The sequence below is a fragment of the Cyanobium sp. BA20m-14 genome (assembly GCF_024346295.1).
Genome location: NZ_JAGQCR010000002.1, coordinates 1 through 47,273 on the forward strand (window position 1 = coordinate 1; position 47,273 = coordinate 47,273).

54 protein-coding genes and 3 tRNA genes are annotated in these 47,273 nt (G+C 64.0%); 20 read left to right on the plus strand and 37 right to left on the minus strand.

Translation table 11 applies throughout. The annotated features are described in order from the left end of the window. From rplR to rplC, 16 genes are all read right to left on the minus strand, one after another. Positions 1-309: 50S ribosomal protein L18 (gene rplR / locus KBZ07_RS00275; RefSeq protein ID WP_254929744.1), on the minus strand; the 309-nt coding region annotated here is incomplete at its 3' end. A gap of 32 nt (positions 310-341) precedes the next feature. Continuing rightward, complete coding sequence (gene rplF, locus KBZ07_RS00280) at positions 342-881, minus strand: 50S ribosomal protein L6 (protein ID WP_254929745.1); 540 nt, start codon at positions 879-881, stop codon at positions 342-344. A gap of 17 nt (positions 882-898) precedes the next feature. After that, positions 899-1,300: a 30S ribosomal protein S8 gene (rpsH, locus tag KBZ07_RS00285; protein ID WP_197147999.1), complete on the minus strand. Its 402-nt coding sequence runs from the start codon at positions 1,298-1,300 to the stop codon at positions 899-901. A gap of 19 nt (positions 1,301-1,319) precedes the next feature. Further along, a complete protein-coding gene (gene rplE, locus KBZ07_RS00290; protein WP_197148000.1) occupies positions 1,320-1,859 on the minus strand; it encodes a 50S ribosomal protein L5 in 540 nt (179 codons plus the stop codon). A gap of 100 nt (positions 1,860-1,959) precedes the next feature. Then, the gene (rplX, locus tag KBZ07_RS00295; RefSeq protein ID WP_254929746.1) at positions 1,960-2,316 is read right to left on the minus strand and encodes a 50S ribosomal protein L24; all 357 of its coding nucleotides are present in this window, start codon (positions 2,314-2,316) and stop codon (positions 1,960-1,962) included. 1 nt (position 2,317) lies between these two features. Further along, positions 2,318-2,683 carry a 50S ribosomal protein L14 gene (rplN, locus tag KBZ07_RS00300; protein WP_254929747.1) on the minus strand — a complete coding sequence of 122 codons (366 nt, stop codon included), beginning with the start codon at positions 2,681-2,683 and terminating at the stop codon, positions 2,318-2,320. 13 nt (positions 2,684-2,696) lie between these two features. Beyond that, on the minus strand, positions 2,697-2,948 hold the full coding sequence (rpsQ, locus tag KBZ07_RS00305) for a 30S ribosomal protein S17 (RefSeq protein WP_254929748.1): 252 nt from the start codon (positions 2,946-2,948) through the stop codon (positions 2,697-2,699). A 15-nt stretch (positions 2,949-2,963) separates the two neighbouring features. Then, a complete protein-coding gene (gene rpmC / locus KBZ07_RS00310) occupies positions 2,964-3,188 on the minus strand; it encodes a 50S ribosomal protein L29 (RefSeq protein ID WP_197148004.1) in 225 nt (74 codons plus the stop codon). 3 nt (positions 3,189-3,191) lie between these two features. Then, positions 3,192-3,635 carry a 50S ribosomal protein L16 gene (rplP, locus tag KBZ07_RS00315; protein ID WP_254929749.1) on the minus strand — a complete coding sequence of 148 codons (444 nt, stop codon included), beginning with the start codon at positions 3,633-3,635 and terminating at the stop codon, positions 3,192-3,194. A gap of 16 nt (positions 3,636-3,651) precedes the next feature. After that, positions 3,652-4,380, minus strand: coding sequence for a 30S ribosomal protein S3 (rpsC, locus tag KBZ07_RS00320; protein WP_254929750.1), 729 nt, complete (start codon positions 4,378-4,380; stop codon positions 3,652-3,654). Between the two features lie 19 nt (positions 4,381-4,399). After that, positions 4,400-4,753, minus strand: coding sequence for a 50S ribosomal protein L22 (rplV, locus tag KBZ07_RS00325; protein ID WP_197148007.1), 354 nt, complete (start codon positions 4,751-4,753; stop codon positions 4,400-4,402). A 4-nt stretch (positions 4,754-4,757) separates the two neighbouring features. Continuing rightward, positions 4,758-5,033, minus strand: coding sequence for a 30S ribosomal protein S19 (gene rpsS / locus KBZ07_RS00330; protein ID WP_197148008.1), 276 nt, complete (start codon positions 5,031-5,033; stop codon positions 4,758-4,760). A 35-nt stretch (positions 5,034-5,068) separates the two neighbouring features. Further along, the gene (gene rplB, locus KBZ07_RS00335) at positions 5,069-5,932 is read right to left on the minus strand and encodes a 50S ribosomal protein L2 (RefSeq protein ID WP_254929751.1); all 864 of its coding nucleotides are present in this window, start codon (positions 5,930-5,932) and stop codon (positions 5,069-5,071) included. Between the two features lie 15 nt (positions 5,933-5,947). After that, positions 5,948-6,250 (minus strand): 50S ribosomal protein L23, encoded by a 303-nt coding sequence (locus KBZ07_RS00340; RefSeq protein ID WP_197148010.1) that lies wholly within the window; start codon positions 6,248-6,250, stop codon positions 5,948-5,950. After that, entirely contained in the window at positions 6,243-6,878 is a 636-nt protein-coding gene (rplD, locus tag KBZ07_RS00345; RefSeq protein ID WP_254929752.1) for a 50S ribosomal protein L4, read from the minus strand. Before rplD ends, KBZ07_RS00340 begins: the two co-directional genes overlap by 8 nt. Before the next feature lie 11 nt (positions 6,879-6,889). Beyond that, on the minus strand, positions 6,890-7,537 hold the full coding sequence (rplC, locus tag KBZ07_RS00350; RefSeq protein ID WP_254929753.1) for a 50S ribosomal protein L3: 648 nt from the start codon (positions 7,535-7,537) through the stop codon (positions 6,890-6,892). 454 nt (positions 7,538-7,991) lie between these two features. On the opposite strand from rplC, the gene KBZ07_RS00355 reads away from it, so the two are divergent. The 6 genes from KBZ07_RS00355 to recA all read left to right on the plus strand — a co-directional run bounded on the left by KBZ07_RS00355 (position 7,992) and on the right by recA (position 13,463). Further along, positions 7,992-8,453 (plus strand): NAD(P)H-quinone oxidoreductase subunit N, encoded by a 462-nt coding sequence (locus KBZ07_RS00355; protein ID WP_197148013.1) that lies wholly within the window; start codon positions 7,992-7,994, stop codon positions 8,451-8,453. Continuing rightward, positions 8,431-9,483, plus strand: coding sequence for an LdpA C-terminal domain-containing domain (locus KBZ07_RS00360; RefSeq protein ID WP_254929754.1), 1,053 nt, complete (start codon positions 8,431-8,433; stop codon positions 9,481-9,483). The genes KBZ07_RS00355 and KBZ07_RS00360 overlap by 23 nt, the downstream gene beginning before the upstream one ends. Continuing rightward, the gene (locus KBZ07_RS00365) at positions 9,480-11,159 is read left to right on the plus strand and encodes an AAA family ATPase (RefSeq protein WP_254929755.1); all 1,680 of its coding nucleotides are present in this window, start codon (positions 9,480-9,482) and stop codon (positions 11,157-11,159) included. The genes KBZ07_RS00360 and KBZ07_RS00365 overlap by 4 nt, the downstream gene beginning before the upstream one ends. An 82-nt stretch (positions 11,160-11,241) precedes the next feature. Next, positions 11,242-11,313, plus strand: a tRNA-Gln gene (locus KBZ07_RS00370). 12 nt (positions 11,314-11,325) lie between these two features. Continuing rightward, a complete protein-coding gene (locus KBZ07_RS00375) occupies positions 11,326-12,090 on the plus strand; it encodes an HAD family hydrolase (RefSeq protein ID WP_254929756.1) in 765 nt (254 codons plus the stop codon). A gap of 176 nt (positions 12,091-12,266) precedes the next feature. Beyond that, entirely contained in the window at positions 12,267-13,463 is a 1,197-nt protein-coding gene (gene recA / locus KBZ07_RS00380; RefSeq protein ID WP_254929757.1) for a recombinase RecA, read from the plus strand. 33 nt (positions 13,464-13,496) lie between these two features. Here recA and KBZ07_RS00385 read toward each other — a convergent pair whose 3' ends face one another. The 3 genes from KBZ07_RS00385 to KBZ07_RS00395 are packed head-to-tail and all read right to left on the minus strand — an operon-like array spanning position 13,497 to position 15,654. Next, a complete protein-coding gene (locus tag KBZ07_RS00385; RefSeq protein ID WP_254929758.1) occupies positions 13,497-13,874 on the minus strand; it encodes a DUF1815 family protein in 378 nt (125 codons plus the stop codon). A gap of 53 nt (positions 13,875-13,927) precedes the next feature. Next, complete coding sequence (locus KBZ07_RS00390; RefSeq protein WP_254929759.1) at positions 13,928-14,176, minus strand: DUF2839 domain-containing protein; 249 nt, start codon at positions 14,174-14,176, stop codon at positions 13,928-13,930. 38 nt (positions 14,177-14,214) lie between these two features. Continuing rightward, positions 14,215-15,654, minus strand: coding sequence for a helicase (locus KBZ07_RS00395; RefSeq protein ID WP_254929760.1), 1,440 nt, complete (start codon positions 15,652-15,654; stop codon positions 14,215-14,217). 66 nt (positions 15,655-15,720) lie between these two features. Between KBZ07_RS00395 and KBZ07_RS00400 the strand changes: the two genes are divergently transcribed. Further along, positions 15,721-16,644, plus strand: coding sequence for a prephenate/arogenate dehydrogenase (locus KBZ07_RS00400; RefSeq protein WP_254929761.1), 924 nt, complete (start codon positions 15,721-15,723; stop codon positions 16,642-16,644). Between the two features lie 28 nt (positions 16,645-16,672). Here KBZ07_RS00400 and crtD read toward each other — a convergent pair whose 3' ends face one another. Further along, the gene (gene crtD / locus KBZ07_RS00405; RefSeq protein WP_254929762.1) at positions 16,673-18,187 is read right to left on the minus strand and encodes a C-3',4' desaturase CrtD; all 1,515 of its coding nucleotides are present in this window, start codon (positions 18,185-18,187) and stop codon (positions 16,673-16,675) included. A 37-nt stretch (positions 18,188-18,224) separates the two neighbouring features. On the opposite strand from crtD, the gene KBZ07_RS00410 reads away from it, so the two are divergent. Continuing rightward, positions 18,225-19,193, plus strand: a complete 969-nt coding sequence (locus tag KBZ07_RS00410; RefSeq protein WP_254929763.1) for a fructosamine kinase family protein — start codon at positions 18,225-18,227, stop codon at positions 19,191-19,193. Here KBZ07_RS00410 and KBZ07_RS00415 read toward each other — a convergent pair. Continuing rightward, complete coding sequence (locus tag KBZ07_RS00415) at positions 19,123-19,563, minus strand: CAAD domain-containing protein (RefSeq protein WP_254929764.1); 441 nt, start codon at positions 19,561-19,563, stop codon at positions 19,123-19,125. The two genes, KBZ07_RS00410 and KBZ07_RS00415, sit on opposite strands and share 71 nt — an antisense overlap. A 45-nt stretch (positions 19,564-19,608) precedes the next feature. Here KBZ07_RS00415 and KBZ07_RS00420 point away from each other — a divergent pair, with 45 nt between their 5' ends. Together KBZ07_RS00420 and moeB are read left to right on the plus strand one after the other, a co-directional pair. After that, positions 19,609-20,070 carry a M67 family metallopeptidase gene (locus tag KBZ07_RS00420; protein ID WP_254929765.1) on the plus strand — a complete coding sequence of 154 codons (462 nt, stop codon included), beginning with the start codon at positions 19,609-19,611 and terminating at the stop codon, positions 20,068-20,070. An 11-nt stretch (positions 20,071-20,081) separates the two neighbouring features. Continuing rightward, complete coding sequence (gene moeB, locus KBZ07_RS00425) at positions 20,082-21,254, plus strand: molybdopterin-synthase adenylyltransferase MoeB (RefSeq protein ID WP_254929766.1); 1,173 nt, start codon at positions 20,082-20,084, stop codon at positions 21,252-21,254. A gap of 9 nt (positions 21,255-21,263) precedes the next feature. Here moeB and KBZ07_RS00430 read toward each other — a convergent pair whose 3' ends face one another. Continuing rightward, a complete protein-coding gene (locus KBZ07_RS00430; RefSeq protein ID WP_197148025.1) occupies positions 21,264-22,412 on the minus strand; it encodes a cob(I)yrinic acid a,c-diamide adenosyltransferase in 1,149 nt (382 codons plus the stop codon). Positions 22,413-22,475: 63 nt separating this feature from the next. On the opposite strand from KBZ07_RS00430, the gene larE reads away from it, so the two are divergent. Next, positions 22,476-23,363 carry an ATP-dependent sacrificial sulfur transferase LarE gene (gene larE, locus KBZ07_RS00435; RefSeq protein WP_254929767.1) on the plus strand — a complete coding sequence of 296 codons (888 nt, stop codon included), beginning with the start codon at positions 22,476-22,478 and terminating at the stop codon, positions 23,361-23,363. Here larE and speD read toward each other — a convergent pair. Beyond that, on the minus strand, positions 23,341-23,847 hold the full coding sequence (gene speD, locus KBZ07_RS00440) for an adenosylmethionine decarboxylase (RefSeq protein WP_254929768.1): 507 nt from the start codon (positions 23,845-23,847) through the stop codon (positions 23,341-23,343). The genes larE and speD overlap by 23 nt on opposite strands. Before the next feature lie 22 nt (positions 23,848-23,869). Next, a complete protein-coding gene (recF, locus tag KBZ07_RS00445) occupies positions 23,870-24,988 on the minus strand; it encodes a DNA replication/repair protein RecF (protein ID WP_396123836.1) in 1,119 nt (372 codons plus the stop codon). 68 nt (positions 24,989-25,056) lie between these two features. On the opposite strand from recF, the gene KBZ07_RS00450 reads away from it, so the two are divergent. Continuing rightward, positions 25,057-25,130 (plus strand) — tRNA-Arg (locus tag KBZ07_RS00450). 76 nt (positions 25,131-25,206) lie between these two features. Here KBZ07_RS00450 and KBZ07_RS00455 read toward each other — a convergent pair. From KBZ07_RS00455 to KBZ07_RS00490, 8 genes are all read right to left on the minus strand, one after another. Then, positions 25,207-25,665 (minus strand): N-acetyltransferase, encoded by a 459-nt coding sequence (locus KBZ07_RS00455; protein ID WP_254929769.1) that lies wholly within the window; start codon positions 25,663-25,665, stop codon positions 25,207-25,209. Positions 25,666-25,725: 60 nt separating this feature from the next. Then, positions 25,726-28,668 carry a phosphoenolpyruvate carboxylase gene (ppc, locus tag KBZ07_RS00460; RefSeq protein ID WP_254929770.1) on the minus strand — a complete coding sequence of 981 codons (2,943 nt, stop codon included), beginning with the start codon at positions 28,666-28,668 and terminating at the stop codon, positions 25,726-25,728. Positions 28,669-28,712: 44 nt separating this feature from the next. Next, complete coding sequence (gene gshA, locus KBZ07_RS00465; protein WP_254929771.1) at positions 28,713-29,891, minus strand: glutamate--cysteine ligase; 1,179 nt, start codon at positions 29,889-29,891, stop codon at positions 28,713-28,715. Further along, a complete protein-coding gene (locus KBZ07_RS00470; protein WP_254929772.1) occupies positions 29,888-31,441 on the minus strand; it encodes an anthranilate synthase component I family protein in 1,554 nt (517 codons plus the stop codon). Before KBZ07_RS00470 ends, gshA begins: the two co-directional genes overlap by 4 nt. Before the next feature lie 65 nt (positions 31,442-31,506). Next, positions 31,507-31,938 carry a photosystem I reaction center subunit II PsaD gene (locus KBZ07_RS00475; protein WP_197153500.1) on the minus strand — a complete coding sequence of 144 codons (432 nt, stop codon included), beginning with the start codon at positions 31,936-31,938 and terminating at the stop codon, positions 31,507-31,509. A gap of 94 nt (positions 31,939-32,032) precedes the next feature. After that, positions 32,033-33,457, minus strand: a complete 1,425-nt coding sequence (locus KBZ07_RS00480) for a sensor histidine kinase (RefSeq protein ID WP_254929773.1) — start codon at positions 33,455-33,457, stop codon at positions 32,033-32,035. Then, complete coding sequence (gene rodA, locus KBZ07_RS00485; RefSeq protein ID WP_254929774.1) at positions 33,409-34,686, minus strand: rod shape-determining protein RodA; 1,278 nt, start codon at positions 34,684-34,686, stop codon at positions 33,409-33,411. The genes KBZ07_RS00480 and rodA overlap by 49 nt, the downstream gene beginning before the upstream one ends. Before the next feature lie 5 nt (positions 34,687-34,691). Then, positions 34,692-35,789 carry an Mrp/NBP35 family ATP-binding protein gene (locus KBZ07_RS00490; protein ID WP_254929775.1) on the minus strand — a complete coding sequence of 366 codons (1,098 nt, stop codon included), beginning with the start codon at positions 35,787-35,789 and terminating at the stop codon, positions 34,692-34,694. A 110-nt stretch (positions 35,790-35,899) separates the two neighbouring features. Here KBZ07_RS00490 and hemF point away from each other — a divergent pair, with 110 nt between their 5' ends. Next, a complete protein-coding gene (hemF, locus tag KBZ07_RS00495; protein ID WP_254929787.1) occupies positions 35,900-36,976 on the plus strand; it encodes an oxygen-dependent coproporphyrinogen oxidase in 1,077 nt (358 codons plus the stop codon). Here hemF and KBZ07_RS00500 read toward each other — a convergent pair. Both KBZ07_RS00500 and KBZ07_RS00505 read right to left on the minus strand, forming a co-directional pair. Further along, positions 36,903-37,766 (minus strand): dehydrogenase, encoded by an 864-nt coding sequence (locus tag KBZ07_RS00500; protein ID WP_254929776.1) that lies wholly within the window; start codon positions 37,764-37,766, stop codon positions 36,903-36,905. The two genes, hemF and KBZ07_RS00500, sit on opposite strands and share 74 nt — an antisense overlap. 10 nt (positions 37,767-37,776) lie before the next feature. Beyond that, the gene (locus KBZ07_RS00505; RefSeq protein ID WP_254929777.1) at positions 37,777-38,328 is read right to left on the minus strand and encodes a cofactor assembly of complex C subunit B; all 552 of its coding nucleotides are present in this window, start codon (positions 38,326-38,328) and stop codon (positions 37,777-37,779) included. A 69-nt stretch (positions 38,329-38,397) separates the two neighbouring features. Between KBZ07_RS00505 and KBZ07_RS00510 the strand changes: the two genes are divergently transcribed. Then, positions 38,398-39,075, plus strand: coding sequence for a ribonuclease D (locus tag KBZ07_RS00510; protein ID WP_254929778.1), 678 nt, complete (start codon positions 38,398-38,400; stop codon positions 39,073-39,075). Positions 39,076-39,115: 40 nt separating this feature from the next. On the opposite strand, the gene KBZ07_RS00515 is transcribed toward KBZ07_RS00510, so the two are convergent. Together KBZ07_RS00515 and KBZ07_RS00520 are read right to left on the minus strand one after the other, a co-directional pair. Further along, positions 39,116-39,373, minus strand: coding sequence for a hypothetical protein (locus KBZ07_RS00515; protein WP_254929779.1), 258 nt, complete (start codon positions 39,371-39,373; stop codon positions 39,116-39,118). 26 nt (positions 39,374-39,399) lie between these two features. Next, the gene (locus KBZ07_RS00520; protein ID WP_254929780.1) at positions 39,400-40,662 is read right to left on the minus strand and encodes a lipid-A-disaccharide synthase-related protein; all 1,263 of its coding nucleotides are present in this window, start codon (positions 40,660-40,662) and stop codon (positions 39,400-39,402) included. A gap of 44 nt (positions 40,663-40,706) precedes the next feature. Here KBZ07_RS00520 and KBZ07_RS00525 point away from each other — a divergent pair. The 6 genes from KBZ07_RS00525 (at position 40,707) to KBZ07_RS00550 (ending at position 45,994) form a co-directional block, all read left to right on the plus strand. Beyond that, a tRNA-Cys gene (locus KBZ07_RS00525) sits at positions 40,707-40,777 on the plus strand. A 615-nt stretch (positions 40,778-41,392) separates the two neighbouring features. Then, positions 41,393-43,393 carry an acyltransferase family protein gene (locus KBZ07_RS00530; protein ID WP_254929781.1) on the plus strand — a complete coding sequence of 667 codons (2,001 nt, stop codon included), beginning with the start codon at positions 41,393-41,395 and terminating at the stop codon, positions 43,391-43,393. A 208-nt stretch (positions 43,394-43,601) separates the two neighbouring features. After that, positions 43,602-44,174: a recombinase family protein gene (locus KBZ07_RS00535; RefSeq protein WP_254929788.1), complete on the plus strand. Its 573-nt coding sequence runs from the start codon at positions 43,602-43,604 to the stop codon at positions 44,172-44,174. Positions 44,175-44,576: 402 nt separating this feature from the next. Beyond that, on the plus strand, positions 44,577-45,188 hold the full coding sequence (locus KBZ07_RS00540; RefSeq protein WP_254929782.1) for a hypothetical protein: 612 nt from the start codon (positions 44,577-44,579) through the stop codon (positions 45,186-45,188). Between the two features lie 387 nt (positions 45,189-45,575). Beyond that, positions 45,576-45,707, plus strand: coding sequence for a hypothetical protein (locus KBZ07_RS00545; RefSeq protein ID WP_254929783.1), 132 nt, complete (start codon positions 45,576-45,578; stop codon positions 45,705-45,707). Further along, positions 45,704-45,994 (plus strand): hypothetical protein, encoded by a 291-nt coding sequence (locus tag KBZ07_RS00550; protein ID WP_254929784.1) that lies wholly within the window; start codon positions 45,704-45,706, stop codon positions 45,992-45,994. The genes KBZ07_RS00545 and KBZ07_RS00550 overlap by 4 nt, the downstream gene beginning before the upstream one ends. Before the next feature lie 127 nt (positions 45,995-46,121). Here the strand turns inward: KBZ07_RS00550 and KBZ07_RS00555 are convergent. After that, positions 46,122-47,273, minus strand: a 1,152-nt coding sequence (locus KBZ07_RS00555; protein ID WP_254929785.1) for a hypothetical protein, incomplete at its 5' end; no start/stop codon positions are given.

The window sequence follows — 47,273 nt, forward strand, 5'->3', positions numbered from 1 at the left end:
GTACAGGTTGCCGCCTCGATCGAAGACCACCTGCTGGATGCCCTGGGCAAGGGCCCGTTTGGCGACCAGCTCACCCACGGCCACGGAGGCATCGCAGGTGGCGCTGGTGGTGAGGCTGGTGCGCAGGTCCTTGTCGAGGGTTGAGGCCGCACAGAGGGTGTTCTGGGCGTCGTCGTCGATGACTTGGGCGTAGATGTGGTTGTTCGAGCGGAACACGGCCAGCCGCGGGCGGGCGGCCGTGCCACTGAGTAGGCGACGCAGGCGGCGGTGACGCTTCTGGGTCTGAAATTTGCGGGTGATGGAAGACATGGCAATACAGGGTAACGACGCTCAGGCAGGCCTCACTTCTTACCGGTCTTTCCGGCCTTGCGCAGGATGCGTTCACCCTGGTATTTGATCCCCTTGCCCTTGTAGGGCTCGGGCGGACGAATGGCGCGCACTTTGGCCGCTTCGTTGCCCACCAGCTCCTTGTTGGCGCCTGAGACCAGCACGGTGGTGTTGCCCTCGACGGAGAAGGTGATCCCATCAGGGGGCACCACCTCCACCTGGTGGCTGTAGCCAGCGGAGACCACCAGCTTGCTGCCCTGGAGGGCGGCGCGGTAGCCCACGCCGATGATTTCCAGCTTGCGGGTGTAGCCCTGGCTGACGCCTTCGACCATGTTGGCAACAAGGGTGCGGCAGAGGCCGTGGCGCTCCCGGGAGCGCCGGGTCTCACTGGTGGGTCTCACCACCAGGGTGTTGCCGTCCTGGGAGATCTGCACCCCATCGGGCAAGGTGCGGCTGAGTTCGCCCTTCGGCCCCTTCACGGTGACTGCCAGACCATGGAGGCTGACACTCACTTTGTCGGGGAGGGGAATGGGTGCTTTACCAATACGTGACATGAATCAATCTCCCGGAATCAGTAGACGTAGCAAAGCACTTCGCCACCGACGCCCTGCTTGCGGGCGTCGCGGTCGCTCATCACTCCCTTAGAGGTGGAGATGATGGCCACTCCCAGGCCGCCCAAAACTTTGGGCAGCTGGCGATTGTTCTTGTAGATGCGCAGGCCAGGCTTGCTGACCCGCTGTACGGAGCGGATGGTCGGCTGGCGATGTTTGCCGCTGTACTTGAGCTCCAGCACCAGGTGCTTCTGCACCCCCTCGCCCTCTTCGGAGATGGCGGCGATGAAGCCCTCCTGCTGCAGCACGTTGGCAATGTTGCGCACCAAGCGGGAGGCAGGGATCTTGGTGGTCTCGTGACGCTTCTCGCTCGCATTGCGAATGCGGGTGAGCATGTCTGAAATTGGGTCGTGATTGGCCATAGGTCGGGTCCGAAGAGGGCTAGTTGCTGCGGAACGGCATTCCCATCTCGCGGAGGAGGGCCCGGCCCTCTTCGTCGTTACGGGCGTTGGTCACGATCGTCACGTCCATACCTCGGATCGCATCGATTTTGTCGAATGAGATCTCGGGAAAGATGATCTGTTCGCGGATCCCCAGGGTGTAATTTCCACGGCCGTCAAAGCTCTTGGGGCTGACGCCCCGGAAGTCGCGGATACGCGGCAGAGCGAGGTTGATCAAGCGCTCCAGGAAGGCGTACATCCGCTCGCCCCGCAGGGTGACAGCCACCCCAATGGGCATGCCTTGGCGGATCTTGAAGCTGGCGATGGCCTTCTTGGCGCGGGTCACTACCACCTTCTGACCAGTGATAGTGGCCAGCTCGGTAATAGAGGCTTCAAGGGCCTTGGCGTTCTGGGCTGCTTCACCGAGGCCCCGGTTGAGGGTGACTTTCACCACCTTGGGAACTTCGTGAATGTTGGAGAGATTCAGATCCTTGAGGAGTTTGGGCTGAATCGTCTCCCGGTAGCGCTGTTTCAGGGACATGACGGGAGGGGGGATAGGCGCTTCTGGTCGGGGTCAGAAGACTGGGGAGGGGGCTGGGGCCGGAGGTGGGTCGGTCAGAACAGGTGAGCTGGGGTGGGGATCAAGCCAAGATTTCTCCCGTCTTCTTGAGACGACGCTTTTTGCTGCCGTCCTTTTCCACCACGATCTCAACTCGGCTGGCCACTTTTTGTGTGGTTGAGTAGAGCATGACGTTGGAGGCGTGCAGAGAGGCTTCCTCGGTGACGATTCGGCCGCTTTCGCCTTCCTGTGTGGGTTTGACGTGACGGGTGCGGAGGTTGATGCCCTGCACTACAACCCTGTTGTCGTAGGGCAGGGTGCGGAGCACCTCACCGGTCTTGCCTTTTTCCTTGCCAGCAATCACCTGAACGGTGTCGCCTTTTTTGAGTCGCATCTTGATGCGCTCGGATGTCTTGGCCTTGGGGGTTGCGGTGGCCATCTCAGATCACCTCAGGAGCAAGGGAGACAATCTTGGTGAAATTGCGCTCGCGCAATTCGCGGGCCACGGGACCGAAAACCCGGGTGCCCTTGGGGTTGTTGTCGGTGCCCAGGATCACGGCGGCGTTGTCGTCAAACCGGATCGAGTTGCCCGTGTCGCGGCGCAGGGTGGCCCTGGTGCGCACCACCACGGCTTTCACCACATCAGACTTCTTGACGCCCATGTTGGGCGTGGCGTCTTTGACGGCTGCGACGATCACATCGCCCACGTGGGCGTAGCGACGGTTGGTGCCGAGCACCCGGATGCACTGGATGCGTTTGGCGCCGCTGTTATCAGCGACGTTTAGATAGGTTTCTTGTTGAATCATTGGTGGGTTCTCCTCAAGCTGACGTGCTGTTGGTAAGAACTTCGGCCACAGCCCAGCGCTTGGTGCGACTGAGCGGGCGGGTTTCGGTGATGCGAACCCGGTCGCCCACTTTGCAGCTGTTCGCTTCGTCGTGGGCTTTGTAGCGGGTGGTGCGACTGACCGTCTTTTGATAGATGGGATGGGGGAAGCGGTTTTCCACCGCCACCACCACCGTTTTGTCCATCTTGTCGCTGACGACGGTGCCGACCCTTTCCTTGAGTGCCATGGGATCGAGGGGGTATCAGGAGGCTGAATCAGCCTTGGTGGCGGAGCGTTGCTGCTCTTGCTGCACCGTGAACAGGTGGGCCAGCTTGATGCGGGCTTCCTTGAAACGGTGCGTGTTTTCCAGCCGACGGGTGGCCTGCTGGAAGCGCAACTCAAACAGTTCACGCCGGGTGGCGTTCACCTGTTCGTTGATCTGGTCGCCGCTGAGCTTGCGCGTATCGGCGATGTTGGGCTTTGCCATGGGTCAGGCCTCCACAGGAGCTGCAGTTTCCTGATCCGCCAGGGTCAGGAATTTGGTCTTCAAAGGAAGCTTGTATTGCGCCAGGCGCATGGCTTCCTTGGCTATTTCGGGGGTGATTTCGGCCCCACCCATCTCGAATAGAATCCTGCCTGGCTTGATTACAGCCACCCAGAACTCAGGGTTGCCCTTGCCGGAACCCATGCGGGTTTCGGCGGCACGCATGGTGACGGGCTTGTCTGGGAAGATTCGGATCCAAATCTTGCCCCCCCGCTTGACATGGCGGGTCATGGCCCGGCGGCTGGCCTCAATCTGGCGTGAGGTGATCCAGCCACATTCCTGGGCTTGCAGGGCAAACTCACCGAAGGCAATCGTGTTGCCCCGGGTGGCGACACCGCGCATGCGGCCTCGTTGCTGTTTGCGGAATTTGACGCGTCTTGGACTCAGCATGGTTCAGGGCTCCTGATCACTCTTTGTTGGAGCGGTCTTCAAACTGTTGCGGCTGCCGGTTGGTGCGGCGGCGGGGGGCCGCACCAACGGGTAGCTGCTCCTTCTGGCCGGGCAGAATTTCGCCTTTGAATACCCACACCTTGATGCCCAGAACCCCATAGGTGGTGCTGGCAAGTTTGGTGGCGTAGTCGATGTCGGCGCGGAGGGTGTGCAGGGGCACGCGACCTTCGCGGGTCCATTCGGTGCGGGCGATTTCGGCGCCGTTGAGGCGACCGCTCACCTGGATCTTGAGGCCGAGCACACCAGCCCGTTGGGCCCGCTGCACCGCCATGCGGATGACCCGGCGGAAGGCAACCCGCTTCTCCAGCTGCTGGGCGATGTACTCAGCGAGCAGAAATGCGTCGGCGTCTACCCGCTCCACTTCCACTACATTGATGCGCACCTGGCGGTTGCCATCGCCGAGGGTTTGCTGGATGCCGGTGCGCAGTTCCTCAATGCCACTGCCCTGGCGGCCAACAAGCACGCCGGGACGAGCTGTCTTGAGTTCGACTTCCAATTGGTCGGCCTTGCGGGCAATCAGCACATCGCTGATGCCAGCAGCGCCGTACTTCTTATGGACGAATTTACGAATCCGGTCGTCCTCCTGGAGGAGGGTTGGATAGGTTTTGCTTGGTGCGTACCAACGGGAGCGGTGGTCCTGGGTGATCCCCAGGCGCAGGCCGGTTGGATGGATCTTGTGTCCCATCAGTCGGTGTCCTCGGGGGTCAGGTGGAAGGAGCCACAGCAATGCTGATGTGGCAGGTTTGTTTCTTGATCGCGTAGGCACGGCCCTGGGCGCGGGGGCGGAAGCGCTTCAGGCACGGTCCCATGTCGGCGATTGCCGAAGCGATCACCAAGTTGGCAGGATCCAGGCCCATGTTGTGCTCGGCGTTGGCCACCGCAGAGCGCAGCACCTTGGTAATAGGGCCGGTGGAGCGGTAGGGCATGAACTCGAGCATGATCAGGGCCTCGCGATAGCTGCGGCCACGGATCTGGTCGAGAACCCGACGCACCTTTGACACGGAACCGCGGATGTAGCGGCCGTGGGCGAGGGCTTGGTTGGAAGTGGTGTTTGCCATAGGTTCAGCGGCCTCCTTTCTTATCCTTGATGTGGCCCCGGAAGGTGCGGGTGGGGGCGAATTCCCCGAGTTTGTGGCCCACCATCTGCTCCGTCACATAGACGGGAACATGGGATTTGCCGTTGTGAACTGCGATTGTGTGGCCAATCATCATTGGCAGGATAGTGGAAGCCCGAGACCAGGTTTTGATCACGGTCTTATCGTCAGCCACGTTTTGCTTTTCAACCTTGCGAAGCAAGCTGTCGGCAACAAATGGCCCTTTTTTGAGTGAACGTCCCATGGCGGATTAAGCGAACAGCAAAGCGGTGTGGACCATTAGGAATCGCGTCCGCCCCGACTCCGTTTGGAGACCCGGCGACGTTTCCGAAGCACAAACCGATTGCTGGGTTTGTTCCGCTTACGGGTTTTGTAGCCCAGGGCAGGTTTGCCCCAGGGGGTGACCGGCCCAGAGCGGCCGATCGGGGCACGGCCCTCACCACCACCATGGGGGTGGTCGCAGGGGTTCATCACCGAACCGCGCACTTCCGGGCGGCGGCCCAGCCAGCGCTTACGGCCGGCTTTGCCGAGACTGGTGTTACGCACCTCTGAATTGCCCACTTCGCCCACGGTGGCGTAGCACTCCCTTCGTACCAGGCGCACTTCGGTGGAGGGCAGCTTGAGGGCGACGTAGTCCCCCTCTTTGGCAACAACCTGGGCACTGGCCCCGGCGGTGCGCACCATCTGGCCACCCCGGCCGGCATAGAGCTCCACGTTGTGGACGCTCGAGCCAAGGGGGATGGCGGCCAGCGGTAAGGCATTGCCGGTTTCAATCGGCGAATCGGGGCCGGAGATCACCTGTTGGCCCAGTTCAATCCCTGCGGGGGCAAGGATGTAGCGCTTTTCGCCGTCGGCGTAGAAGAGCAGGGCCAGACGGGCGTTGCGATGGGGGTCGTAGTGGATGGCGGCCACCTTCGCAATTACGCCGTGCTTGTCGCGGCGGAAGTCGACGATGCGGTAGAGGCGCTTGTGGCCACCACCGCGGTGGCGGCAGGTGATCACGCCGCGGTTGTTACGGCCCTTGCGGCGGTGTTTGGCGATAACCAGGCCCCGCTCGCGGCCGCGTCCAGTGATTTCGGAGAAGTCACTGGCGACGCGGGTGCGGGTGCCGGGGGTGATGGGTCGGTAGTTACGGATTGCCATGACGTTTCAGATCCCTCAGGACTCCGGGAAAAGCTGGATGGCGTTGCCCTCGGCCAGGCGCACCACCGCTTTCTTCACCTGGGCACGTTTGCCGGCGAAGCGTCCCACCCGCCGGGAGCGGCGGGGCGGATTCATGGTGCTGATGCCGATGACCTTGACGTCGAACATCTGTTCAACGGCCGCCTTGATGTCGGGCTTGGCAGCCCGATGGTCCACCTCAAAGGTGTACTGGTTCTGTTCGAGGGCGCGGGTGGCCTTCTCGGTGATCAGCGGCCTGCGGATCACATCCGCAAGCCGGCTTGAAAAGCGCTCAGCCATCGCCGTAAACCTCCTGAATCTTTGCGAGTGCTTCTTCGCTCACGACCAACTTGTTGGCGTGGAGCAGGTCGAACACGTTGAGCTGATCAGCGGCGATCAGCTTCACCTTCTCGAGGTTGCGGACGGAACGTCGCACAGCCTCCGAGGCCCCATCGAGTACCACCAGCACCTTGGCGCCAAGCTCGATGCCGAGGCGGGCGAGAGCTGCGGTGATCTCTTTGGTTTTGGGGGTGTCCAGCCCCGCTCCAAAGCCCTGAACCACAATGATGTCGTCGATGCGGCTCATCAGGGCGGTGCGCAGGGCCAGCCGACGTTCCTTACGGTTCATCGTCAGGGTGTAGCTGCGTGGCTTGGGGCCAAACACCACGCCGCCGCCGGGGCGGAGCGGGGTGCGGATCGATCCCTGGCGGGCCCGACCGGTGCCCTTTTGCTTGTAGGGCTTGCGGCCGCCACCAGCCACTTCGGCCCGGGTGAGGGTACTGGCCGTGCCCTGGCGGGCATTGGCCAGTTGGCGCACAACGGCGCGGTGAATCAGATCGGTCGCAGACGATTGCTTGGCGACTTTGAGGTCGAGGGCAGCCTTGCCGGCTTCCTTGCCTTGCCAGTCACGGATTACGCATTGAGTCATCGGTGTTCTCCTCAGTTCCCAGCTTTGGCGCCCACCCGGTTCGCCGGGCGGATGTTCAGCAGGGCGCCGGGCTTGCCGGGCACTGAACCTTTCACCACCAGCAGGTTGCGTTCGGCATCCACTTTGAGGATGACGAGGCCACGGGTGGTGATCTGTTTGCCGCCATAGCGGCCCGCCATGCGCTTGCCCGGGTAGACCCGGCCTGGCGTGGTGCCAGCGCCGATCGAGCCAGGCTCACGGTGGTTCTTTGAACCGTGGGTCATGGGGCCGCGGCTGAAGCCATGGCGCTTTTGCAGGCCGGAGAAACCCCGCCCCATGGTGTCGCCGCTCACGTCCACCTTCTGGCCGGCCTCAAAGGCCGTGACGGAGATGGAGCCACCCAGCTCGAGGCCATTGACGCTGTCAACCCGATATTCCTTCAGGTGGCGCAGAAGATCTTCGCCCGACTTGCTCAAGTGCCCCTTGGCCGGCCTGTTCACGAGCTTTTCGCGAATGTCGCCAAAACCAAGCTGCACGGCGGTGTAGCCGTCGGTGCTGGTGCTTTTAATTTGGGTGATGCGGCAAGGCCCCGCCTCGATCAATGTGACCGGGATGGAGTTGCCCTCTTCATCGAAGAACTGGGACATGCCCAATTTCTTCCCAAGGATGCCGATAGACATAGGAGGGGAAACAACGCCAGCTGGACCACCGCTTGCCCGGAGCACAGGGCTCGAACACAACGGTGAAGCTGACTCAATCGAAGAACTGCCTGGCCCTGCCCAGGTGGGCGCTTTGCGTCTTTCGAAGTAGAACTTCGCCAGGCGCTGATGCGATTTCCAAGGGCTAGCAAGGCTGATCTGGATCGGATCAGCGCGGCTGGGACTTTTCAGAACCGGACCGGAAATCCCGAGGGACAAATTCCAGTGCGTTCTGGCAGTTTCCCGACGGAGCCTGGGCCTATGGGGGCCTCAGATCCGTACTGGCCGAAGCCGGCCACCACCACTGGTGACCGGGTGCCGTGAGCTGGAGGCCCGGCTAGCGGACGGGCACAGTTCAATGGCACAGCATCCAACCCTACAACACAACCTCCCCACGAGCTGGCAGACTCCCCTAACAGCCCAGCGAACCCCTGCGATGCCTCTGCTGCTCTCCGGTCGCGGTTTTAAGCGGGATCTTGAACAGGCTGGGGCCCTGGCACTGTTTGCCCCCCTGGAGGGTGGGGCCGAGACCCGCCTGCTGCGGCGGCTGCGGGCCGCGGGCTACCGGGCCCAGCTCAGCTCAGCTCGAGGATTGGGCGATCCGGAGGCCTTCCTGTTTCAGCTCCACGGCGTACGCCCACCCCATCTGGGTCACCAGAGCGTGGGAAGGGGGGCCGCGGTGGGTGAGGTGCAGAGGGTGATGCCCCAGTTGGGGGCCCTGCTGGAGGGCAGCCAGCCGATCCTGCTTTGGCTGCTTGAGGGTCAGGTGCTTTCCCAGGCGGAGCTCGGCTCCCTGGTGGCGCTTTGCCGGCGGGAGCCGCGGCTGAAGTTGGTGGTGGAGATGGGGGGCGCTCGGGCCCTGCGCTGGCAGCCCCTTGAGCAATTGCTTGGTGCCTGAAGGCCTGGAGCCGGAAGCGGCCCTGTCCCGGGGCCACTGGGTCAAGCTGATTTGCGGCGCCAGCAACCAGGATCTGGCAGCCATAGAAGATCTTAGCGGCATCTTTGCCCTGGCCGGGGTTCATTGCATCGATGCGGCCGCCGACCCTGCCGTGGTGGCGGCCATCCGTCGCGGCTTGGCCTGGGCTGGGGCCCGGGGCTCTGGACGGCCCTGGTTGATGCTGAGCCTCAGTGATGGGGCCGATCCCCATTTCCGCAAGGCCTGGTTCGATCCCCGTCGCTGCCCGAAAACCTGTTCCCGCCCTTGCGAACGGGTCTGCCCAGCCCTTGCCGTTGGGGTGGCGGCCACCGGGGAACCTGGGGTGCTGGCCGAGCGCTGCTACGGCTGCGGCAGGTGTCTACCGGCCTGTCCCCATCACCTGATCGAGGAGCGGGGGCAGGTGTTGGCTGGGGATGGGGTGGCGCCCCTGCTGGCCCAGCTGCGGCCCGATGCGGTGGAGCTCCACACCCAGCCGGGTCGGGGGGAGGCCTTTGCTGAGCGGGTGGCTCAGTTGGTTGCCAGCGGGGTTTCCTTGCGGCGGGTGGCGGTGAGCGCTGGTCTGGAGGGCACGGCCCAGTCGTCGCGCCAGCTGGCTGCGGAGCTCTGGCAACGGTTCGGCGTGCTGCGCAGGGAGGGCATGCTCCCTCTCTGGCAGCTTGATGGCCGGCCGATGAGTGGCGACGTGGGGGCAGGCACGGCCGCTGCGGCCGTCGGCCTGGCCGCGGCCGTGCTGCCCCTGGCACCGCCTGGCCCGGTGCAGTTGGCGGGGGGAACCAATGCCCATACGCTCCTCCAATTGGCGGCCAGGGCCCCATTGCGGCGCCAGATCGCCGGGGTGGCCTTTGGGGGGGTGGCCCGTCGGCTGCTGCAACCGCTGCTGCTGGAAGCCCAGCACCGGGGCCGGTCCCTGCTGGCCGATGGGCTGCTCTGGCCCCAGGCCTTGCGGCTGGCCCAGGGCCTGGTCAATCCCTGGTTAGAACGGGTGCAGTGAATCGGCCCCAGCGCGTCACCGACGATCTCGATCGCCTGCTGGAGGTGCTGCCCCAGGTGGTGCAGACCTGCCTGGCCACCGAGGCTGCGCGGGATCAGCTGATCGAGGTGGTGCTGGATCTAGGCCGGGTGCCAGAGGCGCGCTACCCCGCCCGGGCGGTCAGCTTGGGGGCGGAGCCCCTGGGTCGGCTCGAGTTGGCAGCAGTGGTGGAGAGGGTTGGGGCCTTCGGCGGTGACAACCGCGCCGGCATCGAGTGCACCCTGCATCGGATCAGTGCGATCCGCAACCGCAGTGGGGAGATCGTCGGCCTCACCTGCCGAGTGGGCCGCTCCGTGTTCGGCACGGTGGCGATGGTGCGCGATCTGCTCGATGGGGGCAACTCCCTGTTGTTGATGGGTCGCCCTGGTGTCGGCAAAACCACCGCCCTGCGGGAGATCGCCCGGGTGCTGGCCGACGACCTGGGCAAGCGGGTCGTGGTGATTGACACCAGCAACGAGATCGCCGGCGACGGTGACATCCCCCACCCAGCCATTGGCCGGGCCAGGCGCATGCAGGTGGCAAGGCCCGAGCTGCAGCACCAGGTGATGATCGAGGCGGTGGAAAATCACATGCCCGAAGTCATCGTGATTGATGAGATCGGCACCGAATTGGAGGCCCAGGCGGCCCGCACGATCGCCGAGCGGGGCGTGATGCTCGTGGCCACTGCCCACGGCAATGAGCTGACCAACCTGATCAAAAATCCCACCCTCTGCGACCTGGTGGGCGGCATCCAGTCGGTGACCCTGGGGGATGAGGAGGCGCGCCGGCGCCGCACCCAGAAAACAGTGCTGGAAAGGGCGGCGGATCCCACCTTTCCCTTGGCGGTGGAGATGCACAGCCGCCACCGCTGGCTCGTGCATCGCGATGTGGCTCGCACGGTCGATCTGTTGCTGCGGGGCCAGAGCGCCCGCCCCGAAATCCGAGAGCTTGGGGCGGGCGGAGAGTTGCGGCTGCAGGAGAGCCCATCGCCATCTGCGTCGCTATCCCCATCTCCATCGCCTTCTTTATCGCCATTGCGATCCCCATCTAGATCCCCCGGCCTGGCTCCCCGACCCCTGAGTCGGCCCGAGACTCCCTCCATCCACCCAGTTGGCGTCGAGCCAGCCTGTTCCAGCCCCGCCCCTACGGCGCCGTCCCTACTGCGCCTGTACGGGGTGGGAATCAGCCGCAGCCAGCTGGAGCAGGTCGGGCGGGCCCGCCAGTTGGCTGTGGAGGTGGTGGGCAGCGTGGAGTTGGCCGATGCGGTGCTCAGCTTGCGCCATGAGCTCGGCCGTGATCCCCATGTGCGCCGGCAGGCCCAGCAGCTTGGCCTGCCGATCCTGGTGTTGAAATCTGCGGCCCAGCCCCAGCTGCAGCGGGCCATGGAGCGGTTGCTCGAGCGGCACCGCCAGCAGCACGCCGATCCGGATTCAACCGCTGTGCCCCCCTGCCTTCAGGGTGACGATGCCCACGCTGGCCTGGAGGAATGTCGGCTGGCGGTGGAGCGGGTGGTGCTGCCCAATGGCCAGCCCGTCGAGCTGTTGCCCCGCAGCCCTCGGGTGCGCCTGCTGCAGGCCGAACTGGCCGGCCGCTATCGGCTGCGCACCGCCGAGTTTGGTCGAGGGGCGGAGCAACGGCTGCGGGTGTTTCCGGCTTGATTTCCCTGTCTGCCCGGGTCGCGGTTGACGAAGGACCGGCCGCTATGGGTAACTATCTAGGCACCGGCATGGCCGGCTGCATTGGGTCGTCGCCAAGTGGTAAGGCAGCGGGTTTTGGTCCCGCCATTCCTAGGTTCGAATCCTAGCGACCCAGTTTTGAGGCCCCATGCCAGCGGCATTCGATTCCCCTGCCCCCTTGGTCGTCTTTGACCTCGACGGCGTGTTGGTGGATGGCATGCCCGAATACTGGTGGGCCGCCAGGACTGCGGCGCTGCAGCTCGCCCCCCGGCTGCAGCTCCCAGAATCGGCGCCTGCTGCCTTTGGGCGCTTGCGGCCCCTGATCCACAAGGGCTGGGAGATGGTCCTGATGGCCGCTGAGCTGGGCCGGGACGAGCTCGACATAGAACACCTTTTGAACGATTACCCAGCTGCCCTGGCCTCTGCCCTGGCTCGCTGGAATTGGCCCGCTGGCCTGCTGCAGCAGCAGCTGGAGCAGGTGCGGGCTGGCGCCATTGGCATCGATGAAGCGGGCTGGTTGGCCCGCCACCGGTTTTACCCCGGGGTTAAACAGCGGCTGGTGCGTTTGGCCGAGGACGGGGCGGCCTGGGCCGTGCTCACCACCAAGGGTGCCCTATTCGCCGCCAGGCTCCTGGAGGCTGCGGGGCTCAGGCCTGAAGCTCTCTTTGGCCACGAGCAGGGGAGCAAGGTCGAGGTGCTGCGGCATCTCCAGACCCAAGGGCGTCCCCTCTGGTTCGTCGAGGACCGTCGCCCGACGCTGGAGGCGGTGCGGGCTGATCCGGAGCTGGCCATGGTGCGCTGTTTCCTGGTGAGTTGGGGCTACCTGGGCCCGGGGGATGGCCAGGACCTGCCGCCCACCATTGGCTGGCTCACTCCGGAGGCCTTTTCAGCCCCCCTGGCGCAATGGCCCTAGTCGGTTAGAGTACGCCCGTACTATGAGCAATTGGTACGCCGGCCATTTTTGGTGGCACTTGCTCTCTAGGGGGCGCAGGATTGCTTCCTGAGTCCGTCCCCCCTCTCTGCTGGTCTTTTCTGCCCAGTTTCTGACCAATTTCTGACCAGCTTTCCGCCCCGTTTCCAATTGTCGCCATGGCTGCCGATCCCCGCTCCAATTCCCTTTCCTCCCCTTCCCCCAGTTCGTCCGTGTCTTCCTCCTCTTCAGCTTCTCGCCCGTCTGCCGGTGCCGCCGCTGAGCGTGAGAAGGCCCTGGGGCTAGTGCTTAACCAGATCGAGCGCAATTTCGGCAAGGGTTCGATCATGCGATTGGGGGATGCTTCCCGCATGAGGGTGGAAACCATCTCCACCGGGGCGCTCACCCTTGATCTGGCCCTTGGTGGCGGCTACCCCAAGGGTCGGGTGGTGGAGGTTTACGGGCCGGAGAGCTCTGGTAAGACCACCCTCACCTTGCATGCCATTGCCGAGGTGCAGAAGCGCGGCGGCGTGGCCGCTTTTGTGGACGCGGAGCATGCCCTCGATCCCGTCTATGCAGCGGCCCTTGGTGTTGACATTGAAAACCTGCTGGTCTCCCAACCGGATACCGGTGAGATGGCCCTGGAGATCGTCGACCAGCTGGTGCGTTCAGCCGCCGTGGACATCGTGGTGATCGACTCGGTGGCGGCCTTGACCCCCCGCGCTGAAATTGAAGGCGAAATGGGCGACCTGGCTGTGGGTGCCCAGGCTCGCCTGATGAGCCAGGCCATGCGCAAGATCACCGGCAACATTGGCAAGTCAGGCTGCACGGTGATCTTCCTCAACCAGTTGCGCCAGAAGATTGGCGTTACCTACGGCAATCCGGAAACGACCACGGGCGGCAACGCCCTCAAGTTTTATGCCTCTGTGCGCCTTGACATCCGCCGGATTCAGACCCTCAAGCGGGGCACCGAGGAGTACGGCATCCGCGCCAAGGTGAAGGTGGCCAAGAACAAGGTGGCGCCTCCCTTCCGCATTGCTGAGTTCGACATCCTGTTTGGCCGCGGCATCAGCACCCTGGGCTGCCTGCTGGATCTGGCCGAGGAAACCGGTGTGGTGGTTCGCAAAGGGGCCTGGTACAGCTACGAGGGCGACAACATTGGCCAGGGCCGCGACAACACGATCATCTGGCTGGAGCAGAACCCCAAGCAGGCTGAGCTGATCGAGCAGCTCACCCGCCAGAAGCTCAAGGAAGGCTCCGAAGTGACATCTAACTCTATGAAGCCCCTGGCGGCAGCGGCCAAAGCAGCTGCCGCCACTGGCTCCGTAAAGGAGGATTCGGCGACGGAGCTGGCCGATCTGCCGGTGGCGAGTTGAGCCAGTCAGCTCAGCCCCCGGCCAATCCAGGCCTCAGGGGCGGCTGAAAGCGCCCTTGGATCGGCCAGGGAGCCCTGGGGATGCAGCTGACTTGCTGGGGGCGTTGGGGCTCTGCAGCACCTGGGCCAGGCGCTGCAGCTCCTGGATGGCTTCGGCCCCCTCCAGCTTGACCAATTCGTGGCCGTCGTGGGATTCGACCCAGCTGATGCCGAAATCGGACACCAAAAAACGCACCATGTGTCTGGTGTCCAGGTTGGCCACAAAAGAGGCGCCGTGGCCGTCGCGGCCATCACCGCAGATGTAGCAGGTAGCCGCGATGCCGCGTTCCTGCAGGCTTTTGGCAAGGGCCTGGAGGCTCATCACCAGGTCTTGAACCACCGACCGGTATTGCTCGGCAAGGCGTGGAAACACGGCGGCTACCCCAGTGGCCACTCATCATAATGTTTTCTTCAGATTCTGGCGAATCAGCCGTCGGCCAGCGTCCACCAGCCCGCGGCGGGCCCGATGAAGCGAACCGCCACCCAGAAGAGCACCAGGGCTCCGATCCCCACCCAGGCCGCCTTGGTGGTGAGTTTTACGAAGCGATCGGCCTGGTTACGGCTGAGGGGTAGCCAGGCAACGATGCGCGGCGAAGTATCGGCTGGCCTGGCGCCTGATGACTTGATCCCCTTGGGTGGCAGGCCCTGGCTGCTGCGGCGCTTTGCTTCCCCCATTGCTTCAGCGTCTCCTTTGGTGCGGTGAGCAATTAAAGCTAGTGAGGCAGCAGACGTCTGAGGCTCACCCAGGGTTCCAGAGCGAGTAAGACCTGGCGCCCCCAGCTCCGCCCGCGCAGGCGGCCATCCAGAATCGCGAGCCTGCCCCCTTGGCGACGCAAGCCGGCCACCCCCAGTTCCAGTCGATTGAGGCCATCGGGAAGCAGGAATTCCCGAAACCAGTCTTGCCCTGACTGACGCATGGCCAGCACCCGGGCGGCGGTGAGGGGATCTTCCAGGCTGGCGATCGGCAGTAAGGCCACCACGATCTGGCCCGGTAGCGGTAGCCGTTGCTGCTGGTTGAGCCACCAGTCCCAGCGGGCACAGATCACTCCATTGCTCTCGGGAGCGGTGTGCTCGTGAACCACCCGACTGCCGAATTCAGCAGCTAGCCCACTGGTGAGGTTGAGGCGCAGGGCTTCGTCATCGATCAGCACCACCGTTACCCCCCCTTGGCCAAGCACCAGCCTGCGAGCGTGGTCCAGCAGGTGCTGGCCGTAATGGGGGCTGTTGGGCAGGGGTTGGCGAAGGGGGGCATAGAGGGGCAGGGGGTCGGCTAGGGGCGGATCTCCCAGGTTCACGGTCACGTTGGGCTGCAGGCCCAGCTCCACAGAGGGCCCCCTGGACAATTGGCCCAGCACCACCGCACCGCGCCGGATCAGCAGGCCCTTCAGGGCCGCCAGGGGGTCCAGCGGTTGGCGATGTAATTGCCATTGCAGCAGCTGGGGATTGACCTGGGCCCAGCTGGTCCAACCGCTTCCCCTGGCGGCCAACCAGGCCGGCCAGGGGGCGGGCAGGGGTTCGAGCAACTGCAGCAGGTGACGCAGGGGTGCTTCGTCTTCAGGCGCCAGTCCCACCAGCTGGTTGGGGTGAGCAGGATGGCTGAGGATGAGCCGGTTGAGGCGCTCGTGCAGGCTCAGCAGGCTCGCTTCTGCCGTGGGCTGGGCCCGGCGTAACTGGTCCCAGTGCTGGGGCGTCAGCACCACCTCCAGGGCCTCCCTGAGCAGGCTGTCGAGATGTTCGGCCTCAGGCAGCACCAGTTGCCTCTCCCCGAGCCAGCCCTGCTGCCAGGCCCCCACCAGTTGGCGGTGATTCAAAAGCCAGACGCGGCCATCGGCAGGTGGATGGTCCCCCTCAAAACAGGCCAGAGCCAGGCTCGGGTCGGCCCTCCCCAGCCGGGGCAGCTCTACCTGCAGCAAGCGTTGGCGGGTGCCATCGCTAACCACCAGGGCCAGGGGGCATTCACTCAGGGCCAGGGGCACCAACAGGCTGATCCACCAGCTGGGATCGCAGCCCGGGGCAAGCCGCACAAAGGTGTGGTCGCTACGGCGCAGGCTGCGGGCCACCAGGCGGCTGAGGCTCAGGTGGTGGGGCCAGGGCTCGCACCCTTCCCGTGCAAGCAGGGCCTTGAGTTGTTGGTGGACGCGGGCTTCGAGCATTCCCAGGCGGCCAACAGGATCGGATCGTAGGAAGCTGGCTACACAATTCCTGTCTGTGGATGCTCGATGGCGTCTGTTCCCCTGCCCGATAGCAGCGATGGCCTGGCGCCGGATCCCTGGCGCCAGCAACCCGTGGGTGTGGTGGGCCTGGGGTTGATCGGCGGTTCCCTGGGATTGGATCTGCAGCGGCTTGGCATTGGGGTTCGGGGCCTGGTGCATCGCGCCACCACCGCCGAGCGCGCCCGCCAGAGGGGCCTGGCAACGGAGGTGAGCACAGATCCCGCCGTGCTGGCTCCCTGTGGCCTGGTGGTGCTGGCCCTGCCCCTTGATCGCCTGTTGGACCCCGATCCCGGCCTGCTGGAGGCCCTGCCGCCCCAGGCGGTGATCACTGATGTGGGTTCGGTGAAGGAGCCGGTGCTGGAGCGCTGGCGGGCTCTGCATCCGCGATTTGTGGCCAGCCATCCCATGGCAGGTAACGCTGAGGCGGGAGTGGAGGCAGGGGTGGTGGGCCTGTTTCGCCAGCGCCCCTGGGTGGCCACGCCGGAGGCTGGCACCGACTTGGAAGCCCTGGGGGTGGTGCGGAATCTGGCAGAGCTCGTGGGGGCCCGCTGGCTCACCTGCCCAGCTGGGGACCATGACCAGGCGGTGGCAATGATTTCCCATCTGCCCGTGCTGTTGGGGGCGGCCCTGTTGCGGGCAGCAGATTCAGGCGTGGCCCCGCCGAAGCTGGTGCGCCAGCTGGCTTCGAGTGGATTTGCCGACACCACGCGGGTGGGGGGGGGCAACCCGCTGCTGGGCTCCCTGATGGCTCGCTGCAATCGTGATGCCCTGTTGGCAGCCCTCGCCGCCTATCGCCAGCAACTTGGCGAGTTAGAGGATTTGCTGCAGCGGGGTGATTGGGCTGCGCTGCAGCGGCAACTGGAGGGCTGCCACCAGTTGCGGCCCCAGTTTGTGGGCCCGAGCGTCCCTGCAGAAACAAGTAGCTCTTGAACTGAGCTCCTGAACCGAGATCCAGAACTCAGCGCCCGAACTCAGCAGCGGTGTCCAGGGTCAGTACCTGGCCCCGCCGCGCCAGCAACTGGCGGCAGGCCATCAGGGCTGAGAGCGCCACGCCGGCGGTGCCTTCGCCGGGGTGAATCGAGTCGCCGCACAGCCACAGGCCTGGCAAGGGGGTGCGGCTGGCCAGGCCGAAGGGCCCGAAGCGACTGGGATGCTGGCCGAGGCCCCCCACAAAGCCGAAGGGGCGGCCCGTCCAGCGGGCGAAACCTCGCGGGGTGGCCAGCTCGCCGTGGCGCCATTGGTTGGGGGCAATTCCCAGCTGCCTTTGCAGCCCCCGTTGGATGCCTGCCAGGGCTTCGGCTTTGGCGTGGCCATAGGCCTGGCGGCTGAGGGCAAACCAGGGGCGCGCCGGGGTGAACACGCTGGCGATCACGGTGGCCTGGCCGGCCGGGGCCCGGCCATCGCCCTCGCGGCTCACCGACACAAACAGGGAGCCCGGCTCGTCCCAGTCGAGCTGCAGGTGTGCGGGACAGTCGCTCTGCAGCAGGCTCCGGTCCACGGCCCCGTAGAACACCACTGCTCCGGAGGGATCGGGGAGGCTGGCCAGTCGGCGCCGATAGCCCCCAGGTAGCTGCCCTGGGAGCAGGTCGGGCAAACTCTGCACCGGCAGGGCCAGCACCACATCGGCAGCTGCCAGCGCAAAGGGCTGCGGCTGCTCGCCATGGACAACCCAGCCCTCGCCAGTGCGCTCGAGCTGCGTCACCCGGTGCCCCAGCCGCAGCTTGCCGCCGCCCGCCGCCAGGGCCTGCTCCAACTGCTGGCTGAGTACCTGCATTGAGCTCTCCAGATGCCATAGGCCCAGGGGTTCCTGACCCATGGCCAGCACGGTGGCGCCATAGAGGGCGGCGGTGCGATCGGCTGGCTCCTGGGAGTAGAGCCGCAGTTGCAGATCGAGAAAGCGGCGCAGACGCGGATCGCAGCAGCAGCCCGTGAGCCTCAGCAGATCGGCCACGGTGGCGGTGATCAGCAGGCCACTGGCCAGGTTGGCGGGACGCAGGGTCGGCAGAAGTTGGGCCAGATCCCAGGGGCTGCGGGGGGGCAGCACGGGATCCCGGCCGGCGAAGGCCCAGTTGGCCTGGTGCAGGGCGGCGCAGAGTTGCCAGAAGCGGCCGCTGCCTGGAAATTGCTGCTCCCGCTCTGCGGCCCAGCGGGCTGGATCGCGCCAGATCCGCACTGGTGGTCGGCCATCGCCCAGGTCCACCACGCAGGCCGGATCTAGGGGTGTTGCGGCCGGCAGAGGCAGCTGGAAGTGCTCCAGCAGGCGCCGATGGCTGCCGCCGGGTTCCAGGCCCGCCACCTGGGTCGCTCCCACGTCGAAGGTGTAGGGCCCGCGGCGGAAGGTGCCGGCACAGCCGCCGCTCTGGTGGTGGGCTTCAAGCAGATGAACCCCCAGACCGGCCTTGGCCAGCAGGGCCGCCGCGCTGAGACCGGCGATGCCGGCTCCCACTACCACCACATCAGGGTGCGTCTGCATCGGGGCATGCTGGCAGCTGCCTCCCCGCCACGGCGCCATGGCTGCCGCGCCCGCCGATCCCCTCACCGCCTGGCTAGAGGATCGGCTCGGCCGCCGCCTGGTGGCGCGCACGCCGGTGGGCGGGGGCTGCATCCACCGGGCCTGGCGGTTCCAGTTTGCCGACGGGGGCATTTTGTTTGCCAAAACCAACAGGGCCTCCGCCCTGCCCCTGCTTGGGGCGGAAGTGGAGGGACTCCTGGCGTTGGCGGCCCACGCGCCAGAGGGCCTGGTGGTTCCCGAGCCCCTCGCCTGGGGGACGGCCGCTGATCAGGCCGTGCTGGTGATGCCCTGGCTGGACCTCGACGGGATTGGTGGGAGCTCGGGCGACACCGCTGCGGTGTTTCGATTGGGCCAACGCCTGGCGGATTTGCACCGGGCCAGCGCCGCCAGCTCGGCGGGCCAGGGCTATGGCTGGCCGGCCGCCAACTTCATCGGTTCAGCCCCCCAAGCCAATGGTTGGCGATCCAGCTGGGGCCAGTTCTTCGTCGAGTGCCGGCTGGCCCCCCAGCTCGCCTGGGCCGCAGGAAGGAGCAAGCCGCTGCAGGGAGCTGCGGCCCTGCTGGAGCTCGTGCCGCAATGGTTGGCAGGTCACCCTGCCGAGCCGGTGCTCGTGCACGGCGATCTCTGGTGTGGCAATGCGGCCTTGCTCAGCAATGGCAGTGGGGTCATCTTTGACCCTGCCTGCTATTGGGGGGATCGGGAGGTCGATCTGGCGATGGCCCAGTTGTTTGGCGGCTTTTCGCCCAGCTTCTTTACGGGCTACACCAGTCGCTGGCCCCTTGCGCCCGGGGCCAGCGGGCGGGTGGCCCTCTACAACCTCTATCACTTGCTCAACCACGCCAACCTCTTTGGTGGCAGCTACGGGCAAAGGGCCCAAGCCTCCATCCTCGAACTGCTCAGCCGAGGTATTCCTGGCGGAGGTTCTGCAGCTTCGACACCACAGCACCGCGTTTCTCACTGGTGGTGAGGTTCTGCCAGCTCCAATTGCCCACCACCACCAGGCCCAGCAGTTCAAGCAGGCCTGGCACCACGGGCAGAAGATTGATGGTGTCGAGCACTCCCTTGATCAGGATCTGGGCCACGATCACCGCCAGGATCACCCCGGTGGACTTGCCGATCCGGCCCATCTGGCTCCAGTCCACCTTGTCGAGGGTGGCATTCACCTTGGTCAGGATCTCGCTGTAGCGCTCTGTGAAGCTGACCTCGGATTTGGCGTCGGCATCGGAAGTGGCTTCTGAGCCGCTTGCTGAGCCGGTTTCGGATCCAGTGGTGGCAGCGCCTGGCTCCACTCCAGTGGCAGTTTCCTGCTCAACTGCTTCGGGGGTGGTGTCACTCATGGACCGGATGATGGGCAAGGTTGGACTGATTCACAAGGTATCGGTGTGTGTTTGCAAGCGCCAGCTCATCTCAGGGCAGATTGGCAGCTGCTCACCGTTCTGAGCCGGATTTTGGCAGTGGCGCAACCCGAGGAGGGTTGTGCCTTGCTGCTGGGCCAGAGGCAGAGCGATGGTTGGCAACTGCGTCGGATCTGGCCTTGCTGCAACGTCTGGCCCCAGCCTGGGGCCCGCAACCATCGCTTCGCGATTGATCCCCGCGAGCAACTGCTGGCCCAGAAGTGGGCAAGGGAGCGGGGGCTGGAGCTGCTGGGCTCGGCCCACAGCCACCCGGTCACGGCCCCAGTGCCCTCCACCACCGACTGCAGGCTCTGCGTCTGGCCGGCCTTGATGGTGATCATGGGCGCGGTAGGCAGTGGCGATGGGGGTCAGGGCCAGGAGCTGGTGGGGTGGTGGATCTGCCAGCCCCCGGCCCCGCCCCAGCGCCTGCCGTGGAGAATGGAAACCTGATCCCAGCGGCCATGCTTCCTCCCGACACCAGCGGCGTCCAGCTCAGCCCCGATGAGGTGGCCCGCTACGGACGGCACTTAATCCTGCCCGAGATTGGCATGGAGGGCCAGAAGCGGCTCAAGGCCGCCTCCGTGCTTTGTGTGGGCACAGGAGGCCTGGGCTCGCCGCTGCTGCTCTATCTGGCCGCCGCCGGGGTGGGGCGCCTCGGCATCGTCGATTTCGACGTGGTCGACCACTCCAACCTGCAGCGCCAGGTGATCCACGGCACCAGCTGGGTGGGCAAGCCCAAGATCGAATCGGCCAAGGCGCGCATCCTCGAGATCAACCCCCATTGCCAGGTGGATCTCTACCCAACGGCGCTGACCATCGAGAACGCTCTCGAGATCATCCGGCCCTACGACATCGTCTGCGACGGCACCGACAACTTCCCCACCCGCTACCTGGTGAACGACGCCTGCGTGCTCCTGGGTAAGCCCAATGTCTACGGCTCGATCTTTCGCTTCGAGGGCCAGGCCACGGTGTTCAACCTGGATGCGGAAAGCCCCAACTACCGCGACCTGTTCCCCGAGCCACCGCCGCCGGGCATGGTGCCCTCCTGCGCTGAGGGCGGAGTGGTGGGGGTGCTGCCCGGCATCATCGGCCTGATCCAGGCCACCGAAGCCGTAAAGATCATTGCTGGCATCGGCACCAGCCTCAGCGGCCGCCTGTTGTTATTTGATGCCCTGGGCATGAAGTTCCGCGAGCTGAAGTTGCGGCCCAACCCCGAGCGGCCGGTGATCGACAAACTTATTGATTATCAGGAGTTCTGCGGGGTGGGCGGCAGTGCTCCGGGCCAGGAGGAGGCCGGCGCAGTGGACAGCATCAGTGTTACCGAACTCAAAACCCTGCTCGATGGTGACACCAGTGGCCTGGTGCTGGTGGATGTGCGCAATCCCCCCGAGGCCGACATAGCCGTGATCTCCGGCGCCACCCTCATCCCCCTCGACCAGATCGAGAGCGGCGTGGCGATTGATCAGATCCGCGACCTGGCGGCCGGCAAGAAGCTTTACGTGCACTGCAAGCTAGGCGGCCGTAGCGCCAAAGCGCTGATCGCCCTGGGGCGCCACGGCATCGAGGGCATCAATGTCTCAGGCGGCATCGATGCCTGGAGCCAGGAGGTGGATCCATCCGTGCCGCGCTACTGAGCCCCGAGCTCAGTAATCCACGCCCCGCTTGAGATCCACGCCCCGCTCGGCGTAGTGCTTGTGGCACACCATCTCGGAGTAGACGCTGGCCAGGTCGAAGTAGGCTGGTCGGTTTTTGCAGCGGCCGGTGAGGATCACCTCCGTTTCGGCGGGCTTGCGCAACAGGGTCTGCACGATCGGCTCCACCGGCAGTAGCTCGAGATCCACCGTGGGGTTGATCTCATCGAGGATCACGGTTTTGTAGAGGCCGCTGGAGATGGCTGCCCTGGCGATCTCCCAGGCCCGCTCGGCCTCCACGTAGTCGATCGGCTGCTGCTGGCCGCGCCAGACAATCGCATCGCGGCCAGAGCGCAGGTGATCCACCAGGTGGGGATAGCTCTCGCGCAGGGCGGCAATCGCCGCATCCTCGGTGTAGCCGCTGCCGCCCTTGAGCCACTGCAGGATCAGCACCCGGTGGCTTTTGTCTTGGCTGATACCCCGGCCGATGGCCTGTAGGCCCTTGCCGAGGGCGCTGGTGGATTTGCCCTTGCCCTCGCCGGTGTAGATCTCGACCCCATCGAGACCCCCGGGCCCCTGGTGGGCCCGCATTTCCGAGTGGAGGTCTGCAAGTTGCACCAGCTTGTGGGGGGCACCGCGCCCCGTGCAGATCACCTCCATGCCGCCTGGCTTGGCCGCCAGGGTGCGGGCCACGTCGTCGATGTCCAGCAGGCCCAGATCCAGCACGGGGTTGAGCTCATCGAGCACCACCACCGAGTAGAGGTCGCTGGCGATGGCGCCCTTGGCAATGTCCCAGCCGCGCTGGGCCTCCTGCCGGTCGAATTTGGTCGCCTCCTCGGCGCTGAAGAATTCGCCCCGGCCCGTGCGCACCTGGTCGATCAGGTGGGGAAAGCCCTGCTGCAGGGCTTCGATGGCGGCATCTTCGTCGTAGGCCCGGCCCGGCCCCTTGAGGAAGCGCAGCAGCAACACCCTTGTGCGTTTCTGCTCGCAGATGCCCAGGCCGATCGTGCGCAGCACCACCCCGAGGGCGGCCTGGCTCTTGCCCTTGCCGTCGCCGTCATACACATGCAACTGGCCGTGGGCACGCTCATCGCTGCCGGCGGCAGTGCGGATGCCGATGCCCCGGCCCGTGCCCCGCTGCGGCGTCTGGGTGCTGCTCATGGCGAGATGTTACCGGCGCCTTTGGCTTGGGGTTGGCAGGATCGGGTCAGGATTGGGGCCCGGATGCACTTTTCTCTTTTAGAAGCTCTGCCACCGGCCCTGGCTGGGGCCTTGACCGAACTGCGTGGCCAGCTGGCCGCCCTCAACCCGGTGGTGGTGGCCTACTCCGGCGGGGTGGACAGCGCCCTGGTGGCGGCCATCGCCCTCGAGCAGTGTGGCCAGGGGGCCCTGGCGATCACCGGGGTTTCACCGGCCCTGGCGCCCCACCTGCGTAAGGAAGCCCGCATCCAGGCCGGCTGGCTTGGCATTCGCCACCGGGAAATCCCCACCTCGGAGCTGGCCGACCCTGCCTACGCCAGCAATCCTGAGCAGCGCTGCTATGCCTGCAAGCGGGAGTTGCACCGCCTGCTGGCGCCGATTGCGGCGGCGGCGAGGGGAGCCAGCGTGGTGGATGGCGTCAATGCCGATGACCTTGGCGACCATCGCCCGGGCATCCGGGCTGCCCGGGAATTCGGCGTGCGTTCTCCCCTGGCTGCGGTTGGCCTGACTAAAGCTGAGGTGCGCCAGCTTTCGCGGGCGCTGGGTTTGCCCTGGTGGGACAAGCCTGCCCAGCCCTGCCTGGCGTCCCGCTTTGCCTACGGAGAGCCGATCACGGCTGAACGGCTGCAACGGGTGGCTGCGGCGGAGGCCTGGTTGTTGGCCGCCGGCTGGGCCGAGGTGCGGGTGCGCTGCCAGGGCCAGACGGCCCGCATCGAGCTCCCGGCCGAGCAACTCGAACGGGCCCTTGGCCGCTGGGCCCAGAGCGAGCCCAGAAAGGCCCTGGTGACGGCCTTCCTCGCCCTTGGCTTCACGGCCGTGGGTCTGGACCTGGAGGGACTGGTGAGCGGCAAGCTCAACCGGGAGCTTGCGGCCAGTCCGCTTCCCGCGCTCAGCGGCTCAGGGCAGCAGTAAACGGCTGCCCATGCAGGGGCTCCCGCAGATTGCTGTGGATGCACGAGGGTGTTTCGCGGCGGAAGCTCGTGAGCTTGTGGGTGTCAGCCAACAGCTCATCGACAAGCACGGCACAGGCCTTTTCCGGCATGGTGTGGTCCCCGCAGGTGAACACATCCACCGCGGCATAGCCCGATTCGGGCCAGGTGTGGATGGAGATGTGCGATTCGGCAAGCAGGGCCAGCCCCGTGACGCCCTGGGGTTCGAAACGGTGGGTGATCAGGTTGAGCAGGGTGGCACCGGCACGCTTTGCTGCTGCGGTGATGGTGGCCCTGAGGAAAAGTTCGTCGTCGAGCTTGGTGCCGTCGCAACCGTAGAGCTCGAGAATGCAGTGTTTCCCGACGGTGTCGGAAACCTGGTGGGGGAGGGGGGCAGCTGGGTGGATCGCTGCGGGGGCCTCGGTCCATCCCGGGTTCGGGTGGAGGCAGGGCAGGGTCTGGGTCATCGAAATTGACCGAACAAGCCAATCACCATAGATGGTTGTGAGCGCTGATTTGGCCGGCGTGCATGTGCACCAGCTGGCTCTGGGCCTGCCAGCCGCCGCTAAAGGCCCCCAGGTGGGTGGCGCTCACCAGGCACTGGTGGCCCTCGCCCACCGCCTCGAGCAGAAGTTGTTGCCGTTCCGGATCGAGCTCGGCCAGCACGTCGTCGAGCAGCAGCAGGGGCGGCTCCCCCAGCACCGCGCCCACCAGCTCCAACTCGGCCAGCTTGAGGGCCAGCACCAGGGTGCGCTGCTGGCCTGCCGAGCCGTAGCGCCGAGCCCCCTGCCCGGCCAGGATCAAGCCCAGCTCGTCGCGGTGGGGCCCCACCGTGCACTGCCCGAGCCGCAGTTCTTCGCCCCGCTGCTGCTGCAGTTGGGCCAGCAGGGCCTCCCGCCAGGGATCCTCGGCATCTTCGCCACCCACCTGGGCGCCGCCCTGATACTCGAGCTCCAGGCATTCCCGGCCGCCGCTGAGCCTTGCCTGCCAGGCGGCGGCCAGGGGCTCCAGCCTGCGGATGGCCCGCGACCGACGGCGCTGCAGCCGGGTGCCGATCACAGCCATCTGCAGATCAAAGGCATCGAGCAGGCCCTGCAGATCGCCGCCGCCGAGGCCCCGCCGCAGCAGCTGGCTGCGCTGGCGCAGGAGCCGGCCGTAGCGGCTGAGCAGTTCGCCATAGACAGGTTCGAGCTGCAGCACCACCCGGTCGAGCCATTGGCGCCGGCCAGCGGGCTCGCCCCGCACCAATTCGAGGTCGAGGGCGCTGAAACCCACGCAGCGCAGCGATCCCAGCAGGTCGAGCTGGCGATCCAGCACTTTGCCGTTGCGCTGGGCCATGCGCCCGCCGCTGCGGCGCAGGTGGAGCGCCAGCTGATCACCGCTGCCGGTTGAGGCCCGCACCTGGCAGCTGCTCTGCCCGTGCTGGATCAGGTCGCGATCGCTGGAGGTGCGGTGGGAACGCAGGCACCCCAGCAATTCCACCGATTCCAGCAGGTTTGATTTGCCCTCGCCATTGGCGCCAATCACCAGCAGCCGGGGGGCCTCCAGGGCCAGCTCCAGATGGCTGATATTGCGAAAATTCAGCAGCTCCAGGCGGTGCAGCCGGATGGCTCTGACGCGACGGGAGGTTAAGGTAATTCCTACGGAGCTTTGCTCCGGCCATGGGCCTTAGCCATGGGCATGTAGCTCAGTTGGATAGAGCATCAGATTCCGGTTCTGAGGGTCGGGGGTTCGAGTCCCTCCATGCTCGCTACTTATCAGGTCAGTACCTATCGGGTCAGTACTGATCAGGTCAGTTGGCTCAGCGGGTCAACCCAGTAAGCGAATCAATCCAGCAGGTTGAGGCCCATCGCCCGAATGCCGCCGGGATCGACGGAAAATCCATAGCGATCCAGGGCGGCCAGGGCCTCAGGCGGGGCCGAGAGCGAAATACTGCACCCGGCTAACTCCCTGCGCAGCTTGCCCAGGGAGCCATGCACCAGCACCGCCAGGATGTCGCCCTGGTGCGGATCCCCCGGATCGGCGCAGAGGTCCCAGAGGTTGGCATTGAGGGCCAGATCGCTGGTGGCCCGCACAAAACCCACCAATTTGCCCTCTGGGGATTGCACCCCCAGGTGCCAGAGGCTGTTGTCCAGCACCCGCTGCCACCGGTCTGGGTTGCGGCTGCGATCGCCGCTGGCCAGCAGCAACCGATTGAGCTCGTCGGGGCTGGGGAGGCTGTTGGCGAGCAGCGCATAGCCCTCCCGCAGACGCGGGGCTTGGGGCTGGCTGCGGAAAGGGATCAAGAGGGAATCCAGTGCTGGGCGGAGCTGGGATGGCTCAGGGGAGGGTCTGGGGGGGGGTGGTCAGCCGGTGTTGCGCATGCCCGCGGCGATGCCATTGATGGTGAGCAGGGCCCCGCGCAGCAGCTCGCTGCGGCTGTAGGTGCGGCCATCGTCGCTGGAGCTGGCCAGCGCTTCACTCATCGGTGGTTGGCGGTTCTGGTCGCGCAGGCGCCGCAGCAGGGCCACCTGCAGGAAGCCAAGGGGAATGATCGTGCGGTTGCGCAGGTCCACCGATAGCTGCAGGGCAGGATCCCCATCCAGCAAGCGGCTGTGGCCCGTGATCGCCAGCACCAGATCGCGGGTGAGCTCGAATTCGGCGGCGATGGCCTGGAAGATCTGCTCGAAGGCCTCCCGGTTCTCGCTGCGGCCCAGGGCCTGCACGTAGTGGTGGGCCAGGTCGAGGTCGACTTTCGAGAGGGTCATCTCCACCTTCGAGATCAGCATGCGGAAGAACGGCCAGCGTTGGTGGAGCAGGCGCAGCAACTCGAGTTGTTCGGGGTCCTGGGTGAGTTCCTCCTGCAGGGCCGCCCCCACCCCGAACCAACTGGGCAGCAGGAAGCGGCTCTGGGTCCAGCCAAATACCCAGGGGATGGCCCGCAGGCTGGAGAGGTCCTTGGCGCCACTTTTACGGCGGGCCGGGCGACTGGAGATCTGCAGCTTGCTGATCTCTTCGATCGGGGTCACCTGCTGGAAGAAGGCCACCAGGTCAGGGTTGTCGTGCACCAGGGCCCGGTAGTGGTCCCGGGAGCGGGCCGCCAGCCGCCCCATCAGGTCATTCCAGCTGGGGGTGTCGTCTACGGGGGCACTCACCAGGCTGTTCTGCAACACGGCGGTTGTCACCGTTTCCAGGTTGTAGAGGGCCAGTTCGGGCAGGGAATACTTCGAGGCCAGCACCTCTCCCTGTTCGGTGATCTTGATGCGGCCGCTGAGGGTGCCGCTTGGCTGGGCCAGGATCGCCTGGTAGGCAGGGCCCCCACCCCGGCCCACGGAGCCGCCGCGGCCATGGAAGATCCGAAGGGCCACCCCGTGCTCGATGGCCAGCCGCTGGAGGGCAATCTGGGCTTTATGGATCTCCCAGTTGCTGGAGAGGAAGCCGGAATCCTTGTTGCTGTCTGAGTAGCCCAGCATGACTTCCTGGAGTGGCTGGCCGCCGTCACTGGCCAGCAGGGCCCGGTAGAAGGGGTGGCGAAACAAGGTGGCCATCACCGCCGGGGCCCCCTGGAGGTCTTCCACCGTTTCGAACAGCGGCACCACCAGCAGGCCGGCACGCTGGGCCTTCGGATCCACCAGGCCGGCCTCCTTGGCCAACAGCAACACCTCCAGCAGGTCGGACACCGTGTGACTCATGGAGATCACGTAGGTGCGGCAGATGCGGGAGCCAAATTCCTGCTGCAGGCGCTGCAGCATGCGGAATACGGCGAAGGTCTCCGTGGTTGCGGCACTCCAGCGGGCCGCCGGAGGCAGCAGGGGGCGGCGGGTTTGCAGCTCCTCCAGCAGCCACTCCACCCGCTGGGTTTCCCCCATCTCCCCATAGGGAACTGGGAGCTGGAGGTAGCGGCTGAGCTCGTCGAGGGCGTCGCTGTGGCGGGTGCTCTCCTGGCGGATGTCGAGGCTGGCCAGGCAGAAGGCGAAGATCTGGGCCTGACTGATCAGGTGCTGGAGCGACTCACAGCTCAGTCCCGTGGCCTTGAGGCTGTCCTGGATCAGTTCCAGGTCGTAGCGGAATTCATCAACCGTGCTGTAGTGCAGTTCCTGGGTGGGAGGGGCCGCCAGGCTTCCCCCCATCGGCGGGGGTGGGGCACTGCCGTCACAGGGGGATTCCCAGCCGGCATCGCTGAGGCTTTGGTTGCGCTGATGGGTGAGCTGCAACCGCTCCAGGGTGTAGCTGAGCTTCAGCCGGTAGGGCTCCAGGCGGTAGCGGGCGGCCCGCTCCTCATAGATCTCCGGAAAGCGCAGCCGGTCCATCTCCAGCGACTCCAGCAGGGCCGGGCTGACCTGACTCCACTGCATCGAAATGCTGAGCTGGTCGCGCAGCTCGGCCACCGACTTCAGATATCGCTCCAGCATCAGCTTGCGCTGGTAGCAGGCCGTTCGCCAGGTGATGTCCGGGGTCACCGAAGGGTTGCCATCCCGATCTGAGCCCACCCAGGAGCCGAAGGTGCAAAAGGAATCCCGGGGCGGTTCCACATCGGGGTAGCTCCCCTTCAGGGCGGTGCGGATGCGGTCCCGCAGCTGGGGCATGGCATCGAAGAGCACCTGCTGGAAGAAGTGCAGGGCGTAGTCGACCTCATCGAGCACCGTTGGTTTGAACTGGTGCAGTTCATCGGTACGCCACCAGAGCCTGATTTCCTCCTCCAGCTGGAGCCGCAGGCTGTGGCGCTCGACGGAATTGAGGCTGGCGCCCTGCTCCAGCTGCTGAATCAGGCAGGCCACCCGCCGCTGCTTGTGGCGCACCGTATGGCGCACGATTTCGGTGGGATGGGCCGTGAACACCAGCCGTAGATCCAGGGTGCGCAGCAGTTTTTCCAGTTGGGCTGGGGGTACGTTCAGGCTCCTGAGCCGCTCAAACAGCTGGCGAAAGGTGGCCGGGTCGCTCTGGTTAGCCAACGGCGGCAGGAAGGGATCGCTGGGGCTGCTGCGCTGGTTTTTGAGGCTGTCGAGGTAGCTGTCCTCCTCGATGTGCTGCTCGAGGATGTTTACCAGTTGGAAATAGAGCGAGAAGGCCCGGGCCGCGGCGATCGCTTCGGCCAGATCCATCTCCCGGATCAACTGCACGATCGCGGTGGTGGAATCCTCCTCGCTGGGGTCGCTCAGGTGCTTGAGCCGCAGCAGGCGCTCCGCCTGCCCGGCGGGACACTCGCTGTGGAGCACGGTTTCCCAGAGGTCTTCCACTAGCTCCAGGCGCTCGCCCAGTAGCCGGGTGACCCGCTGGGAAGTCGGTGAGGTGAGGGTGGGGCTGGGCATTGACTCCCCCATTGGGCCTGGCTGGGCAGCAAACAGAGCCATGATCATCCCAAAGGGAGCGGCCCGGCGTCTGTGGCGATTGCCTCCAGCAGTTCCACTTCCCGGGTTGCCATGGCAGCGATCTCCAGGGAGAGCAACTTGCTGATCGGAACCCCGGCTTGGTGGCCAGCCAGCCAGCGCATGGCCTGATTGCCCTGTTCCAGCACCTCCGGTAACGGCGCCAGCAGCTGCGTGAGCCCGAGCTCGCTGGCCAGGGGGGCCAGGGCTGCAAGCTCCTCAAGCAACCAGCTCTTTGCCAGCACCGGCTGCCCATGGCGCCAGTGGTGCAGGGTGGCTTCCAGGCTCGAGACGGCCGCGGCCTTTTCGTTGGCGTCGGCCAGGAGGGCCAATTCGCTTGGCGTCAGGCTGCTGGCCAGGAGGGGGTCGCAGTGTTCCGGTTGGCGCAGCAACTGCTGCAGCCGCAGTTCGGCGAAGGCCGTGATCGCCAAAAGCAGAAGTGGATCCGTCACCAGGTCGCAGATGCGGATCTCCAGCCGGTTGAGGTCGTGGGGCCGGTTGTCCCCATTGGGCCGCACTGAGGTCCAGAGGTGGCGCACGTTCTGCATCGTGCCGAGCTCCAGCTGCTGCCCCATCCAGTTGATGTAGTGCTGGTGGTCGAGGAACAGCGGCACCTCGGCCGGGGTGAGCGGAAACTGCAGCCAGCGCTGGGAGTGGGCGCCGGTGACCTCGCCGTCGAGGAAGGGGGAACTGGCGCTGAGGGCCAGCAGCAGGGCAGCCTCGCAGCGCAGCAGGCGGAGGCCGGCAAACAGGCGGTCCATTTGCCCCGGGCCCCGGTCGCTGATGGGCCCCAGGTTGATGTGCACGCTGGCGGTCACCACCGTGGTGCCGTAGGTGGCCTCGATGTAGCTGTGGTAAGGGTTTGCGGGGTCGGAGCGCTCGAAATGGCGGCTGTCGCCCAGGCTGAGGGCGCTGCCCGGCAGCAGGGTGAGCTGGCGGCTGGCCAGCCACCGGCGCAGGCGCTGACGCGGCTCGATCAGCAGCTGTAGCTGGCGCGCGTAACTGGCATCGGGGGGCGTGATGTATTCCAGGTTGCGTTGGTCGGGCTCGGTCACGAAGCCCTCCAGGGCTGCCGCCGCCGCCGCTGAGCAACCCACCACCGTGCCGTCGGCCCGACCGGTGTAGAGCTCCACTTCAAAGCCCTTGAGCAACAGGGGATCCTTCATGGCTGGGGGGGCAGCAGACAGGCAATTGCCTTGAGCATGCCGCGGGCCTTGTTGAGGGTTTCCTGGTATTCGGCAGCAGCGTTGGAATCGGCCACCACCCCGGCGCCGGCCTGCACCTGCACCCGCCAGCCCCCCTCTGGATGGGGCAGCACCACCATGGTGCGAATGGTGATGGCGGTGTTGAGGGCGCCGCCCAGGTCAACTCCGCCGTACACCCCGGAGTAGGGGCCCCGGGCATCCGGCTCCAGGGCATGAATAAGTTGCATGGCGCGGATTTTGGGGGCGCCGCTGACGGTGCCGGCGGGGAAGGAGGCCATCAGTAGGTCCCACACGGTTTGCCCCTCGGCCAGCAGTCCCTCCACCTGGCTGACGATGTGCATCACATGGGAATAGCGCTCGATCACCATCAGCTCGCCCACCTTCACGGTGCCGGGCTGGCAGACGCGGCCCAGGTCGTTGCGGCCGAGGTCCACCAGCATCACGTGCTCGGCCCGTTCCTTGGGATCGGCCAGCAGCTCTTTTTCTAGGGCCAGGTCTTCCGCTTCGTCGCGACCGCGGGGGCGGGTGCCTGCGATCGGCCGCAGCGAGGCTTTCACTCCCCCCTCCGGGATTGGTTCGGCCTTCACCATCACCTCGGGGCTGGAGCCGATCAGATACCAGCCGCCAAAGTTGAAGAAGGCCATGTAGGGCGAAGGATTCACCATGCGCAGGCTGCGGTAGAGCTCGAAGGGATCGCGGTCAATGCGGGTTTCCAGCCGCTGGCTAAGCACCAGCTGGAATACATCCCCCGCTTCGATGTGGTGTTCGCCCTGGAGCACCGCCGCCTCGAATGCCTCCTGGCCGAAGTTGCTGCTGGTGATCAGGCTCTGGGCCATCTCAGCCGGACTGGCGTCGTGCCAGCGCAGGGGCGTCACCGAGGCCGGCAGGGGGGCTTGCATACGCTCTTCCAGGGCGCTGATGCGGGCGGCAGCGGCGGTGTAGGCCATCTGCCGGTCTTGGCCGCCGCTGAGGTCGGCGTAGGCCACGGCGGTGATCTGGCGCTTCACCTGGTCGAACACGAGCAGGCTGTCGGCGAGCATCCAGGACCCATCCGGGGGGGAGTCCTCCCCGGGCTGGTGCACCGGCACAATCGGCTCGATCCAGCGGATCAGTTCGTAGCCCCAGAAGCCAAACAGCTGGCCCACCGGAGGCAGCCCCGGAATCGGCGGGCTGGAGAGGGGCTCCAGGCACTCGCGCAGCAGCTCGAAGGGGTTGCCCTGCAGGGTTTGGCAGCGGCCATCGCGCCATTGGCGCTCACTGCTCTCGCCGCGGCTGGTGAGGGTCCAGAGGGGGTCGCTGACCACGAAGCTCCAGCGCCCGATGCGCTCGCCGCCTTCCACCGACTCCAGCAGCACGCCGTGCTCACTTGCTGCTCCCACCTTCAGCCAGGTGGTGAGGGGCGTTTCCAAGTCGGCGGGCCAGCGTTTCCAGAGGGGAATGAAGTTGTGGCCGGCTGCCACCATGTCCAGAAACGCCTGCTGGGCTAAGCCATCGCGATCGGTGCTCGGCATCGGTTTGGCGGGCAAAAAAAACGGGGCACCCAGGCCCCGCCCTTATGGGAGTTGGTCGACGCGATTCAGGCGTCGAAGCTGTTCTTGCCGGTGAACTTGAGGTTGGCCGGATTGGGGTTGGCGCCGATCCGGCGGGGGTTGTGGCCCACCATGGGGCGACCTTCGTTCACTTTCTCCGGGAAGACGCCATCCTTGGGGTGCAGGAATTCGGTGTCCCCACCGGGATAGATCCGGTAGATCTTGTAATCCTCGATTCTGGGTTTGAACTTGGTGCGCAGCTGGGTGCCGAGGGCCAGGCACTGCTCCTTGCGGGCGAAGTACATCAGGTTGTCGCCCTCGTTCATGTGGGCGGCCCCGCCAGTGGGCAGCTCAAACACCTGTTCCTTCGGGCTGCTCCAGGTAATTGCGTATTTCTCCTCCGTTTCGGCGGAATTCAGCAGGCCGCCGGTGCTGCCGAGGTACTTCGGGAGTTGACCGCTGAGCGCCGTAGCTGCCATGGCTTTGGAACGTTTCAACCGGAAGCTAGCACTGAGGTTTTGGCCCGTTCTGCGCTTCGCCCGCAGTCTTCACACCCGTCAACAAACCGGCCGCTCAGCACACGGGGAAAAAAACGGTCAGGCCACTGCCGCTGCGTTCGGTGAGACGACCGCCGAGGCGATGGAACAGTCGCTGGGTGGCCTGGCGGCTGAGCTGCAGGCTGCCGGTGGCGGGGTTCCAGCTCAGCACCGGACCCACCAGCTCCCGTTGGTCGCCCTTGCCATCCAGCACCGGCTCTTCCGGGCGATGGCCCTCGCTGCTCAGTTGCAGCTTGAGCCTGGAACCTGCCGGCAGCAGGCTGACGCTGACCTGACTGCCGGCGGGAAGGCTGCGGCTGAACCGGTCGATCAGGCCGCCGAGCATGGTTTCCAGCCGGGCCGGATCGCTGAGCACGGGCGAAAGGCCAGCTGGGACCAACAATTCCAACTCCAGGCCGCGGCGGGCCAGCTGCCGTTTCCACAGTTCCTGCTGCTGAAGCAGCACCTGGCTGAGGTCGGTGCGGGCCAGATCGTTTTGGCCCAGGGGCTGGTCGTTGCCTGGCTGGCGCTGGAGCTCGGCCGCCAGAAAGATCAGGCCAAATCGATCGATCTGCTCGCTGCATTCGCCATCGATCTGCTCGAGGCGCCCGCGCACCAGCGGCGGCAGGTCGCCGCGCCGCAGCAAGGAGCGAATCAGGGTGCGAATTGTGGCGAGGGGAGTTCGCACCTCGTGGGTGAGCGCTTCGAGCAGGGCCAGTTCGCTACTCACCTCCCGGGGGATGTCAGTGGGGGATCGGTCCCGACCCTTGCCCCCGTGCACCAGGGGTTGGAGGGTGAGGCTCGGCGCGATGGCGGCGAGCCGTTCCCCCACCCGGGGCCAGAACCGCACCCCCAGCTGCTCTTCGCTGCGCAGGGGGCCCAGCTCCTCCAGGGCGGTGCGTAGGGCCGTCGAGGCCCCGGGGTCGCTGACTAGCAGGCGTCCGTGGATCAGGTTGAGGGCTTTGGAAAGGGCCTCCGGGTCGAATCGGGCGATCAGGCGCCGGCCCTCAGGGGGACCATCGAGGCAGAGCGCCACCTGCAGGCGGGGGGTCATCACTAGCAGCAGCGGATCGGTGCCATCGGCCGGCTCCAGGGGAAGCCGCTGGAAACCGCTTGCGCCCGCTTCCCCGGTTGGGGAGCTGCCCGCTCCCCCCAGCAGGGGAGCGGAGCTCGTCAGCAGGTCGGCGAGTTCCCTGGGCGCCCACACCCAGCCCTGGAGTTGCTGCAACAGCACCGGCTCGTAGAGGGCAGGCAGGGGGGCCGCCAGCCACAGCCCTTTGAGGGGTTGCATCGGTAGCAGGAAGTCCTCCTGCAGGGTGGCCAGGGCCGCCCACCACTGGCGCCGCACGCTGTCTTCGCTGCTGACGCCGGCCGGCACGCCGTCCGCCAGGGCACTCCGTAGGTCGGCCAGGCTCACCAGGCTCCCTGGGCTGTTCGGCCCCGGCGGCCCACGGAGGCACATAGGCCGAGGGCTATGAAGTTAACAATCATGGCGGAACGTCCGTAGCTCAGCCATGGCAGGGGGATGCCGGTGATCGGTCCGAGGCCGATGGTCATATTGATATTCACCACCACCTGAAACATCAGCATCGCGCCGATTCCTACCACCACCAGGGCCTCGTAGTCGCTGCGGGCCCGGCCCGCGATCTGCAGCAGCCTGGCCATCAGCAGGGCGAAACCCGCCACAACCAGCACCGAGCCCAGGAAACCCGTTTCCTCCCCCAGGGCGCTGAAGATGAAATCGGTGTGCTGCTCCGGGATGAAACGCAGCTTGGTGAGGGATCCCTGCATCAACCCTGTTCCCCAGATCTGTCCGGAGCCGATACCCACCGTGCTCTGCAGCAGGTGGTAGCCCCCCCCGAGGGGGTCCTGGCCCGGATCGAGGAAGAGGGTCAGTCTGGCCCGCTGGTGGGGCCGCAGGCCGTGCTGCCATAACCAGGGTGTTGCCACGGCAAACAGCCCTTGCACCGCCAGGCTGATCGCCAGGGCCACCCTTTTCCAGGGAAGGCTTTTCCAGGCCATCCAGCCCACCAGAGGAATCCAGCCCAGCAGCAGCACCGGCAGGGTGCCGGCCGTGATGGCTGTCACCAGGGGCGATAGCAGCAACAGCACCCAGGCTCCGGGCATCCCCGCCCAGAACAGCATCACCAGCAGCACGGCTGCGAAGACCAGGGAACTGCCCAGGTCGGGCTGCACGAACACCAGCAGCCAGGGCAGGGAGATGAGGCCCACAGGCCGCACCAGATCTACGGGGCGATCAACCGGGTGCCGGGCCAGCACCTCGGCGAGCAGCAGGATCGCGCCGAGCTTGGCAAATTCCGAGGGCTGGACGTAAAAACCGCCGATGTTGATCCAGCTCTGGGCCCCCAGGGCACTTGTGCCCACCAGGCGCACCGCGATCAGGCTGGCCACCATCGCGATGTAGATCGGCCACTTGAAAGGAAGCAGGCGCTCCAGGGGCAGCCGGGCCAGCAGCAGGGCCACCACCATGCCCACCGCCGCCGTCACCCAGTGCTGGTACCAGTCGGCGTAATTGGCCTGGCGCTGGGTGCTGGCGATCAGGATGCCGGCCAGCGCTGCCAGGGCCAAAGGAACGCCCCAGAGCACCAGGTCCAACCTGGCCAGGGGACTGCTGCGGCCACCGCCGGCGCCGAAGACCCTCTTATTGCGCCGCCCTGACTGGCTCAGCATGGCTCTCAGGCCGGCACCAGGTGGGCCGCGCCAATGCGCCGGGCCAGGGCCATCAGGGCCTGGGCGCTGGCGGATTCGGGATGGGAGAGCACCACCGGCCGACCGGCATCACCCCCTTCCCGCACCGGCATTTCCAGGGGTAGTTCGGCCAGCAGCGGCACCCCAGCCTCCTCAGCGAGGCGGGCACCGCCACCACTGCCGAAAAGGGCGTAGCGCTTCTCCGGTGCGTCGGGAGGAATGAACACGCTCATGTTCTCGACCACGCCCAGCACGCTGACGCCCATCTGCACAAACATCGCCAGGCCGCGGCGGGCATCGGCAAGTGATACCAGCTGGGGGGTGGTGACGATGATCGCTCCGGCCATCGGCACGGCCTGGGCGATGGTGAGCTGGGCGTCGCCGGTGCCAGGGGGCAGATCCACGATCAGCACATCCCGCTCGCCCCAATCCACCTGATACAAAAACTGGCGGATGATGCCGTTGAGCATCGGCCCGCGCCAGACAACGGGCTGGTTTTCCTGAATCAGCAGCCCCATCGACACCATGGCGATGCCGCAGCATTCGACCGGGCTGAGCACCTGGCTGGCGCCCTCGCCGCGCACCTCTGGGGTGCGATCTGCGACCCCGAGCATGGTGGGCGCATTGGGTCCGTATATATCGGCATCGAGCAGGCCCACTTTGAGTCCGGTGGCGGCAAGGGCGCAGGCCAGGTTTACGGCCACCGTGCTCTTACCCACGCCACCTTTGCCACTGCTCACCGCGATCACCTGTCTGACGCCTGCAATGGCTTGGCGCTGGGGGAGCTGACCGGCTCCAGGGCCAGGCGCCCCATGGCCCGCGGCACCGATGGGGGCGGCGCCTGTGGGCTGGGCCAGCTCGATCTGCACCTCGTTCACCCCATCAATGGCCAGCAGGGCGGCCCGAGCCTCAGTGACGATCCGATCCCGCTGGGCCTGGGCAAACCCGGGCAGGGCGAGCAGGAACACGGCGCGCTCGCCGACCAGGCGGGGTTCCTGGATCCAGCCAAGCTCGATCAGGCTGCGGCCGCTGCCGGCATCGGTGACGGCCGTAAGGGCGGCATGGGCCTGCTCGACTGAGGCCATCGAGACTGCAATCAGGAACTGGGATCCTAGGGGCCATCCGCCTGGATCCGGTCGGCGCTGGCAGGGTGAGCGCCGCCCCCTGGCTCCTGGGGGGAGAGGGCTGGGCTGAAATGGTGGGACCTTTCCGGCGCCGCTTCGGCGCACTGTCCATGGCCAAGGTCTTAGAAGCGCCTCCAGCCGACTCCCGCACCAGGGCAAAAGCGCTGTTGATGGGCCTTCAGGATTCCATCTGCTCAGGCCTGGCTGAATTTGACGGGGAGGGCGATTTTGCCGAGGAGAGCTGGGTGCGGCCGGAGGGGGGCGGCGGCCGCTCGCGGGTGATGAAGGGCGGGCGCGTCTTCGAACAGGGCGGGGTGAACTTCTCCGAGGTGGAGGGCAGCGAATTGCCTCCCTCGATCCTCAGCCAGCGTCCGGAGGCCAAGGGCCACCGCTGGTTTGCCACCGGCACCTCGATGGTGTTGCACCCGCGCAACCCTTACATCCCCACGGTTCACCTCAACTACCGCTACTTCGAGGCGGGGCCGGTGTGGTGGTTTGGCGGCGGTGCCGACCTCACCCCCTACTACCCCTTCCTCAGCGATGCCCAGCATTTCCACCGCAGCCTCAAGAACGCCTGCGACAGCGTCAACCCTGCCTACTACCAGGTGTTCAAGCCCTGGTGCGATGAATACTTCTTCCTCCGCCATCGCGGCGAGACCCGCGGTGTAGGCGGGATTTTCTACGACTACCAGGACCCCCTTGGGGTGCTCTACAAGGGCCAGGATCCCGAGGGCCCCGCGGCAGCGGGGAGCAACCGCCTCGGGGCAATCGAGCAGAACTGGGAGCAGCTGTTCGCCCTGGCGAGTGCCTGCGGCAATGCCTTCCTGCCTAGCTACCTGCCGATCGCCGAGCAGCGCCAGCCCACGGCTTACGGCGAGCGGGAGAGGGATTTCCAGCTCTACCGCCGCGGCCGCTACGTGGAGTTCAACCTGGTGTTTGATCGCGGCACGATCTTCGGCCTACAGACCAATGGCCGCACCGAATCGATTTTGATGTCGCTGCCCCCGCTGGTGCGCTGGGAATATGGCTACCAGAGCGAGCCGGGCAGCCGGGAAGCCCTGCTCACCGACCTGTTCACTCGGCCCCAGAACTGGCTGGAGGACGGCTCGCTTGAGGCGCGCTGCGCTCCCCACCAGGCGGTGAGCTGACAGCTAGGGGCTGGGGCTGGCTCAGGGGCTGGGTAAGGGCCTGGGCGGGTTCGCGGCCCAGGCCCCTTTCGATCGCCTCCACCACCCGTAGGGCAATGGCATCGATGGTGGCCGCGCTGCGGCTGGGATCGCGCAGGGCGGCTTCGAGGGGCCCTTCGAGCTTGCCGATTTCGAGAATGGCGATGCCGCGCCGCGGCGCCCCCAGGCCATCGCGATAGTGGAGGGGATAGGGGCCAAAGGCCGCCGCCAGGCTTTCATCGAGAAGGCTGGGGGGGCGATGCAGCGGCGGGATCAGCCCCGACCCCACGCCGTCGGGTCCATAGGCGTCGTAGTGGATCTCGAGGGCGTAGCCACCAGCTGCGGCGTGGGCTTTGCCAACGCTCCAGTTCGTGCGGGGATCATCGCCGTTGACAATCGTGCGCAGGGGCGGATCGTAGAAGCGGATCGCCAGGCCCCGCCGCTGGCCCAGGGAAACGACCGCCTGGGCGGTGAGCAGGTTCCAGTGGAGCTCGTCGCGCATGGTGGCCCGCATCGGTTTGGCCCCGCCCAGGTCCACAGCCGCTCCCGCCGTGCCGGCGCCACCGATCCCCTGGGAATCGGCATGGCCAGCCAGCACCAGAATCTCCGGTTGGCTGGCCATGGGGACCGTGCCCAGCCAGTCTTTGCTCAGGCGGCTGCGGGGCCCCGTCAGCGGATCGACGTTGGCGATCACGGGAGCTTGGGCCGTGGCGGCGGTGCCTAGGCAGAGAACCCCGATCAGGGCGGCCCCCACCCAGCGATGACGATCCATGGCTTTGGGGTCAGATGGGGGAGCTGAGCAGGTTGCCGTCGCTGAATAGGCCGAGCTGGGGCCCGAGTTCGAGCTCTAGGGCAATCAGTTCATCGCGGTGGGCGCGCAGGCGCAGGGCACTGCCGGTAGCGCTGTCGTGGCTGATCAGCCTCAGCTCGAGGGTTTCGGCTCGCCTTGCCCTGTTGCGATAGATCATTCCGGCCGCAGGCCCGAGCAGGGCCAGCAGCAGGGGCCACCAGCCCAGGGAAGGCAGGAGCTGACGCAGCACCAGAGCGAGGCAGGCTGCGCCCACTGCTCCTAGCAGCGAGAGCAGAACGGCCAACCAGGGGCTGGCGGCCACCTGGGCGCGAAAGCAGAGGTGGCGCCGCTCGGGATCGCTGGATTCGGCCTGCCAGCCCCGTTGCAGGAGCCACTCGCTGAGTCGGCCCAGCACCTCCAGGGGCGGCCGTGACGAGCGCACCTCCACCACTGTGGTGCGGTCTTTGCTGGCGGCCCGCAGAAAGAAAACCAGGCCGATGGCCAGCAGCAAGGTCAGTACGAGGGTGGATCCGAGGTTGGCCATGGCGGCCATTCTGCCGCCGGCGGGCCGCGATGTGGCTTGGCAGCATGGACGGGCTCCTGTTCCATTTCTATGGCCGCCTCCTCCACCCCCAGCAACCTGCCGGCACCAGCCCGGTTCGCCGTGTTTGACGGCGACCTCGATGGGGAGTGGGCAGCCCTCTATGCCGGCGCGAGGGCCCTGGCGGTGGACACCGAGGCGATGGGCCTGATCCACGGCCGCGATCGGCTCTGCCTGGTGCAGGTCTGCGACGACCACGACAACGTCTGCTGTATCCGCCTATCGCGCGGCCAGTCCGCCGCCCCCCGGCTGCAGGCCCTGATGGAAAACCCGGCGATTGAGAAGGTGTTTCACTTTGCCCGCTTTGATGTGGCGGCCCTGGCTGAAAACCTCGGCATCACCGTGAATCCGATTTTCTGCACCAAGGTGGCCAGTCGCCTGGGGCGCACCTACAGCCCCCGCCATGGGCTCAAGGAGGTGGTGCAGGAGCTGGTGGGGGTGGAGCTCGACAAGCAGGCCCAGAGCTCGGACTGGGGTCGGGTTGAAGATCTCTCCGATGTCCAGCTGGCCTATGCGGCAGGGGACGTGCGCTACCTGTTGCCGGCCCGGGATCGGTTGGAAACCATGCTCCAGCGCGAAGGGCGCTGGGAGCTGGCCCAGCGGTGTTTTGGCTGCATCCCGGTGTTCGCCGACCTCGACCGCCAGCGCTATCACCTGTTGTTCGAGCACTCCAGCGGCGGCAACCGCTAAGCAGGGCTCGCCAGGCCAGGAATCAGTCTTCGAGCAGGGCTCAATCTTCGACCATGAAGTTTTTATCGTTGCCCACCGCCTCAAGTAGGGAGGTGAGCAATTCCTGGTTGTTGGTGCCGCTGGATTGGGCTTCCGTCAGCATCTGTCCGGCCAGGGCCAGTTTGGCTGGGGTGTCCCGGAAGCCCTGCTGGGATGCCTTGACGTCAACTTTGCGGCGGGCGGCCGCCAGGCTGATACCCAGCTGGCTGGCCAGCAGGCCGCAGGCGGCGTTGTAGGCCCGATCGGGGATGCCGGCCATGGCGACGCAAGCAAGAGATCGCCGCATCATCCCAGTAGACGCTGCTCCACCAGGGCCGCCAGCTGGGCGCTGCCGCCGTTGGGGCCCATTCGGCGCCGGCCGATGGCGGCGAGTCGGGCCCGCTCGGAGGGGTCGGCGAGCAGCTGCCGCAGCCGATCGACCAGCTGCTGGGGGCTGGAGCAGGGCTGCACAGCCCCTCCGAGCAGGCGGCTCTGGCGGCGGGCAAAGCCGGCCTTGAACTGGGGCCCCGGCCCCGGCAGGGAGAGGGCCGGCACCCCCAACCCCACCAGCTGTTCGGTGGCGGTGCCGGCGGTGGCCAGCCCCAGCTCGGCCCAGCTCGCCCAGCGCGTGAAGCTGTGTTGGCCCAGCAGCACGGTTAGCCGTCCCAGCCGCCAGCTGGCCGTGGCGCCGGTGGCGGCGACCTCCGCGGTTGGGGCCTCCGGTGTGAATCCCGCCTGGGTGAGCAGAACCTGCCAGGCCTGGGCCGTGGGCGTTGACCCTGAGGCCAGCAGCGCTGTGGCCGGCTGGTTTGGTTGCCAGAGCGCCAGGCACTCCAGGAGCCGGCGGGCGTTGCCGAGGGCCTCGGGCAGGCGGCTGCCGGCCAGCAGGATCAGGCGCCTTTGGCTCGCCAGCCAGGCCGGCAGAGGGGCCTGGGGGAAGCCATCCAGCATCGGGTTGCCAGGGGCCAGGGCCGCCACCCCATGGCGCCGCAATCCCCTGGCGGTGAGCCGGTCGCGCACGGCCACCAGCCGGCAGCGCCGGCTGCCCATCAGGGCCCACTCCCACCGATCCCATTCGCTGCCCTTGCAGCGGTGGTAGCTATCCGCCAGCGGCGTGGCGCCCCAGTTCGGCGGCCCCGCCGAGGCCCAGGTGTAATCACTTTTGGGCGTGCCGATGAAGCCGAAACGGCCGCCGCCGCTCCAGGCCAGCAGCAGGGGCAGTAGGTCGCCGACGGCCAGCAGCGGATCGCCCTGGCGCGCCCACCGCCGCACCAGCTGCCATTGGCGCCAACTCAGCAGGGGTAGGCCGGCGGCCAGGTCGCGGACCAGACCCCGTAGGCTCTGGTTGCTGAAGCCGCCGCTTGGCAGCCGCAGCTGGGGCCCGATCCTCTGCAGCTGGCCAGCGGCTTCTGCCGCGGCGAACGCCTCGCCCAAACCCACCAGGGGCAGCACCCGAATCTCCACATCCGGGCGGCGGCTGCGCAGGGCCTGCAGGATGCGCTGGGCGATCAGATCCTCCCCGTGGCCGTTGCTCAGAACCAGTAGACGGTTCAACGGCGGGGTGGGCATGCCATGGCTGATACGATCCGCTGCAGGGAGTTTGCTCCCAGTGCGGCGGCATGGCCAAGTGGTAAGGCAGAGGATTGCAAATCCTTTACCCCCAGTTCGAATCTGGGTGCCGCCTTTTTTGAGAGAGTTCCGAACCCACCATATTTGGTGCTTCCTGGGTCCTTTTGACGCCCTTGAACACTATATGTGGGGTTTTCCGAGTGTTGCTCTTTGATTCTGAACCTGCTCTGGCGGAAGGTGAGTGGAAGGTGAAGAGGGGTCTGACTGGGGTGGTCTCAGCGGTTCCCAGAATTAACCTTCCCACTGTTCGCAGCAGGTTGTTTCCGAGGCACCCTCACCTTCCACCTACCGCCTGGGCGCCCCGAGGCACCCTCAACCGCCCTCAGAGCATCTACAAGACCCTGCTGCGCCCCCTGATGGCACTTGGCGTCAAACTCCTGCTGGTGGAGACCCCTTGATCAGTAGGCACCTCCTGGGCGCCTCAACCAGCAGCAAACGCTTCAGAGAGACGCTGGAACCGTGCCAGGAGGACGCACCTCGCGATTTGAAACCTGTTGATGGCAGTGCTCAGGGCAGAAAAACGAGAGGAACCAGCACCCAACCCATCAGATCCGAAATCTATGCAGGGAATGCATAACTGCCTGGTGACAGATGGGAGGTCAGGAAAGAAAGGCAGTGATCGCAACCCGCATAAAGTGGAACTGTTGCAACCAGTCCTGACGCACCTGATATGCCGACGACTCCAAGCAGCAAATACAGACCAGAAATTGACGGTCTAAGGGCATTTGCGGTGGTTGCCGTCATCATCAACCATTTCAACAAGGATCTACTGCCAAGCGGATATTTGGGCGTTGATATTTTCTTTGTAATCTCTGGGTATGTGATTACTTCATCGCTGGCGGGAAGGGAGTCCAAGAACTTCCTGGATTTCCTGTCGGGGTTTTATGAGCGGAGGATCAAGCGCCTGGTGCCTGCGCTGGTGGTCTTCGTCCTGATCACCAGTGTGCTGATTTCGCTTTTCAATCCCGATCCAGGGGTGGCGCTGAAGACGGGGATTACCTCGCTTTTTGGTTTGTCAAATTTATATCTGCTCAAAACATCAACGGATTATTTTGCCCAATCAACCGAACTAAATCCATTCGTCCATACCTGGTCACTGGGTGTTGAGGAGCAGTTCTACCTGCTGTTCCCATTCCTGATCTGGTTCTCGGGGTTCGGGCGGCAGACAGCGAAAGGAGCACGAAACCTGTTCTTTTGGGTTGGGGCACTAACGATCGCTTCACTTATCGGATTCATTTACCTCTATCAGGTCAATCAACCTGCCGCTTACTTTCTGATGCCCACCCGCCTTTGGGAGATGGCAGCAGGATGCCTGGTCTTCATTGGATTTCTGAAGAGGGCACGGATTGAGCAAGCACTGGAGCAAATTCCCCCACTCCTCGTTGTGGCAGCGATGGTTGGGGTGATGTATTTGCCAGTTGCAGCAGCGGTTCCCGCAACAATTGGAATAGTGGTGCTGTCAGCAGTTCTGATCGCCTGCCTGAAGAAGGGGACTACTGCTTACCAGTTTTTTACTCTTGAGAAGGTCGTTTATATCGGTTTGATTTCTTATTCGCTCTACTTATGGCACTGGACTGTCCTTTCAATAAGTCGTTGGACTATCGGCATTCACTGGTGGTCTGTGCCGATTCAAATCGGAGTGATGCTCGGTCTGGCAATGCTTTCATACGCAAAAATAGAAACACCAATTCGGAAGACTAAGCGGCAGATCGCAAGAACATTGGCAATAGTGGGAGGAGTAGGCATTCTCGCCTCCACTGCACTATCCGCCAGCGGCGTGGCGCCCCAGTTAATTCAATACGCGAAGCGATATGCCAGCAAGATTGCGCTACCAACGAGCAACCCAGTCATCCTTTCCACATGGTGGCATGACAAAGAGGGGAGATACATTGAATACTGCCATGTCAAAGGCGAGTTTTCTAAGCAGATTATGATCAATTGTCTCGGTTCTTCATCTTCCACCACAAAGAATCAATCCACAGGTTTCCTGTTGGGAGACAGTCATGCCCGAAATTACTTGATCGCCGCAAAAAATGCATTCCCAGAGCATACAATTAAATATCTAACGATGGGATATGGGTGCGCCTTCTTGCCAGACAGCATGATCAGTGAGTCCATTGACTCAACAGCAAAGTGCGCCAAATATGTTGAAGAAGCAAGCAAGTATGTTCGGAAACTGGCAAAACCTGGAGATGTCGTTTTCATAGGTCAGGCATTGCGAGACGGTGATTTTCTTGCGCGATCAACACCCGAATACTTTTCCCACATAGAGGCGTTCGCCAATCACCTTCATGATACAAAAGTCCCCGTTGTCATCTTTGACGGAACTTATCCACCAGGAAAACAACCTGAACTCTGTAGCAAGGAACTTTGGCGCCCATTCCCAAATTATAATAACTGTCAAAAACCTATTAGTGCCAATAAAATGGCGTATTGGCAATTTGACAGCAAAGCGCATGAACTCGCAAGAAGAAGTCAAAATATATTTTATGCTCCGCTGCGAGCGGGATTATGCAGCAGTGAAACTTGTGGGCAATATACATTATCTGGAGCGCCAATATGGCACGACAATGGTCACATAACAGAAGCGGCAAGTGGCGAATTGGCGGGACTGCTAAGAAAAGTACTCCGCGAGGGCGGTTTTTTTGATTATTCCAGTTCGGCGCAATAGCGCAAAGCGACTTATTCACAAGTATTGATCCAAACAAGTATTAATTTTATCTATGGTTTTTGTCCGCCTTTATCTGAAATCCACTACAAGGCGTTCTAAAAACCGAACGGAAACCAGATCATCGCCAGGAACCCCCGAAACAGGCGTCTGACTGTTCCAAAAACTGTGTTCGGGTGCTATGGTTTCCATAACACCTCTTTTTGGAACAGTGACTGCCCGAAGCGTTGGATACGCCCGTTGCTCCACCACCCACCAAAACACTGACGCTCAGGTCTCCGCTCTGAAGGCGGCAGGGTGTGCGGTGGTTTTCCAGGAGACCATCAGCACCAGGACGGTGGAGAAAAACCGACCTCAACTCCAGGCGGCACTGAATGCCCTGGTGGAGGGTGACGAACTGGTGGTGGCGAAATTGGATCGCTTGGGCAGGGATCAGCGGAGTGTCATAAACCGTCTCCACGACCTCCAGGATCGGGGCATTTACATTCGCACTCTGGACAATTTGGTGAATACGAAGGCGATGGGGAAGTTCGCCCCTGTGCTGATCGGACTCCTGACGGGTCTGGCAGAGGTGGAGCGGTCACTTATCCGTGAGAGGACTCTGGAGAGCGTTCAGCATCGGCGGGAAACAGGCGGAAAACTTGGAGGCAGACCTAAGACCAACCACGCCAAAGAGCGCCTGGTGCTGCGCTTGAGGGATGAAGGGTGCTCTTACCGCTCCATCAGAGAGCAGACGGGACTTGCTCTCTCCACTATTCGCCGCATCATCAGCGAGACAGAGTGAAAACACCCTGATTTTCTCAACAGATACTTCAGGGTAAATCTTTAGAGGTCGGAGTACTCATTGAAAAGAGCAAAAAGAATGTAAGTCCGCAATGTTTCTGTGCGGTCTTAGACGGCGCTTTATCGCAGGTTGGTTGCTAAAATGTCAAATCTGCTATATAATTACTGGAGACAATCAAATCGCGGAAGCATCAGGCAGAGGTCTTTTGTGGAAACGAAATGAATATAGGGATTTGCTGGGAAATGTCCATTCCACAGAGGAATAAGAAGTGAGAACTCATAAGGGTTCTGAAATCCAGAAAGACCAAGGCGCCTGAATCAATAAAGTAATACTTCCTTGTCAACTATGAATTGCACAGAAGACCGTTGCGAGCGCAGTGAGCAACATTCACACGCAAAGCGTGTGAATGAATCAGGACAACTCAAGAACTCACCAGTATTCAGAGAACTTAGGACTACTCAGGATTCCTCTAAGATCCATAAGGCAATAGTTGAATACCAATTCCAGGAGGTTTTCCAACCCCACTGGTTCGGCAATATCCAATGGCAACCATTTATTGCTGATTACACTTCAGCAGTGAAGGAGACAAGGCACTTCCGAAACAAGTTTTTATGTGCCCTCCTGAACACGAAACCCAAGAAGATTCCGAATCCTCCTGAGCGTCCAAGAATCATTTGGTTTCACGAAAAAGCACCTGTAAATATCAATCCTCAAGACTCCTCAAATCCCCGCTACAAGATCGCCTACCACACCCACTTTCACCTTGAGGAATGTCCTGAACCTTATGATTCCTGGATTCACTTGGATTGGTTGATTCATCAAAAGGTTGCCAAAGGGTTTCATCGCTTCTCCACCAGCAACTCAGTAGAGAACAAAGGGTTCATCCTGAAACCCTGGATCCGCGAGCATCACGCCAACTATAACCTCAAGGACTACTACCGATTCAAGCACCATCAGGATTCGGACTTGGTGCTGGACATTGAAAACTCTGACTTGGAGTTCTCCAGGAACTAAATAGAAAGAAGACAATTATATCAAAACTAAATGAATCAAACTCTTTGCCCCGAAGGAAGATCAATCAATATTTTCTTTGGACAAAAGCATCAGGACACATTTGAGGAGTTTGAGTTCCTCTCCAAGTCCTTGAGGCGCTCCAGGACGGGAACCCTTCACTTCCTCCTGACCCATTACAGATGGTATGAGAAGTATAAGCAAACAGTGGTATGACTATGGCAAAACCAATCCTCTTGGATTCCGTTGAATACGAAATGCTTCTTGAGGTCGCCAAGCGAAACCGCCTGAAACCAGAGCAGTTTCTCAAGAAAATTATTCAATCGGCATATGGACAACTCAAGTAAGCAGCAGGCGCTTTCCAAGATCCGTTTCTTGGAGGATCAACTGGTGTCCCTGGATCACTACCTTCCTGAGACCTACGACTACCTGATGCGGGAGTTGGACATTCAGAAGCGGATCTTGGTGGAACTGGAGGTGCAGGAGACCTTTGCTGCTATTGATACAGGACTAACCAGATGACCTGCTCCATTCACGACTCCCGACCACTTTCCGAAAAAGACGACGACCTGAGAGCACTGGATGCCATACAGGCAGTTCTGGAGGACAACATTGCCGATTATGCCCTGGAGAACCCTGAAAATCTTTATGACGAAGACCAACGGGAGATTTTGAGAAAACTGGAGTTTTCCAAAGGCACACGGTCATTCTGTTTGGTCATTTCGCCAGATGGACACTGGCGTTTGATGAACCAGAAGTTCCCGCGCCTCCTGCTGATGGAGATTCACAATGCTCTTATCGCTGATTGATGCGTTGAGAATTCGTGAGTCAGCAGTTGAAAATAAATCAGGGAACCTAACCTACAAGGTATTCCTCTTGACTTCAAAAAAATCCCTTGAGAAAAAATCCGTGGAGGAGTCGGTGCGTAGAAAGTCCTCAGAGTTCAACCCTCTTCACCATTGACCACTCCCCTGGGCGGATCTGTGCCCGTGCCCGCTTGGCAGTTGCTTCCTGCTCAATGAAGCGCAGGTATGTGCGCTGGAGCATTGGTTCTGAGGTCATCCCGTTCTCAGCGAAGGCATAAATGTCTGGTGCTTGCCCCAATGAAGGCATCTCCTCCAATGTGAGGCGAAATGCCGTATGGCGAATATTGGTCATCGTCACACTTTGAGAAGGGATTGGCGGGGCGCACTGGTCGAGCACATACCTCAACAGGTCGTTCAGATTCTTCTTGAGGGTTCCTGAGATGTTCGATTCCGACCTTTTGATGTGCGGGAACACCAGCAACCCTTTTGGGCGTCTCAGGTTCATCCGCCTCCAGTTCGCAATCGCATCAGGTCGGTAGTGGGTCGTTCGCTGTTGAGGTCGGTTTCCTTTGGTCTGCTCCAGTAGGCAGATGATTTCTTCGCCGTGATCCTGAAACCACTCCGCTCTGAGTCGTGGAAGGTCTTCTGCCCGTAAGTAGAAGAACCACATCAGGTTGAGGGTGTCGTAGAGATCGACCCAGTTCCGCTGGTTCAGGCGATTCGCAGGTTTCCACTCCAGCACCTTGTATTGCTGGGGCGTGAGGTCTGCCCTTGCTGCTCCTTCTGAGAGTTCAACGATCTTTCCCATCAGTCGATCCCAGTCAGATCGCTTCAGGTGCTGAACCTGCTTGATCTGTCTGGAGATGGAAGGGAAATCTGGAATCGACAGGTGGGGGAAGTCAGATCGTGCTTCCTTGAGTAGTTCCCGTATCAGCGTCTTCTGCTGTGCCTTGGTGCCTCCCATATCGTTAGTGGCGGTTCTGCGGGCATCCAGCACCGCCCAGTAGTCCGCAAAGTCAGCAGTGGTGATCTTCTCCACTGACTTCTGTGACCAAGGTTGGTGCTTCACCCCATAGAACTGTCCATCCCACTTGAGGCGAGTGTCACTGCTCCAACGGGCAAAGTTGCGTTGGGTCTTGCGCTTGCTGCTCTCACGGGCATACCACCGTTCCCAGTAGATCTCCAGAGCGTGTTGGTGCTCCGCCTCCTGCTGCTCTTTGAAGACCCGTGCTGAGCGTTGGCGTTCCTGAACCCATTCCACCGCCCTCTTCGCCGCCTCAGA

Excerpts from the sequence above, each read along its gene's own strand:
- rplF (WP_254929745.1), bottom strand. The coding sequence starts at position 881 with ATGTCACGTATTGGTAAAGCACCCATTCCCCTCCCCGACAAAGTGAGT.
- rpsH (WP_197147999.1), bottom strand. The coding sequence starts at position 1,300 with ATGGCCAATCACGACCCAATTTCAGACATGCTCACCCGCATTCGCAAT.
- rplE (WP_197148000.1), bottom strand. The coding sequence starts at position 1,859 with ATGTCCCTGAAACAGCGCTACCGGGAGACGATTCAGCCCAAACTCCTC.
- rplX (WP_254929746.1), bottom strand. The coding sequence starts at position 2,316 with ATGGCCACCGCAACCCCCAAGGCCAAGACATCCGAGCGCATCAAGATG.
- rplN (WP_254929747.1), bottom strand. The coding sequence starts at position 2,683 with ATGATTCAACAAGAAACCTATCTAAACGTCGCTGATAACAGCGGCGCC.
- rpsQ (WP_254929748.1), bottom strand. The coding sequence starts at position 2,948 with ATGGCACTCAAGGAAAGGGTCGGCACCGTCGTCAGCGACAAGATGGAC.
- rpmC (WP_197148004.1), bottom strand. The coding sequence starts at position 3,188 with ATGGCAAAGCCCAACATCGCCGATACGCGCAAGCTCAGCGGCGACCAG.
- rplP (WP_254929749.1), bottom strand. The coding sequence starts at position 3,635 with ATGCTGAGTCCAAGACGCGTCAAATTCCGCAAACAGCAACGAGGCCGC.
- rpsC (WP_254929750.1), bottom strand. The coding sequence starts at position 4,380 with ATGGGACACAAGATCCATCCAACCGGCCTGCGCCTGGGGATCACCCAG.
- rplV (WP_197148007.1), bottom strand. The coding sequence starts at position 4,753 with ATGGCAAACACCACTTCCAACCAAGCCCTCGCCCACGGCCGCTACATC.
- rpsS (WP_197148008.1), bottom strand. The coding sequence starts at position 5,033 with ATGGGACGTTCACTCAAAAAAGGGCCATTTGTTGCCGACAGCTTGCTT.
- rplB (WP_254929751.1), bottom strand. The coding sequence starts at position 5,932 with ATGGCAATCCGTAACTACCGACCCATCACCCCCGGCACCCGCACCCGC.
- KBZ07_RS00340 (WP_197148010.1), bottom strand. The coding sequence starts at position 6,250 with ATGGCTGAGCGCTTTTCAAGCCGGCTTGCGGATGTGATCCGCAGGCCG.
- rplD (WP_254929752.1), bottom strand. The coding sequence starts at position 6,878 with ATGACTCAATGCGTAATCCGTGACTGGCAAGGCAAGGAAGCCGGCAAG.
- rplC (WP_254929753.1), bottom strand. The coding sequence starts at position 7,537 with ATGTCTATCGGCATCCTTGGGAAGAAATTGGGCATGTCCCAGTTCTTC.
- KBZ07_RS00355 (WP_197148013.1), top strand. The coding sequence starts at position 7,992 with ATGCCTCTGCTGCTCTCCGGTCGCGGTTTTAAGCGGGATCTTGAACAG.
- KBZ07_RS00375 (WP_254929756.1), top strand. The coding sequence starts at position 11,326 with ATGCCAGCGGCATTCGATTCCCCTGCCCCCTTGGTCGTCTTTGACCTC.
- recA (WP_254929757.1), top strand. The coding sequence starts at position 12,267 with ATGGCTGCCGATCCCCGCTCCAATTCCCTTTCCTCCCCTTCCCCCAGT.
- KBZ07_RS00390 (WP_254929759.1), bottom strand. The coding sequence starts at position 14,176 with ATGGGGGAAGCAAAGCGCCGCAGCAGCCAGGGCCTGCCACCCAAGGGG.
- KBZ07_RS00395 (WP_254929760.1), bottom strand. The coding sequence starts at position 15,654 with ATGCTCGAAGCCCGCGTCCACCAACAACTCAAGGCCCTGCTTGCACGG.
- KBZ07_RS00400 (WP_254929761.1), top strand. The coding sequence starts at position 15,721 with ATGGCGTCTGTTCCCCTGCCCGATAGCAGCGATGGCCTGGCGCCGGAT.
- crtD (WP_254929762.1), bottom strand. The coding sequence starts at position 18,187 with ATGCAGACGCACCCTGATGTGGTGGTAGTGGGAGCCGGCATCGCCGGT.
- KBZ07_RS00410 (WP_254929763.1), top strand. The coding sequence starts at position 18,225 with ATGGCTGCCGCGCCCGCCGATCCCCTCACCGCCTGGCTAGAGGATCGG.
- KBZ07_RS00415 (WP_254929764.1), bottom strand. The coding sequence starts at position 19,563 with ATGAGTGACACCACCCCCGAAGCAGTTGAGCAGGAAACTGCCACTGGA.
- moeB (WP_254929766.1), top strand. The coding sequence starts at position 20,082 with ATGCTTCCTCCCGACACCAGCGGCGTCCAGCTCAGCCCCGATGAGGTG.
- KBZ07_RS00430 (WP_197148025.1), bottom strand. The coding sequence starts at position 22,412 with ATGAGCAGCACCCAGACGCCGCAGCGGGGCACGGGCCGGGGCATCGGC.
- larE (WP_254929767.1), top strand. The coding sequence starts at position 22,476 with ATGCACTTTTCTCTTTTAGAAGCTCTGCCACCGGCCCTGGCTGGGGCC.
- speD (WP_254929768.1), bottom strand. The coding sequence starts at position 23,847 with ATGACCCAGACCCTGCCCTGCCTCCACCCGAACCCGGGATGGACCGAG.
- ppc (WP_254929770.1), bottom strand. The coding sequence starts at position 28,668 with ATGCCCAGCCCCACCCTCACCTCACCGACTTCCCAGCGGGTCACCCGG.
- gshA (WP_254929771.1), bottom strand. The coding sequence starts at position 29,891 with ATGAAGGATCCCCTGTTGCTCAAGGGCTTTGAAGTGGAGCTCTACACC.
- KBZ07_RS00470 (WP_254929772.1), bottom strand. The coding sequence starts at position 31,441 with ATGCCGAGCACCGATCGCGATGGCTTAGCCCAGCAGGCGTTTCTGGAC.
- KBZ07_RS00475 (WP_197153500.1), bottom strand. The coding sequence starts at position 31,938 with ATGGCAGCTACGGCGCTCAGCGGTCAACTCCCGAAGTACCTCGGCAGC.
- KBZ07_RS00480 (WP_254929773.1), bottom strand. The coding sequence starts at position 33,457 with ATGTGCCTCCGTGGGCCGCCGGGGCCGAACAGCCCAGGGAGCCTGGTG.
- rodA (WP_254929774.1), bottom strand. The coding sequence starts at position 34,686 with ATGCTGAGCCAGTCAGGGCGGCGCAATAAGAGGGTCTTCGGCGCCGGC.
- KBZ07_RS00490 (WP_254929775.1), bottom strand. The coding sequence starts at position 35,789 with ATGGCCTCAGTCGAGCAGGCCCATGCCGCCCTTACGGCCGTCACCGAT.
- hemF (WP_254929787.1), top strand. The coding sequence starts at position 35,900 with ATGGTGGGACCTTTCCGGCGCCGCTTCGGCGCACTGTCCATGGCCAAG.
- KBZ07_RS00500 (WP_254929776.1), bottom strand. The coding sequence starts at position 37,766 with ATGGATCGTCATCGCTGGGTGGGGGCCGCCCTGATCGGGGTTCTCTGC.
- KBZ07_RS00505 (WP_254929777.1), bottom strand. The coding sequence starts at position 38,328 with ATGGCCAACCTCGGATCCACCCTCGTACTGACCTTGCTGCTGGCCATC.
- KBZ07_RS00510 (WP_254929778.1), top strand. The coding sequence starts at position 38,398 with ATGGCCGCCTCCTCCACCCCCAGCAACCTGCCGGCACCAGCCCGGTTC.
- KBZ07_RS00515 (WP_254929779.1), bottom strand. The coding sequence starts at position 39,373 with ATGGCCGGCATCCCCGATCGGGCCTACAACGCCGCCTGCGGCCTGCTG.
- KBZ07_RS00520 (WP_254929780.1), bottom strand. The coding sequence starts at position 40,662 with ATGCCCACCCCGCCGTTGAACCGTCTACTGGTTCTGAGCAACGGCCAC.
- KBZ07_RS00530 (WP_254929781.1), top strand. The coding sequence starts at position 41,393 with ATGCCGACGACTCCAAGCAGCAAATACAGACCAGAAATTGACGGTCTA.
- KBZ07_RS00550 (WP_254929784.1), top strand. The coding sequence starts at position 45,704 with ATGACCTGCTCCATTCACGACTCCCGACCACTTTCCGAAAAAGACGAC.